Origin of the sequence: Streptacidiphilus sp. MAP12-16 (assembly GCF_041262165.1) — a bacterium.
Taxonomy (GTDB): Bacteria; Actinomycetota; Actinomycetes; order Streptomycetales; family Streptomycetaceae; genus Streptacidiphilus.
Window position 1 is genome coordinate 57,672 of sequence record NZ_JBGCBY010000020.1, and the last position, 54,785, is coordinate 112,456.

A 54,785-nucleotide genomic window follows, 5' to 3' on the forward strand; every position below is an offset into this window, starting at 1 on the left:
CCGACGATCAGCGCGCCCGACAGGCCTGCGAAGATCTGGTTCTCCACGTCGCCCGGGGTGAAGCCCGCGGCCGATGCGTCGGACATGCCCGGCATGGCGGCCATGTCCTGGCTGCCGGTGGTCGGGCAGGTGGTTCCCATGGCGTGGCTGTGGTACCAGAACGTACCCAGGGGGTGGTTGGCGGGGATTGCGAGCCGGTAGGTGGTCGAGCCTCCTGGGGCCACGCACAGGAAGGAATCGTCCGAGTGGCCAGAGGGTGACACGTGCAATCCGTGGAAGTGCAGGTTGGTGGCGACCGTCAGGTGGTTGACCAGACGGATCGTGACGTTGGAGCCGGGTGCGAGGTGGATCGTGGGGGCGACGAAGTCCCCGTTGTAGGACCGGCCCCACACCCTTCGCCCGGAGAGGTCGAACCGGGTCTGGGCCGCGTCCAGGGTGATGGTCAGGTGCGGGTCGGTGACGGTGTCTGCATCCTGCGGGTCGCGGAAGGGAGCCCCGGCGTTCATCCCGCGCTCCTGCGCGGCGCTCGACGCAGGCGGTGCTGTCGCCGCCCTCGGGGCCGCGAGGGCCACTGTGCCCAGGACCGCCGACAGGAACAGGGTTGTCGCGGTCACCACATGGATCTGGCGTCTGGTGCGCCGCATTCGCACGCGTTCGGCCTGGGCGGTCTCGGTGTCAGTGGCCATCGGTCCTCCGGTTCTGCTCGGTGATCCGGGAAGCTTCGCGGTGCGGCGCGCAGGAGTCGCCCAACTGTCCTGCCGTTGACTTGAATGCGTCAATACGGCATGGGTGTTGCATGGGCAGAGACCTCTTCCCCGTACTGCAACGCACGGAGCTGGGGAATGTCCGTCAGCAGAGAACGATAGTCAGGTAAGCCTTACCTAACAACTGCTCTTGCGTCAGATCCCGGATCCAGATCGCCGTGGCCGCGGTTTGGCGCGCACATGTGCTAGCCGATGGCCGCGGGAATCGTGGAACACCGGCCGGACGCAACAGGTGGCGGCTCCGCACAGCCCTGACCAAAATCCAGCGTGATCGCTTCACCCGGCACCTGCAGCTCGGCCTGAGTGGATTGGGTGCCGCACCGGAGCGTCTGACGCGTCAGGGCGGCGCCGGGACCTGATCACCCGAACGCCGCCCCAATCGGCTGCACGCCCTCGAACACTGGATGCGCACGGCGATGGCGACCGGCCGTGGCCCGGCGAGCGCTGCGTTCAGTGCGCTAGTTGATGCACTGCTTCGTGATCGAGGTGTTGGCGTTGTTCAGGTAGTCGCCGTAGACCCAACCGGCGTAGGGGTTCGAAACGTAGTAGCCGTCCCACGTGGAGACAGCGAACCAGATGTCACTGCGTCCATCGTAGTTCTGACCATGCATCCAACAGGTGACGATGAGCGAGCCGCCGATGTGCTGGTCGGGCCCTGTCTTGGCGTAGCCGGTCGACGGACCGCCGTACAGACCGATGTTGTGGCCGTTGTTGATCGACTGCTGGGGGTTCTCGTCAGGGCACCTGCCGACGTAGTTCTGGTACGGCGTCCCGGTGGTGACGAAGGGAGCGTAGGCCCACCCGATGTAGCTGGTTACCCCTCCGCCGGCGTGGCGTTCCCCGGAAATCAGGTACCACTGGCCACTGCCGGATCCGCTGAGGTCCGTTCCGTAGTCCCAGCACACGGCGTACACTTCGTCGCCCGGGTTCATCAGGGGGGCGTTAGGGGTCTTCGCTGCGTAGGTCGCAGGCTGGGTGTAGATGCCCACGTGGTAGCCGGTGTTGAGGTAGAGCACGGATTCGTAGGCGCTGGCGCTGGAGGACGGGACAAGGACGGCTATCGCCGACACTAAGGCCACGAGCAGGGCCTTGACGGCCTTGCTGACGGTCATCTGAATTCCCCTCAGTTGATCGTGCAGGAAGCACGGCGTGCGAACTCTAGAACACGGCTCATAGCCCGGGACAGAGGAGCCACACCCTCCGTATGGGACCAACCCGGCAGGCGGCGGCCCGAACTGGTCGAGGTCGCCGCCCAGGCGCTGTGCCACCTCCGGGTCCTGACCTCGGGGCATCGGCGCCTCCGCCCGGTCGCCGAGGCCAGACGGGGAGGGGTGGTTCAGCATCAGTCGGCAGTGGTGCACACCCGTGGGGGAGCGGCGCCCGGGTACCGGCGTGACCTGGCCGCGTACCGGGCGACCAAGCCGTCCAACGAGCCGCCGGCCGTGATGCGCGAGGCAGTCGAGCGGCAGGGTGCGGCCCTGACCGGGCGCCATGAGGCCGGACACAGCGTTCCGCGTACTGGGCGACCGCAGTGCCTTCGAGGCCAAGTGCCGCGACGTCGCCGAGCCGGTGGTGCCCCTGCTGCTCAGCTGCCCGCTGACACCCGAGCGGATCCGTGCCGCTCACTGGAACCCGAGACGACCCGGTCCACTTCACGGCCGCAAGGCGACCCGCGGCGAGCCACTCACCGCGGCCCGGAAACAGGCGAACAAGCCGGTCTGATCTGCCGGATTTCGTACAGATCTATTCCGATTTCTGGAGGCGAGGGAGCGATCGCGGCAGCCCGAACGATGGGAGCACGCTGTTTTCGAAGCGGGTCAGGGCGCAGATCCGGTCGCCGGTGAGAGTGAGCACGTAGAGGCCGGTCCCGTGGCTCATGCCGTTGGGGGCGCGCAGGTAGGCGCCGAACGCCGGCTGACCGTTGGCTCGTGTCGGGACGAGGTCGAACCTTCGTCCCGCGCGGAAGATGCCGGCGCAGAAGCGGGCCACGACGTCTTGGCCCTGGTATTCGAAGGGCATCGGTGGCATCGACATGAAGACGTCGTCGGTGAGAAGGGCCACCAGTGCGTCGAGGTCGGCGGACTCCCACGCGCGGACGAATTTCGCCACGATCGCATCCTCGGAGCGTGAGTCGGAGGTAGGCGGCGGTTCGCGGTCGTCGGCCGTGGGCCGTTGGTCTTGCAGACTGGCGCGGGCCCGTTTGAGGGCGCTTTTGACTGACTCGATGCTCGAGTCCAGCATGTCGGCCACCTCGTTGGCGTGAAATCCGAGGACGTCGCGCAGGATGAGCACGGCGAGCTGGCGAGGCGGCAGGATCTGGAGGGCGGTCACGAAAGCCAGGGAGATGGATTCGGTCTGCTCGTAGCGGGCTTCCGGGCCGAGCGGCGCGTCGGTGACACCCTCAAGGAGGGCGTCGGGAATTGGCTCGAGCCAGACGACCTCACCCAGCCGGGTGGGCTCGGGCGGTTCGACATTGGGCACGTCCCACTCCTTGGGCAGGCGTCGGCTGGCCGACCGGCGCGCGTTGAGACACCGGTTGGTCGCGATCCGGTAGAGCCAGGTGCGCAGCGAGGCGCGTCCCTCGAACCCGGCGAAGCCTTGCCAGGCGGCCAGCAGCGTGTCTTGCAGGACGTCCTCGGCGTCCTGGATCGATCCGAGCATCCGGTAGCAGTGCACCTGCAGCTCCCGGCGGTACGGCTCGGTCAGCTGCCGGAACGCGTCGCCGTCCCCGGCCCGCGCCCTGGAGATCAAGTCAGCTGCCACTTCGCCCATCCTCCGGTCACCTCTTCCCGCATCTTGTCGCAATTCCTGTTACTCCCTGTACTTCCTGTATGGACACCGGCCGAGGGGCGAAGGGGGCGGTTGGCGGGCGCCCCTTTCTCGACTTCGCGGTGTCTACATCAGTGGTAAGTGACAACACAGCGCATGGAGAGACGTCATGGGAAAGATCATCATTAGCACGAATGTCTCGCTCGACGGAGTCGTTCAGGACCCGGACGGTCAGGAGGGCTTCAGGCTGGGCGGCTGGTTCGGCCAGTTCGGGGGCAAGGACCTCGAAGCGTGGGCCAAGATCTCACTCGAGGAGGCGATGGGCACCGAGGCCCTGCTGCTGGGTCGGCGGTCCGACGAGTGGTTCGCCGAGCGGTGGCAATCCCGGAGCGGCGAGTGGGCGGACAGGTTGAACAGCCTGCCCAAGTACGTCGTGTCCTCGAACCTCGAACAACCCCGCTGGAGCAACTCGACACCCCTGACGGGCGACGTGGTGAACGAGGTCTCGAAACTCAAGCAGGAGCTGGACGGGGACATCGTCGTCTATGCCAGTTATCAGCTCGGGCGCACGCTGATCGAGCACGACCTCGTCGACGAGCTGCGGCTCGTGGTTTTCCCGGTCGTGCTCGGGGCCGGCGAGCGCCTCTTCGGTGAGACCAGCGACAAGAAACCCTTGCGCCTCGTCCACGCCCGGACCATCGGTGACGGCCTCGCCTTCCTCACCTACCAGCCCGTCCGAGACGCATAGCCGCCGGTGCGTCGACGTCGGCGGCGCGATGTCACGCTGCCAAAGCGGGCGCCCGCCGGCGATCCCAGATCGAGCATTCGCTCGATCAAGGGTTCTCCGACGGGCGCTGGTGGCGCGATCAGCAGCGCTCGGATGAGTGGCTGGAGTCGTTGTAGCCGGTGGCGAAGTTGTGCCAGTTGCCGTGCCAGTCGTGGTTGGTGAGGCAGGTCGGGATCAGGCCCGAGACGGTGTCCCAGGTCATCCAGTCCGCGTACAGGTGGGGCATCGCGTAGCGGTAGCCGAACTGGTCGATGGGCACCAGGTTCGAGGTGAAGTAGCCACCCCAGAAGTGCAGGTTGCCGCCGGAGAAGACGTCGCCGGAGTAGACCTTGCCCGCCTGGGCCGCGTGGGTGCCCGCGGGGCCGTTCTCGATCCAGATCGAGGCCGAGTTCGCGGTCTCGTTCACGTTGAAGGTGTGCAGCTCGGCGTACATCATCCGGCAGCTCGGGATGTAGCCGAGGTAGAGCTGCCCGATGCTGCGGTTGAGCGAGTCCTTGACGGTGGTCGGGGTGCTGGCCAGCACCCGGTCGCTGCCACACCCGGCGGCATGGGCCCCCGGTGCCGCCACCACGAACCCGGCGGCCAGGGTGGCGAGGCCGACAAGCACTGTCTTGAGCTTCCTGAACTTCACTGGTGCCGCTTCTCTCTGCTGGTTCGCATCGGCCGAAGCCCTATTCGAGGGCCGGCCTGCACGAGTTGCTCCTGAACGTCATGGGGTCCTGGGACAGGAAGAACTCGCCTCCCCCAGCCGCACGCGGTGCGGAGGGGGTTAGTCATGCGCGTTTGGTGGATCTGACGGCACCTCAGGAGGCCGGGTAGGCCGAGGCCACGCCGCCCCCCTGAACACGGCACGGCCTCTTCCCTGAGCGCCTCGGCGACACTATCCGTCGCGACAGTGCGGCCGCACCCCCTGACCGGCGGGGGTAGACACCCGCCGGTCAGGGGGTGCGTATGCCCCGACCGGGCGGCGCCGGCAACCGCGTCCGCCCCGCCACCGTCCCGATCTCGGCGCACCAGGACGTGCCTCGGTGATCGTGCCGCTGCCCCGCGGCGCGGCAGCACCAGTACTCACCGGTGCCGCCGCGCCCGCAGGGCAGTGGGGTCGGCTGGGCCAGATAGGACCGGGTCCGGGTGACCCAGTGGTCGAAGTTACTGGGCACGCTCTGGTGGCTGCCGACCATCTCCGGCACCCTGTAGGTCCCGGAACCAGCACCAAAAGCCCTACTAGCAGCTGAGGTTGTTGCCGGCCGGGACGCCCAGGATCTGGGTGAACTGCTGGTAGTCGTTGATCCGGTCCTGCATCTCGGCGGTGTTGTTGCCGTTGCACTCCAGGCTGCCGTTGATGGTGCGGATGGTCTGGCCGAAGCCCGCGCCGTTGACCATGGCGTTGTGCGAGGTCATGGTGCCGGCGCCGGTCGAGGTGTTCCAGTACCAAAGGCCGGTCTTCCAGGCCACGGAGGCGTCGTTCTGCACCAGGTACGGGTTGTCCAACAGGTCGATGCCGAGCGCGTCCCCGGCCGCCTTGTAGTTGAAGTTCCAGCTGATCTGCAGCGGGCCGCGCCCGTAGTACGCCGCCTGGCCGGCCGGGCAGCCGTAGGACTGGCTGTAGTCGCAGTAGGTCGGGTAGTTGGCGGTGTTGATCTCAACGATGTAGACCAGCCCGCCGGTCTCGTGGTCGACGTTCGCCAGGAACGCCGCAGCCTCCTGCTTCTTGACGGTGTCGCTGCCGGTGGTGGCGAAGCCCGGGTAGGCGCTGAGCGCCGCGGTCAGGCCGCTGTAGGTGTAGAAGGAATTCCGGTTCGGGAACATCTGGTTGAACTGGGCCTCGCTGACCACGAAGCTGCCGGGTGGGGTGGTCGAACCTCCGCCGGTGGAGAGGTTGAAGGACTGGGCCGCGGTGCCGTTGCAGGTGTACTGCTGCAGCTGGACGCTGTCCGTCGTGGAGGCGGACGGGACGTCCAGGCACTTGCCGCTGAAGCGGTTGACGAAGTGGTAGGTGCTGCCGGACTCCAGCACCGGCAGCCACTGCTGGTTGTTGCCGCCGCCGTAGGTCCACAGTTGGATCAGCGAACCGTCGGCGCTGGAGACGTTGGAGTCGTCCCAGACCTGGGCGGTGCCGGCGGCGCTGCCGACCTGGAAGTAGCCGCCGCTGGTGGCCGTGAACACCCAGTTCTGGGCGTTGGTGCCGTTGCAGGCGTACTGCTGGACGGCGGTGGCGTTGGCAGTGCCCGCGGCCCTGGCGTCCACGCACTTGCCGCTGTTGACGTTGGTGACGGTGTAGCTGGTGCCCGAGGTGACCGCCGCCGAGGCGGCGGGCGCGAAGGCGACGGTGAGGCCGCTCGCGGCCAGCACGGCCGCGCCGGTCAGCGCCACCGCGGAGGACAGCCTACGCAGCGGCCGGGGCCGGCGTTGGGGCAGGGGGAAGGCATGCATGGGGGCACTCCCTTGCTGTCGAGGGGAAGAAGGTGCGACAGGCATGCGTCCTCGCCGATGTGGGGGCAGGGCAGGACGGCTCGCCACCCGGGACGGGCGAGAGTCAGTGGTGTGCCGACAAGCCTGCGGACGCCCGGCATTGATGGGACGTCAGCACTTTCTTCAGGACCTGATTGAACTTCACATCACATGTCCCCGTCAAGGTCTAGACCTGTCAGGCCTTGTTGCACATGCCGAACCGAGCAGGGCGACCCGTGACCGGACTGCGGCGGGCATTGCGTGACGGGTGTGTTCACCGGCCGGCGTCGAAGGACGGCGCGATGAAGCTTGACCACTGAGAGTCAGCCCAGTTCCGAGCCGCTGAGCAGTGTTGGTTTGCAGAGGCATCGCGTTCGCCCGATCCTTGTTGTCGTCCTCACGTACAGTGCCGAAACGGGGTTCGGATCTGCGTTCGCAAAACGGATCCTGGATGCCCGCTGCACGTGCCAAGAGTCGAACCGCAGGGCTGTGCGTCGCGCGCACGTGCTCGTCGGAGACGCCCAGGTGTTTCAGAGAGGTTGTTGCTCACGTGGAGGCAGTCGTCGAGAGCGTTGACATGTCGCGCGATTCGCGGCTGGCGGCTCACAGTGCCGTCTCGCCAGCGTTGGCCCTGTGCAGTGATCTTGAACTGCGCGACCTTCTGGACGCGGCTGAGCCCATGGGATCCGGCATCGGCGGGACATCGGCGCTGCTGGACATCGGCGGAACCCCGGTCTTCGTCAAGCGGGTGCCGCTGAGCGATCTGGAAAGGCAGCCGGCGAACGTCCGGTCCACGGCAAACCTCTTCGGGCTACCTGCCTTCTCCCATTTCGGTGTCGGTATTATCGGGGGGCCGGGCTTTGGGGCCTGGAGGGAGCTGGCCGTGCACACCATGACGACGAACTGGGTGCTCGCACAGGACTATGAGGGCTTCCCCTTGATGTACCACTGGCGGGTCCTGCCGCACCCCGGGCAGTCGCTTCCCGAGGAACTGGCCGACGTGGAGAAGGCTGTCACCTACTGGGGAGGCGGATCGCAGGTGCGCCGCCGGATCGAGGCTGTGCGCGATTCCTCGACGAGCATCGCCCTGTTCCTGGAGTACATCCCGCAGAACCTGCACGACTGGCTGGGCACCCAGGTCAAAGCCGGGGACGAGGCGGCCGAGAGGGCCTGCGCCATGGTCGAAAAGCAACTGCAGGCTGGGATCTCGTTCATGAACGCCCACGGTCTCCTGCACTTCGATACCCACTTCCAGAACATCCTGACCGACGGTGAGCGTCTGTTCTTTGCGGACTACGGCCTCGCGATCTCCTCCCGGTTCGACCTGTCCAGGGAAGAGGCCGACTTCTTCGCCGACCACCAGACATATGACCGTTGCTACTCCGTCACACACCTGGTGATCTGGCTGGTCACCGCCCTGTACGGGTATAGGGGCGAGGAGCGCAGTGCGTTCGTGCGCGCATGCGCCCATGGGGAGCGCCCGAAGGGGATTCCGCCGCAGGTCGCGGCGATCCTCACCCAGCACGCCCCGCTCGCCGCGGTGATGACGGACTTCTACCGCAAGTTCCAGCTGGAGAGTAGGCAGGCCCCGTATCCGATGGAGGAGATCGGCCGGATCGACAGGTTGGGCAGATCGTCCATCGCCTGATGGACGGGCGACCATCAGAGGTCCGCGCCTGCGGCAGGCTGTGGCTGCCCTGATCTACGTCTGCCGATCGGCCTGCCTGCCTTGCCTGTTGCCACCGCGCGCCCGATAGTCCTGACCGCCGCCGAGCGGCACCGACTGAAGAAGGCCGCCTACGGTCACAGGACCGAGCACCGGGACCGGGTGCGGGCGCGGATCGTGCTCCTGGCGGCTCGGAGCAGGTCCAACGCGCGTATTGCCGTCGAGGCGGGGGTGCACGTCGACACGGTGCGCACATGGCGAGGCCGGTTCGCTGACCTGGGTCTGCGCGGCCTGCTCGACCGTCAGCGCACCGGCCGGCCCCCCGTCTTCACACCCCTGCAGGCCGCGCAGGTCAAAGCGTTGGCCTGCCAGCTTCCCGCCGGACCGGCGCGCCGCTGTCGCGCTGGTCGTGCCCGGAACTGGCCCGCGAGGCCATGTCGCGGGGCATCGCCACATGCAGCGCAAGGTCGTCTCGCCGAACGACTTCACCAACCTGACCCAGGGACCGGCTCCGAGACTTCGAAGATCACTACAACGCCACGGCACAGCCGTTCCAGTGGAGGTTCACCACCTCCGACCTGGACGATCTGCTGGCCAGACTCGACCGGCGCACCACCGATCACCAGGAGGACTCCGCCGCCGCCCAGCCAGCCGGGGTTGACTTCGGAGCCGGTCGCGGGTGTTTTCGCCGGTCGGCTGTTGGGGCTGGACCATTTCACGGCGCCGGAGCATCACATATTTTGGACTTGCAGGTCCAATCCGGCGTCCCTGCCGCGATCGACTACACCGAGCTACCAAGTTGACCTGACCAGCGATCAGACCGGGTCCTCGTCAGCCAGCGAAGGCATCGCGCGTGGACGCAGGACCATGAGCGAGCCTTCCAAGGTCGCCACCATGGCAAAGGGGAACCGGTCGACCTCAAGACAGAGCGCAACGTCATCAGGATGGACTCCTTGACGCACCCCCTCCGCCAGTTCGGCGGCGGCGCGCGACTCGGCAGCGCGGCGGAGGAACGCAGCAGCATCCGTCCCAGCCTCGGTGGCCCTCCGGGCGATGTATTGAGCACACGCCAGATCTTCATCGGCCCGCCCGTCGTCGCCAGTGACCACGAAGGTGACACTGGCACTCTTGCGCGTCCGCAAGAGCTGAGCCGTTGCCTCCGCCACCACGAAGCTCGCGCACAGCACCAGCGGCGCCTCCTTGACCGCAAGGGCGCCGACTGTCCCTGCCGTGGTCTTCTGCACAACGGTCCGTCCGCCAAGGTCAATAGACCGCAGCAGGCCCGGAGAGTTGACGGTGTCGAACCCGGGCGCGGGCGGGCCGTCTTTGAGCGCCACCCAATCCGGATGGCGAGCCTTGAGCGCCAGGGCGTCGTCCAGCGACTCAGCAAGAATGATCTTTTCCGCTCCCTGGGCAAAGGCCCAGGCAGCCACGGTGAAAGCGCGCATGACGTCGACCACGACCGCCACGGATGGGGCTTCGACCAGATCAGCGATGCCAAGGAAACGAGCGTCCATTCCGATCATGATCGCGCATGCCCGACCCGAAGCACCAGAGCCATCGCGTGGCCAGGTGCCGTATTCCGGGTCTCCGACCGCAGCCCGAGGCGGCGGGCGGATGCGGTGCCCGGTCGTGACGCGTACCAGGGCGGGCGATGCCAGGCAGGGGCACGCTCAGGCCTGCTTATGGTACAGACCATTGACTGGTACCCATCAATGCGGTGGAGTGTTATAGAAGGACACGCAGCCCTTCGCCCCTGGGCGCCGACCATCGCAGCCCGAGCCACGCGCGGTCCGGTACGGGCGTTGGCATGGCCTGCGGTCGGCACTGCCGTGTGAGTCCCTGCCCGCCCCGCCTCTTCGGAGCTGACATGCGGTCAACAGTATGCAGATTGGTCATGATCGGGGCCGGTGTGATGACGACGACCCTGGTTCTGTCGACTTCAGCGCCCGGGAGCGTTGCGGTGGCGGCGGCTCAGTCGACCACCTGCAACAAGTACTGCGACGGCCGGGACCCCGCCCTGGCCCCGCAGAGCCGGCAGTCGGTGACCGCCACGATCTACAACCGGAACCTCGCGCTGCACTTCGACGACAACGACGCGATGGGCTGGGCCTCGATCGACAACGGAAGCCCGGGCGACGAGGTATGGCTGGACCGGTCCTTCGACGGCGGCCGGACCTGGAGCTCGGGCAGCAAGCTGGGAGACACCACGGTACCGTCGGGGCAAGGGGGTTGGCGCACCCTGATGTACAACGTCGACGACTGGAACAACCTCGGCGTCGGCGCGCTCCGGGCCTGCGGCAAAGCCGGCGACCGAAGCGAGACCGCCTGCACGGCCTGGGCCCGTACGACCTGGAACGCGTACAGCCGCCCGACCGCGGCGGTGACCGCGCTGATGCAGTCGTACGACAACGGTACCGGCCTGTTCGAGACTACCGGCTGGTGGAACTCGGCCAACGCGCTGACCGCCGTCATTGACAATATCCGGGTCACCGGGATGGCCAGCTACAGGTACGCCGTCGCCAACACCTACAACATCAACCTGACCGCACAGGGCGGCAACTTCACCGACGCATTCACCGACGACACCGGCTGGTGGGGGCTGGCCTGGGTCGACGCGTACGACCTGACCGGCGACAGCAGGTACCTGAACACCGCCCGCGCCGACGCGGACCACATGGCGCAGTACTGGGACTCGGTGTGCGGCGGCGGAGTGTGGTGGAGCACCGCCAGGACCTACAAGAACGCGATCGCCAACTCCCTCTACCTCCAGTTGAACGCCGCGCTGCACAACCGCATCACGGGTGACACGGTCTACCTCGGCCGGGCGCGGGCGGAGTGGTCGTGGTTCGCCGGCACCGGCGTGATCAACAGCTCGAACCTGGTGAACGACAGTATCGACACGTCGACCTGTGCAGACAACGGGCAGACCGTCTGGTCGTACAACCAGGGCGTGCTGCTCGGCGGCCTGGCAGAGCTGTACCGGGCCACCGGCGACCCGGCTCTGCTGACCAGAGGCCGACAGCTCGCGGACGCCTTGACCACGACTGCGTCGCTGAACTCCGGCGGGATCCTGCGCGACCCGTGTGAGACGGGCGACTGTGGCGCCGACGGCCCCTCCTTCAAGGGCGCCTGTGTTCGCGGGATCAGCGCCTTCAACGCCCTGCTGTCCGACCGTCCCTACTCCGCTTACCTCCGGCGGCAGGCCGACTCCGCCTATGCCAACGATCGCAACGCACTCGACGCGTACGGGCTGCACTGGGCCGGGCCGCTCGACACGACGGACGCCGCCCGCCAGCAGAGCGCCGTCGACCTGATGAACGCGGCACCCTGACGGCCTGGAGCAGGGTGTCGGCTCCGGTGTCATCGCCGTCGGATGAGCGTACGGTGCGGCGGGTGGGCCCACGTCCCGAGGCAGGGGAGTCGGCGGGGCGTGGGCCGAGCTTGGTGCCGGCCCAGGCCGGGAACCACCAGTTGCGGCTGGATGCGCTCCCTGCGATTCGGCGTTCGAACACTGGCAGCGTGCGCAGCAGGCGGTCCTGGCAGACCGTGCCCCTGTGGAGGCCGAGCCAGCGAGTGCCAGGTCGACCAGGCCGGAGTGCTGCGGCTCGGCGGACAGCAGCAGCGTGCGGGCGCGGAGCAGGTGGGGTGCGGGCGCGGCCCCGGAGCTGCGCGGACATCTCACGGATCCCCCGGACGCCAGCGGCAGGCAGCTGGTGGCGATGGTGGTGAGGGCCTCCGGGGCTAGGCATCCGACTCATGAGCGGACGTCATGCTCAGTGCGATGTCCACGAGCATGTCCTCCTGGCCACCGACGAGGCTGCGTCTGCCGGCCTCGAGAAGTAGTGTGCGAACGTCGACGCCGTACCTTTCGGCGGTGGCCTCAGCGTGCCGCAGGAAGCTGGAGTAGACGCCCGCGTAGCCGAGCGTGAGTGTTTCGCGGTCGACCCGCACGGGCCGGTCCTGGAGCGGGCGGACCAGATCGTCGGCGGCGTCCTGGAGGGCAAGCAGGTCGCAGCCGTGCTCCCATCCCTCGAGGTCGGCGACGGCGATGAACGCTTCGATCGGGCAGTTGCCCGCTCCGGCGCCGTGGCCGGCGAGCGAGGCGTCGACGCGGGTGGCGCCCTGTTCGACTGCGGCCAGTGAGTTGGCGACCGACAGTGAGAGGTTCTCGTGCGCGTGGATGCCGATCTCGGTGGCGGAGTCGAGTACTTCACGGTAGGCGCGGACCCGCTCGCGTACCGCGTTCATGGTGAGATGGCCGCCCGAGTCGGTGACGTAAACGCAGTGCGCTCCGTAGGACTGCATCAGTGCGGCCTGGCGCGCCAGTTCGGCGGGCGGGGCCATGTGGCTCATCATCAGGAATCCCGACACGTCCATGCCCAGTTCGCGTGCGGTGGCGATGTGCTGGGCGGCGACGTCTGCCTCGGTGCAGTGGGTGGCGACTCGCACCGAGCGCACGCCCAGCCGGAAGGCGTGCCTGAGTTCCTTGATCGTGCCGATGCCGGGCAGCAGAAGTGTGGTCAGCCGGGCATGGGTGAGGCTCGCGGCGACGGCCTCGATCCACTCCCAGCCGGTGTTGCTTCCGGGGCCGTAGCTGAGGCTTGTGCCTGCGAGCCCGTCGCCGTGCGCCACTTCGATCGCGTCGACGCCGGCCGCGTCGAGTGCGGCCGCGATCCGGGCCGCGGTCCCGGGCGGGAGGCGGTGGCGGACGGCGTGCATGCCGTCCCGCAGGGTGACGTCCTGGATGAACAGCCGCTTGGTCATACCGTCACCTCCGAGAGACGCGCAGCGATCCGTTCGCCGACGCGAAGGGCGGCCGAGGTCATGATGTCGAGGTTGCCCGCGTAGGGAGGGAGGTAGTGGCCTGCGCCCTCCACTTCGAGCAGGACGCTGACCTGATGAGTTGCCGGGCTCTGGCCGATGAGCGTGTGCGGGTGGTCGGTGACGGGGGTGATCTGTACCGGCTGCTTGAGCCGGTAGCCGGGGACGTAGGCCGCGACCTGCGCGACCATGTGCTCGACCGACGTAGCGATCCGGTCGCGGACGTCCGGCTCGGGGGCGTCGACGAGACACAGGACCGTGTCACGCATGATCAGCGGTGGCTCGGCGGGGTTGAGCACGATGATGGCCTTGCCTCGCCGCGCGCCGCCGACCGATTCGATTGCGGCAGCCGTGGTCTCGGTGAACTCGTCGATGTTGGCGCGGGTGCCGGGCCCGGCGGATCGCGAGGCGATCGAGGCGAGGATCTCCGCGTACGGCACGGGTGCCACCTGTGCGATCGCGGCGACCACCGGGATCGTGGCCTGGCCGCCGCAGGTGACCATGTTGACGTTTGGCGCGTCCAGGTGGCTCTCCAGGTTCACGGCAGGGACGACGAACGGGCCGAGCGCGGCCGGGGTGAGGTCGATGAGCCGCTTGGCGTGCGGTGCGAGGGCGTCGGCATTGGCCTGGTGGGCCCTGGCCGAGGTGGCGTCGAAGACGATCTGGATCTCGTCGAAGCCGGGCATGGCGACGAGCCCCGCGATGCCGTCGGCGGTCGTCGGCACGCCGAGCCGAGCGGCCCGGGCCAGGCCGTCGGACCCGGGGTCGATGCCGACCATCGCCGCGACCTCCAAGTGCTCGCTCAGCCGCAGCATTTTGACCATCAGGTCGGTGCCGATGTTGCCCGAGCCGATCACGGCGGCCCTGGTCCTGGTCAGCGCGGCCCTTTTCATTCGGCTTCTCCCGTGAATATCGCGCTGACCTGGCCGAGGCCGCTGATGTCGGCCCGGAAGGCGTCGCCGGGGGCGACCGGAACCATCGGGCCCAGCGCGCCGGAGAGCACGATCTCCCCGGCCCGCAGCGGCCGGCCGTAGTGGCGTGCGGTCCTGGCCAGCCACGCGACGGCGGTCAGGGGGTTGCCCATGCAGGCCGCACCCGACCCCTCCGATACGACATCTCGCCCGCGCCACATCGCCATGGCGCAGTCGGCCAGGTCGAGGCTGCCGAGTCGCTGCTGCGCGCCTAGGACGAACAGCCCCGCGGAGGCGTTGTCCGCCACGGTGTCCACGATGCCGATGTCCCAGTCGGCGATCCGGCTGTCCACCACTTCCAGGGCCGCCACGACGAACGCGGTGGCGGCGGCGACCTCGGCCTCGCCGATGGTGTCGGCCGACAGGTCCCGCGCCAGGACGAGGGCGATCTCGGCCTCGATTCTTGGCTGCAGCGTCCTGGTGATGTCGACGGACGCGCCGTCCGGGATCTCCATGGTGTCCAGGAGCACGCCGAAGTCGGGCTGGTCGACACCCAGTTGGGCGCGCACAGCCGGGCTGGTCAGACCGATCTTGCGGCCGACGACCCGGGCTCCCGCCGCGGTGGTGTCCTCGACCCACGCGGCCTGGACGGCGTAGGCCGCGTCGACGTCCCCTTCGGGTAGCAGGCCTCGCACCGGGGGGCCGGGGCGGCGCCGTGCCCGGGCTTCGGTGAGCTGTCGCAGCGCCTCGGCGGCGCCCGTGTCGAGCGTTCTGGAAGCCGACGGCATGTCAGTTCACCTCGAAGGTCGTGCCGATGCCCATGCCGGTGATCCATTCCGGAACCGGTTCATAGCTGGTCCAGACCAGTGGCAGGGCTACGGCGGCCAGCCCGATCAGCCAGGTCCTGATCTCGTGTCCGCCGCTCCCGGCCTGTTCCTCGAGGCCGGGGTCGCCCAGTGCCACGACCGGCGCCGGGTCGGCGGTGCCGAACTGCTTGAGGAACCAGGTGTCCCAGGCGGGGTTGACGTGGGCGTTGGGGTCACCGCCCATCGCGCGGATCCTGGGTACCCGCACCGCATCGTAGGCGTGCGGGTCCTTGCGCCCGTGGATCATCGCGGTGCGCCGCTCGTCGGCCACCGAGGGGTCGCGCGGGTCGTTGGAGGGCAGCCAGTGCGACAGGCCGCCGCTGGCGATCACCAGGACCCGCCCGGCGAACTCCGCCGCGCGCAGGGCCTCGCCGAGGGCTCTACCCAGTCCGACGCAGCGCTCCATGCTGGGCAGCGGCGGTGCGGCGGTGTTGACGATCAGTGGCACCAGCGGGATCCCTGCCGTGCCGCAGACCATGTCGTAGCTCTGCACCAGGCCGTGGTCGGCGGTCAGCGCGTAGGAGAGCGAGAGGTCGAATCCGGACCGGGCGAGCGCGTCGCGGACCGACCAGGCCAGTTCGGTGGCGACCGGCAGCGGTCCTGACCTGCTGCCGAAGTCGCCGAACCCGGCCGCCTGCTCGACGCCGAGCACGAACGGTGGCATCGCGTCGTAGAAGTTCGCGTGGAAGTGGTCGGGGCCGATGACGACGACGGCGTCCGGGGCCAGCCGGGCCACGGCCCGGGCGACCTTGGCGGCGTCGGCCATGAACCGGCCGCCCGGCTGCTCGGGCCCGTGCGGCGGCGTCATGGTGGCGAACGGGGAATGGGACATGCCGACCAGGCCGATGATCTCGCTCATGCCGCTTGCGCCTCTGTGAGCAGGAAGTCCCGGTGGACGCGCAGGTACTCCTCGGGTTTCTCCCACTGCGGCCAATGACCGGCGTCCTCGATCACGTGCAGGCGGGCACGGGGCAGCCATTCCAGCAGCAGCGCCGCCTCGTCGAGCCCGCCGGTCGGATCGTGGTCGGTCCACAGCAGGAGCGTGGGTGCGGCGATCTTGCCGACCCAGGCCGGATCCCAGGCGAAGGCCTTGCGCACCTCGGGGTCCTGCAGGACCAGTGTGTTGGTGATGGCCCGGACGAAGCCGGGGCGGCTGTAGACCGCGCGGCGCAGGCCGACCAGTTCGTCGGTCACCATCTCCTTGTGGTGGAACAGGAATTCCACGCGGCGGCGCACCACCTCGTCGCTGGGGTCCAGGACGGCGGCCATGGTGCTGTCCCGCAGCCGCGTCATGACCTCGGGCTTGTTGGCGATGTTCCCCGGGGTGTTGAGCACCAGCCGGTCCACCCGGTCCGGGCTGTGCGCCGCCGTCCAGGCGGCCACCCAGCCGCCGAGCGATTCACCCGAGAGGTGCGCGGCATCGATGTCCAGGGCGTCCATCAGCCCGACCAGGTGGTCGGACAGCACGTCGGTGGTGTATGGCTGGTCCGGCAGGTCGGACCAGCCGTGGCCGACCATGTCGTAGACGGTGATGCGGAAGTCCTCGGCGAGTCCCGCGACATCGCGGGCGTAGGCCTCGAGATGTCCGCCGGTGCCGTGCAGCAGGACCAGTTCCGGGCCGGAGGATCCGGCCCGCAGGACGCGGGTGCGGATCCCGCCGACGTCGACGTGGCGCAGTTCGTGGTCGACGTCCGCGAGCTCGCCCCAGATGCTGATGTGGGCGGGCAGGTCGCTCATGTCGCGTGCTCCTCAGCTGTCGGCCCGTGGGCCTGGGGGCGGTCCGAACGTGCGTCCTCACGGAAGCGGTCTCGGGCCTCTTCGACGGTGGCCAGGCCGGCGCTCTGGCGCCGGCCGACCCCCAGCAGGCCGAGCAGGCGCGAGTTCTCGATGGTCAGGAACTCGACCGGGACCCGGTCGGAGTCGTTGTAGTGGCGGTGCCAGGTCCACGGCGGGGTGTAGACGAAGTCGCCGGCGGACCAGGACGCGGTCTCGTCCTCGACCTCGCTGTGGCCCTGTCCCGAGATGACGAAGTGGACGGTCTCGTGGTGGTGGCGCTGCATGTCGGAACTGAGGCCCGGCGGGATCGTCTGCCGGAAGATCTCGAACGTGGCGGTCGGCAGTTTGCCGGCGATGGACAGTGTCGTGGGGTTGTGCACCTGCCCCGCTGGAAGGGGCTCCAGCTCGGCGGCGGTCACCACAATCGGTCGCGCGCTGCTCGGCCGCACGGTCTCGGATATCGCGCCGAGGAACTCGGCCATGGAGAATTCGGGTCCGGACTGTGCCATCAGATGGTCTCCGTTCGTCCGCCGTCCACCGTGATCACGGTGCCGTTGACGTAGCCTGCGGCTTCCGAGGCCAGGAACGCCACCACGGCCGCGATCTCCTCGGGACGCCCGGCCCGGCCGGCCGGAACGGCCGCGGCATCCGCGGCGTCCAACTCGGCGTAGCCCTTCCCCTCCAGCCGGGCGCGGTTGTCCAGGACCTGCCTGCGGCGCTCGGTGGCGGTCGCGCCGGGTGCCACGCAGTTGACCGTCACGCCCTCGGCCGCGAACTCCCGTGCGAGCAGCTTGGCGGCGGCGGTGACCGCGGATCTGAGTACGACGGAGGTCGCGAGGTCGGGCTGTGGCTGGCGTACGGCTGAGGAAGTCACGAACAGGACGCGGCCGAAGCCCCGCGCGGCCATGCGCGGCAGGACCAGCCGTGCCAGCCGCAGCGGTCCGAGTAGCAGCAGGTCGTACGCCTGCTGCCACTGGTCGTCGCCCACGTCCAGGATCCGGCCGGGCGGCGGTCCGCCCGCGTTGAGCACCAGCACGTCGAGCGTGCCGTGGCGCTCCTCGACCCAGGTGACCGCCGCCGCAGCAGCGTCCGGATCCGACATATCGTTGACCAGCGCCTCGACTACGGATCCGGTGCTCTCCCGCAGTGCGGACGCGGCTGACTCGAGCGGGTGTGCCCGGCGGCCGGTGACGACCACCCGGTGCCCCGAGAGCGCCAGCTGCTCGGCCGCGGCGTAGCCGATGCCCGCACTGCCGCCGCCGACGAGAGCGGTTCGCTTGCTGATGTCTGCCTCCCTAGGGTTCCGGGCCTCGCGTCGTGGTTCGCGACGGGTCTAGCCTGGCCTCCATGGACCCCGGAGCCAACGATGAGTCCCACTGAGCGGGACAGCGACAAGGGCAGCCTCGGCGGGCTGGACCGCGCGGCGGCCATCCTGGGCGCTTTCGACGCCGAGCACCGGGAGTTGACCCTCGCGGCCCTGGTGGCCCGGTGCGGCCTGCCGCGCTCGACCACGCACCGTACGGCCGAGCGGATGATCCGCCTCGGTTGGCTGGACAAGCCCAAGGACCGGTACCGCATTGGCAACCGCCTGTTCGAGATCTCCGGCCTGGCACCGATCCGGCACGAACTGCGAGAGTCCGTACTGCCGTTCCTGCAGGACCTGCACAACGCGACAAAGACGACGGTGCAGCTCGGAGTCCTGGACGGAGCGCAGGTCCTGGTCGTCGAGAAGATCACCGGGCACCGGCCCATGCCGATGCTCTCCCAAGTCGGCGGCAGCGTCCCGGCCTACTGCTCGGCCCTGGGCCGTGCCATTCTCGCCTACAGCGACACCGGGACCATCGAGGCGGTCCTCGGTGCCGGCCTGCCCGCCAGGACGCCGCGCACCCTCACCAGCCCGGTCGCCATCCTGCGCGAGCTGACCGCGATCCCGTCCCGGGGCTGGGCGGTCGAACGCGAGGAGGGCAATATCGGCGTGAGCTGCGTGGGCGCCCCGGTCTTCGGACCGCTCGGCGAGGTGGTGGCGGCCCTGTCGGTGACTGGTCCCACCAGCCTGGTGCGCGCGGACCGGATCGGGCCCGCGGTCCGGCTCGCCGCGGCCGCCGCGTCCAGGGCCTACTCGCACCGTCGCTGATCCACGCCGAACAAGCAAAATCCCATTGAGTGGGACAACTGCTTGCGGCGCATGCCCGCGACTCCAATGCTGTGACCGCTGGCATACCGACGACATGGTCGGTGCGGTGACCTGAGGAGACGACGATGACTCTCGGTGGTGGTTACATGCTCCCCTCGCGTGAGGGACACGCGATCGCAGCGATCGGGCTCGGCATCACGCTGAAGACGGACGGCACGTCCACCCACGACGCCTACTCGCTGTTCGAGTACACGATTCCGGCCGGGGTCGACGGCCCGCCCCCACACCTGCACACCCGCGAGGACGAATCCTTCATATGCCTGGCCGGACGGCTCGACGTCCGCCTCGGCGACGAGGACTTCGTGCTGGAGCACGGCGACTACCTCTACCTGCCCCGCCACGTGGTGCACGCGTTCCGCAACCCGTACGGGGAGGAGTCGCGGGTCATCTCCGTGGTCTCGCCGGCCGGCCTGGAGAAGTACTACCAGGCGCTGGCGGACATGCCCCCGGGCCCGAAGGACATCTCGCTCATGAAGAAGATCATGGCCGAGTTCGGCATCGAACTCCAACTCCCGCCCGAGGTCGGCTGACCATGCGGATCGCCATCATCGGCGCCGGCGTCGCCGGTCTCGCCACCGCGAAGGTGCTCACCCAGGCCGGGCACGAGGTCCAGGTGTTCGACCGGACGCCCGACGTCGGGGGCGTATGGAGCCGGACCCGACGCTATCCGGGTCTGACGACCCAGAGCCCTGGGGCCCAGTACTCACTCTCGGACTTCCCGATGCCCAAGGAGTTCCCCGAGTGGCCCAGCGGCGAGCAGGTCCAGGCCTACCTGGCCGCCTACGCCACGGCGTTCGGCCTCGACCGCACGCTCCGGCTGAACACCGAGGTGTCCGCCGCGCGCCCGCGCGCCGACGCGGGCTCCGACAACGCCGGTACCGGCTGGACGATCGGGACAACGGACAGCACGGGCAGGCGCGCCACCGAGGACTTCGACCAACTCGTCGTGGCAAACGGCGTGTTCTGCGAACCGGCCATCCCCTCGTACCCGGGTACGGACGAATTCACCGCCGCGGGCGGGCGGCTGTGCGCGGCCACCGAGTTCCACGACGCCCAGGACGCCCGGGGCAGGCACGTCCTCGTCGTGGGCTACGGAAAGTCCGCGTGCGACGTCGCCGTGGCGATCAGCGAGGTGGCCGAGAGCACCGATGTGATCGCGCGGCAACTGCTGTGGAAAGTACCGCGCAGGATCGGCGGCCTCCTCAACTTCAAGATGCTGCTGCTGACCCGCATGGGCGAAGCACTCTTCCGCTATCTGCGGCTACGCGGGTTCGAGAAGTTCCTGCACGGCCCCGGCAACGGTGTACGCCGCAGGATGGTCGACTCCATCGGATCCGTCTCGGTGCGCCAGTTCGGCCTCAGGCGACTCGACCTGGTTCCCCGCGGCAGCATGGAGGACATCGTCCGAGGCGCCATCGGGCTCGCGACCGAAGGCTTCTTCGAAGCGGTCGCCGACGGCCGCATCGGAGTGCACCGGGACCAGACGATCACCCGGCTGCTCGCGCGGAACGGCAGGCCGTTCGCCCAACTCGCGGACGGCGCGACGCTGCCGGCCGACCTGGTTGTGTGCGCGACCGGCTTCACCCAGGCCGTGCCGTTCCTCCCCGCGGAGCTGCAGGAGCGGCTGCTGGACGAGCGCGGGAACTTCATGCTCTACCGCCAGGTCATGCCCGTGGACATCCCCGGGCTGTACTTCAACGGCTACAACTCCTCGTTCTTCAGCCCGCTCAACGCCGAGATGGCGGCCCTGTGGATCGCAGCGGCGATCGCCCGAGCACTACCGCTGCCGAGCGTGGAGGACATCCGTCAGGCGGTCGTCGATCAGTTGGCGTTCATGGACTCCGCGACCAACGGGCACCACTGCAAGGGCACGAAGATCATCCCCTACTCGATGCACAACGTCGACGAGGTGCTGGGCGACCTCGGCCTCAACATCAACGTCCTGGTGCGCGCCTCGCACTGGCTCAACCCGATCAACCCGGCGGCGTACCGCCGCCTCACCCCGGCCCTGCTGCGCAAGCTCCCAACCGATACGACCGATCCCGGCGCCAACCCCACCCCGGGGATCCCCGGCTCGACGGCGCCTCACCGGCCCCACACCGCCGACGACGCGGTCAGCGCCCCCGCGCAGCCGCAGCACATGGCCCGTGACTAGCGACGGCCTTACACCTCGCGTGTCCAGTACGACGCGCTCGGGCGGGCCTGGCAATTGGGCGGCGCAGTTGCTCGCGCCGGCGGTGCCCGCCACCGGTGCGGCCCGCGCCGGTGGCGCCGGCCGGCGGCGTTGACCGCATCGACCGGCTGGAGCTGGACTTGGGCATCGACTGGAGACGCGTCGAGGCAGCCATGGACCGCGCCACCGCCCGCTTCGGCATCGGACCTCTGGTGTCGGCAACCCTCCGCTCCTCCGCAACGCGGGTCCAATCCGGGCCCGCACCGGTTCCCTGGGCGGTTACCCGGTGGTGTCCATTGGCGAGGACGAGCTCATCATGGCTTGCGGGCCACCGCGACGTACAGGGGAATCGGCTCACCGGGGGCGGCGTAACTTGGTTGGTCGGGTTCGGGCCGCCAGTCGGTTGCCACCACGACACCGGGGTCGACGAGTTCGAGACCGTCGAAGAAGGGGATGACCTCCTTGAGGGAGCGTGCCTGTGCGGGGATGCCGCTGTTGCGGTAGAACGCCACGATCTTCCCCCAGGTGTCCGCGTCGAAGTCCGGGGTGACGTGGGACAGCACGAGGTAGCTGCCCGAGGGCAGTTCTGCGACCAGTTGCCGGACGAGGTCGTAGGGTCCGAACTCGTCGGGAACAAAGTGCAGCAGCGCGTTCATGCTCAGGGCGACGGGCCGGCTGAGCTCGAGGGTGTCGCGCAGCTGGGGAGCGGCGAAGATCTTCCCGGGTTCCCTGATGTCGGCCTGGATGTAGGCGGTGCGTCCTTCGGGTGTGCTGCGCAGCAGGGCTTGGGCGTGGGCCAGGACGATGGGGTCGTTGTCGGTGTAGACGATGCGGGCGTCCGGGGCGACGGCTTGGGCGACCTGGTGGAGGTTGGGCTGGGTGGGGATGCCGGTGCCGATGTCGAGGAACTGTCGGATGCCGGCCTGGTTGGCGAGCCAGCGGGTAGCCCGGTGCATGAAGGCGCGGTTGATCTGGGCGCCGGACTTCATGGTGGGGAAGATCGCGAGGACTTGTTCGGCGAGTTCCCAGTCGACCGGGTAGTTGTCTTTGCCGCCGAGGTAGAGGTCGTAGACGCGGGCCGGGTGGGGTTGGCTGGTGTCTATCTGGTTGGCCGGGACGCCGTGTTCGGTCATTCCGCTCTCCTGGGCTGGGTTGTACGTGTGCGGGGGTGGTTCGAGGGGGTGGTTCGCGGGGTGGTGCCCCGGTGGTGCGGTCAGGTGAGCAGGAAGTCGGCTTCGCCGGCTTTGGCGCCCTGGATGAACGCGGTGATCTCGGGGTTGGTGTAGATCAGGGCGGGGCCGTCGGGGTCGGTGGATTGGCGCAGCGCGACCCGGCCGTCGTTGAGCTTCTTGGCTTCGACGCAGGCGCCGCCGTTGGAGCCGCTCCAGGGCTTGTGCCAGCCGTCTTTGCCGAGTTGGGCTGCGGGCATGCCGTTGAATACGGTGGATTTGCGGTCCATGTCAGATCTCCTTGCGAATGCCGCCGAGGAAGGCTGCGGTGGCGTCTGCGGGTACTGCTTGTGCTCCCAACCGGTCCAGTGCCTCGCGGTGGGCTGCGACGTCGACGGGGTCGTCGAGGTAGACGGCACCGGTGAGGTTCTCGCCGTAGACGATGTCCGGCAGTTCCGGCTCCTGGAATCGGAAGAGGTGGAAGGGGCCGAATGCGGCGGAGTGCAGTCCGGCGGCGAACGGCATGACCTGGAGGGTGACGTTGGGGATCTGGGTCGCCTCGATGAGGCGGTCGACCTGGGCGCGCATTACGTCCGCGGTTCCGGCGGGCCGGCGCAGTGCGGTCTCGTCCATCACCACCCACACGTGCGGGGCGTCTTGGCGGGTGAGCAGGGACTGGCGTTCCAGGCGCAGGGCGACGTGGCGTTCGAGTTCGTCGGGGACGTGGGCGAAGCCGAGGCGGAGTACGGCGCGGGCGTAGTCCTCGGTCTGCAGCAGGCCGGGGACGTGATGCGGCTCGTAGGCGCGGATCACCGTGGCGGCGCCCTCGAGGCTCACGTAGAGGCTGAACCACTCGGGCAGGACGTCGCGGAACTGGTGCCACCAGCCGGGCTGGTTGGCGTCCTTGGCGAGTTCGATGAAGGCGTGGCTCTCGTCCGCGCCGACTCCGTAGGTCTGCAGGAGGGTACGGACGTAGAGGAGCTTGAAGCCGACCTCGGCCTTCTCCATCCGCCGGACGGTGGCCGCGTTGACATCGAGCGCCTCGGCTGCCTGATTGAGGGTCAGTCCGGCGGTTTCGCGCAGGTGCTGGAGCCGTCGGCCCAGCACAATCTGGCCCACGGTCGGGCCTGACCGAGGTTCCCTCACGCCCTGCCTCCTTGACGGACTGTCATGCCAGCAGTGTGCCATGGCGCCGGTGCGGTAGACACGCTGCCGCTTCAATTCTGCAATCTGCAGATTGGCTCTTGCTTTCTGGTGGTGACATTGAGCATAGTGAAACCGTGACCCAGACCCCGAAGCTGCGGCGCGGACGGTGATCGGGCATGTCCCAGTGCCGCACCGGCCACGCCGCGAGGCCCGTAGCGCCCTCCCCGCGCCACGGCGGACCCGGGCGATGCTCCCAGCGGTTGCGTGTGGATGCGGCGCGAGCGGAATCCACCGCCAGCAAGTCCCGCGCTCTCCGTGTCCTGCCGGCGTCCCGCATCGAGAGCGCCGACTTCTCAGTACCCGGCCCGGCGGCAGTTGCGCTGCGCTCCCCAGGTCCGTCCGCGTCAGCCCGACCCCGCACAGGCCGATGGAAGGCGAACGACGGTGGCACTTATGTATGGCATGACCACGCCTGATTCCGCGCAGTGGGACGACGAGATGGCAGCGCCGTCCCACGCGGTGGAGTTCCGGCTGCCCGCACACGCCTCCTCGGTCGCCGTCGCCCGCCGCCGCCTTCGGCTGTGGCTCGGGACGCGGGAGTGCGACGACGGGGTCCTGGACATGGCGGTGCTGGTGATGTCCGAGCTGTTCACCAACGCGATTACCCACACCGACAGCACGGAGATCACCTGCGTTCTGCGCGCCGACGAGGACTCGGTGCGGGTGGAGGTGCGCGACCAGGGCTGCAAGCCGGGGCAGCCTCGCGTGCGCCAGGCCGCCGCCGACGAAGAGAGCGGTCGAGGCCTGCTCATCGTCTCGAGCGTGACCAACCGGTGGGGCGTGGCCCGCGACGAGCACGGCACCGGCCGGACCATCTGGGCGGCCCTCCCCACCGCCGCCGTCTGACCAGCCGCTACGAGCCCCGCATCGAGCTGATTGCCCATCACGCTGGCCTGGGCGGAAGCGGACACTGGCAGCTGGACGGCACACACGCCAGACGTGGAGCGTGCCATGTGCGGCCTCGATGACGGTAAGCGGTCGGTGGAGGCGCCTGCGGATCGCTGGGTACTTTCCGTCCCGCCGCCGTGAGCGGCATCCGCAGGCGGGCCGCCCCGTCGGTCAGCTGGCGGCGAGGAGTTCGAGCGTATCGATCACGCGGTTCGAGAAGCCCCACTCGTTGTCGTACCAGGCGACCACTTTGATGTGGCGGCCGTCGACGCGGGTGAGAGCCGAGTCGAAGATCGCCGAGGCGGGATTGCCCGTGATGTCTGTCGACACGAGCGGGTCATCGGAGTACTCGAGTACGCCGGCGAGCGGCCCCTGCGCTGCGGCGCGGTAGGCAGCCAGCACGTCCTCGCGCGTCACGTCGCGAGCGACGGTTGTGTTGAGTTCGACGATCGATCCCACCGGAACCGGCACGCGGATCGAGTCGCCCGACAGCTTGCCGTCGAGCTTGGGCAACACGAGGCCGATCGCCTTGGCAGCGCCCGTCGTGGTCGGCACGATGTTGACTGCAGCGGCGCGGGCGCGGCGGGCGTCGCGGTGCGGACCGTCCTGCAGGTTCTGCTCCTGTGTGTAGGCGTGCACCGTCGTCATGAAGCCGTGCTCGATGCCGGCGAGATCGTCGAGCACCTTGGCCAGCGGCGCAAGCGCGTTGGTCGTGCACGAGGCGTTCGAGACGATCGTGTGCACGGCGGGGTCGTACGCGTCGGTGTTGACCCCGAACGCGAGAGTGACATCGGCGCCGTCCGCCGGCGCGCTGACCAGTACCCGTTTCGCGCCCGCGTCGATGTGGGCGCGGGCGGCCGTGGCCGACGTGAAGCGGCCGGTCGCCTCAAGCACGATGTCGACGCCTAGCTTGGCCCACGGCAGCTGTACCGGTTCGCGCTCGGCGAGCACGGTGATGCGACGGCCGTCCACAACCAGGGCGTCCCCGTCGACAATCACCGGGCGGCCGAGCCGGCCCGCCGTCGTGTCGTAGGCGAGCAGTCGCGCGAGGGTGGCGGGCTCCGTGAGGTCGTTGACGGCGACGACCTCCAGGTCGCTGTTGCGTTCGAGCAGTGCGCGCAGCACATTGCGTCCGATGCGGCCGAATCCGTTGATGGCGATGCGAGTCATGAGTGGTGTCCCTTGTTCGGTTCGTCTTCAGGTTCTCGCGCAGCATCCGCTGGTGACAGCGGCGTGATCGCCACGGTCCGAAAGGATCGCGCCACGTGGTGGTGGGCTACCCGCCCTGGGTGAAGGTGCGCCGGTACTCGCTCGGCGTGGTGTCGAGGATGCGCTGGAAGTGCAGCCGCAGATTCGTACCGGTGCCCAGACCGACGTCGGCGGCGATCTGCTCGATGCCCCGCTGCGAACGCTCGAGCAGCTCGCGGGCCATGTCGATGCGGGCGCGCATGACCCACTGCATCGGCGTGTACCCCGTGTCTTCGACGAAGCGGCGCGAGAACGTACGCGGCGACACCGCCGCATGCCGGGCGAGCACGTCAAGGGTGAGGGGCTCGCCGAGCCGGTGCAGCGCCCACTCTCGGGTGGCGGCGAACCGCTCGCCGAGCGGCTCGGGCACGCTGCGCGGCACGTACTGGGCCTGACCGCCGCTGCGGTAGGGGGCTGCGACCAGGCGCCGGGCCGCGTGGTTCGACGCGGACACCCCGAGATCGCCGCGCAGAATGTGCAGGCACAGGTCGATGCCCGAGGCAGCGCCGGCCGACGTCAGTACGCTGCCCTCGTCGACGAACAGAACGTTCTCGTCGACCTGAACGAGCGGGCGCTTCGCCGCGAGTGCTCGTGTGTAGTGCCAGTGCGTCGTGGCGCGTCTGCCGTCGAGCAGGCCGGTGGCGGCGAGCGCGAAGGCGCCCGTCGAGATGGCGGCGAGCCGCGCGCCCCGATCATGGGCGGCGATCAGCGCGTCAACGACGGCCTGCGGCGGGTCGTCGCGGTCCGGGAACCGGTAGCCGGGGACGAAGACGATGTCAGCCCACGCAAGTGCATCGAGGCCTTGGGCAACGTGGTACGACAGGCCGTCGCCGCCCGTCACGAGACCGGGCGCCGCGCCGCACACCCGCACCTCGTACGGCATGCTCGCGCGGGTCGTGAACACCTGTGCAGGAATACCGACATCGAGCGGCTTCGCACCTTCGAGTACGAGGACGGCGACATGACGCAGGGGTGAGGCTGGCACGGGAAGAGGCTACGCGGGGGTGCAGGGGGGTGCATCCGCCCAGTTCCCCAAGCCGCACAGGTCCGCCGGGACGCTCCGGGGCGCGAGCCCTTTTCTGGGCACCCGCCTCGCCGCCGGAGCGGCCTTCGGGAGGCGATCTGCCGCCGTCCGGGATCCGAAACCGAACGAGCTGCGCCGCTGGTTGCCTGCCGGCGAGGGCGGACTCCTGCAGCTCCGCGCTGATCTGCCTCCGCGTCCCGTCCTTCATAGCCGCCGGTATCGGGGAGTGGAAGGCGGTGCCGGCTACGGCGCGGCCAGGGGCGCATACCCGGCTCCCGGCGCGGGGCGACCTGCGGGACCTATGGCCTGGAAGCCGAGCGGACCGCCCACGAGAGGACCATCGGCCCTGGCGCGTGACGGTGGACACGATCAGACTCCAAGAGTGGTTCCACGGTTCGCGCCGAAGGGAGGTCGTCGAGATGAAGGAAGCGGCGAAGCCGACCCTACGGGACCTGTTCGGCGAGATCCGCGATGTCGTCCAGGACTTGCCGATCTTCCTGACTTCACCGCTGTACAGGAGTTGGCACCTCCGCTGGGGTGCCACGCCGGCCGAGATCATCGAATCCCTCCCCGGTGACGCCATCATGCAGCACGCCCAGTTCAGGGCGACGAGAGCGATCTCGATCGATGCTCCTCCGGCCGCGGTGTGGCCATGGCTCGTGCAGGTCGGCTGCCTCCGCGCCGGCTACTACAGCAATGACCTGCTCGACAACCTCGGCCATCCCAGTGCGACCGCGATCATGCCCGGGCTCCAGCACCTGGAGATTGGCCAGTGGGTGCCGATGTCGCCCACGCCCTCCGACACCACAGCCCTCAGAGTCCACTCCTTCGAAGTCGACCACTGGCTGCTCTGGAGCAAGCACGACAGCAGTTGGGTGTGGCAGCTGACGCCCGCCGACCCCGACGGGACCAGGCTGGTCACCCGCATCCACGCCGTCTACGACTGGCGACACCCGGTCACAGCACTCTTCGGCGTCCTCCTCATGGAGTTCGGCGACTTCGCGATGCTCCGAAGAATGCTTCGCGGGATCAAGGCACGAGCGGAGTCACTCAACGACTCAGGGAGCAGCAGCTCACCGCGCACCTGATCCTGCGCCGGGTCAAGCGCCTCAACCTCGAGACCACTGGTGTGGCGGTGCGCGGTCGACCTGGGCGGCAAGGTGGCCTGGTACGGTCTACGACGCCCGCCTGCTGCGCCCGCTGGTCTTCGAACGCTTCCGCGCGCTGAGCGTGCCGTGATCGACCACGCCGACACCGGTTCGAATACTGACGACTCCCTGACCGGGGGCGGTGCCGGCTGCCAGGAGGGGGCCGGTCCGCTGCCGACGGGTGGCGGGCCGTGATGCTGGGGATGCCTCCCTGAGCGACGTGATCGACCGCAACGACCCCGACCTGACCCACCTGCTGTTCCTGCTGGAGCTGCTCCCGTTGCGGACGACAGCGACTTCTGGTCGCAGTACATGGAGATGAACGACGGGATCAACCAGAGCGGCTACCTGCTGGACAAGGTCGGCGTGCACGTCATGCAGATCGAGGACGACGGCGACAAGGTCGCCCGGCACCAGGTGGAGGCGCTGGCCTCCTACACCCTGATGTTCTTCGCCGCCCGTGGAGCGGTAGAGTCCGGTAACTTTTGCGGCGTCAACTCCTCGACGTCACCACACATCACAGCTGGGGTACGGATGTTCTTGATTTCCCGAGGACGACGGCCGGGGCGGGGAACAGTCAGCGCGGGCGTGACCGCCGCGTTGTGCGGCCTGTTACTCGCGGTCGCCGTGGCTGCTCCGCAGGGGGCCAGCGCCTACATACTCTCCCCCGTCGACGGGAGCTACCACTTCAACGCGAACGGGTGGACCGGGACGCTGACCGTATCCAACGCGGAGAACCTGAGGCCCAGCGTCGTGATGACGTACGACGAGCGGGGATATCCGGAGGATCTCACGGGGACCTGGTCGCCCTCGACGGGCACCCTGACGGTCTACCGTCCGCTGCAGGGCGGCGTGAGCCAGACCTACACGCTCTACCTTGGCAACCACATCCCGAGCAGCCCGGTGTTCGGTGGATACTTCACCGAGTCCGACGTCCCGGGAATGCGCTACGGGGCATACGCGGACGACTTCGTGGCCCCCTACGCGCTTCATCTGTCGGCCCTCGGCGGTGCGGGAAACCTCCTCGGCAGCGGTGCCGCCACGGGTGCCGCCCCCGGCAGCCCCACCACTGTGACCGCGCAGACGGGGAGCGGCGTCATCCGTCCCGAGGCCGTTCCGCTGCCGGACTCCCTCATCGGCCTCTATGCGTTCAACGGCAACGGCTGGACGGGAGACCTGCTGATCGACTGGGCCAACTGCCCGGCTCCCGCGGACGCAAATCTGTTCTACGACGAGATCGGGTCCTGGCAGGAGATCCCCGACAACTCCTGGAACCCCTCTACCGGGACGCTCACGCTGGTGAGGCCGCTGAGCGGTGGGGTCACGCAGACCTACACCCTCTACGAAGGCACCCATCAGCCGGGCAACCTGATGTTCGGCGGCTACTTCACCGAGTCGGACGTCCCCGGCATGCAGTACGCCGCCTTCGCTCAGCACACCCCCGGTGGCGTCGGCTGCTGACGGACACCGTGCGCCCGTCGCGCTGCTGCCGCGGCAGTCGGCTCTGGCGAGCCTCCTTGACGCTCGAGCGGAGTCAGGGCTCAGCGCGATTCAACGTCTGCGGGTTCGGGTGTGTCGGGCACGGCCCCCTCTTCGACGGGTTCGGTCGGGGCGCTGATGAGCGCGGCCTCGGCGTGCTTGTGCGCGCGGACGGTTTCGCGGCGCGGGTGGTCGATGGCGCGGTTGCAGTCAGCGGTGGTGCTCCAGCCGGCCGGGCTGGGGCGGGGCGCCGTCGACCGCTGACCAGCGCGGTAGCGACGGCGTCGGCGACCGCGTCTTCGGCCAGGTCGAATGTCGCCGAGCCCGCGCACGAGTACGGCGACGGATCTGCCGTACTCGGCGCGGAAGACGGCCGCGATCTCCTGCGGCGTCATCGGGGTGGGGCTCAGAAGGGTTCGACGTCCTGGAACGGGCGGACCTCGATCGGCAGCGTTGTGGCGGCTGCCGCCTTGCGGCCCCAGGAAAGCGCCGCGTCCAGGTCGGGCGCGGTGATCACCCAGATACCGCCGATACACTCCTTGCCTTCGACGTACGGACCGTCGGTGATCAAGCCGTCGGCCCGTACCACCGTGGCGGTGCCGGGCGCGTGCAGGCCGCCGGTGAACACCCACGAACCGCTCTCGCGCAGCTCCTCGTTCAGCCGCTGCAGGTCGGCGGTTATCCGGGCCTGGGTCTCGGCGTCGGGCGATGCGCCGTCCGGCTGGTAGATCGAGAGCAGGTACTGCGGCACGGGTCCCTCCCTTATCGGCGGGTGTAGCGGGCGATGATCACGCCCTTGGGGGTGGTGACGGAGTCGGTGAGCTCGAACTCGGTCAGCGGCGCGGGGCCCTCGAACAGGCGCGTGCCGCTGCCGAGGGTCAGCGGGTGGATCAGCAGCTGGTAGTGGTCGATCAGGCCGGCGGCGTGCAGGGCGTGGATCAGCGAGGCGCTACCGATGATCGACAGGTCGTTGCCGGGGGTGGCCTTGAGGTCGGCCACCGTCTCGGCGGCCTCCCCGCGCAGCAGGATCGAGTTCTGCCAGGCGTCGGCGTCCTTGAGGGTCCTGGACACGACGTACTTCGTGGCCGCGTTCATGTGCGTGGTGAACGGGTTGCCGTCGGTCGCGCCCGCCCACGCGCCGATGAAGTCCTGCCAGGTCCGCTGGCCGAAGAGCATGTCGCTGGGCTTAGACATGCTCTTGCCCATCTCCTGGCCCATGACCTGGTCGTTGTACTGCCCGCCCCAGCCTCCGTGGGTGAATCCGCCGCGGGTGTCCTCGTCCGGGCGGCCAAGGCCCTGGACAACTCCATCGAGGGTGACCGACATCGTCGCCGTGATCGACCGCATGAACTGCTCCTTCCATATGCGGACCGCTCTTCCGCGGCCCGGCTCACCCTCTACACGAACAGCCCCCGGTGAAATCGACAATTGCCATCCCTGATCGTGCGTGGGTATCCCGGCTTCAGGCCGGGGAGGGAAACGCATCCTTGGCCCGGAGGTGCGGAGCGCCGTAGGTCTCTACGCCTGCGTGGTGGCGGTCAGAACGCTGCCTGACCGGCATCGAAGCGTGGTACGCGCAGGGAGATCAGGATTCTCTCGGCTCACCACAGCGCCAGGGACTACGGTCGCGAGCATGCTCGAACACGATGCCCTCAGTGCCACCCGCGAGGCCTACGACACTGCTGCCCCCATGTATGCGCAGCAGTTCCGCGACGCGCTGCATGACAGACCCTTGGACCGCGCGATCTTGAGTGCCTTCGCCGAGGTCGTAGGTGCGAGTGGGGACGGTCGGGTCGCGGATCTGGGGTGCGGGCCCGGCTATATCACTGCCTACCTGGACGAGTTGGGACTGGCGGCCTTTGGCGTTGACACCTCTTCTGCGATGATCGAGTTGGCTCGACAGGCCTATCCGGGCCTGCGGTTCGACGTGGGTTCGATGGCCGCGTTGAATATCGCTGACGGCGTACTGGGCGGCGTACTGTCACGTTGGTCCATCATCCACACTCCGCCGCAAGAACTCCCGGTCATCTTGGCGGAGTTCCACCGCGTGCTGGCACCTGGCGGCCACCTTCTGGTCGGCTTTTCGGCCAGCGATGATCCGTCTCACCCGACGCAGGTCTTCGATCACACAGTCGCCCTGGCCTACCGGTGGTCGCCGGATCACCTCGCCGCGATGCTGCGCGAGGCCGGGTTGGCCGAGGTGGCCCGGATGGTTCGCGAGCCTCAGCCCACCGACCGACGGCAGTTCCAGGAGATTCACCTGCTCGCCCGCAAAGCCGAGGCAGGGGCTGCCTGACCGAACGCATAGCCGCACCCCCCGGCGGGGAACCGTCAGGCTCCAGGCGTCGACTCACGATCAGGACGCACCGCCCATTCGGGCGCCGATCTGTTCGAACAACGGGACTCCGAGTGTCACGCGATCCTACAGATCAACACCCCTCCACGAACTTCTGCGGAGCAGCACCAGGGACACCAGCCGGCCGCGAGGCGGCAACATCACCCGCGACCACTAGAGGCTGTCTGGCGGGGGGAGCGATCCATGTGCGAGGAGGTTCGCATACACGCCTTCCAGTGCGGTGCTGAGTGGGTCCAGCAGTTCGCGGGGAATTCCACCGAAGAACAGCCGCTTGATCAGTTCGACATGACCGGGGGCGGCTTGTTCAAGGGTGACGCGGCCTTCGGCGCTCAGGCGGACTTCGGTGGCGCGCCGGTCGGAGTCGGCGGTCGCAAGTTCGACCAGTCCTCGGCTCGCCATCCGCTTTGCGTGGTGGGACAGCCGGCTTCTCTCCCAGCCGATCTGGGCGGCGAGGGCGGTGACGGTCATGCTCGCAGATTCGCTTGCGCCGAGCGCGGTGAGCACGTCCCAGTCGGCGAGGGACATGCGGCTGTCGGCCTGTAGTTGTCGGTTCATCTCATAGACCAGCCGTAGCTGGACCTTGATGTAGGCCAGCCACGCCCGTTGTTGCTCCTCGTCGAGCCATCCTGTGAGGGGCTCGGGTGCGGGCCGCTTGCGGGGCATCACGTGGCAGGCCTTCCTCGGTCCAGCCGTCCTCGGCTCGTCTGCTCATTCTCACACCCTCGGCGTGCCACCAGGAATATTGCGACCCATCCCAGGCTTATGCTTGACATGTCACGTAATCTACAGGGGAGGACAACGATGAACCAGCTTGAAGGCAAGACGGCCCTCGTGACCGGCGGCACGTCCGGGATCGGGCTCGCGACGGCCCAGCGCTTCGCCGAGGAGGGCGCCCACGTGTTCGTCACCGGCCGCCGCCAAGCCGAGCTCGATCAGGCGGTCACTTCGATCGGTCGCGGCGCGGTCGGCGTCCGCGGCGACGTGTCCGACCTGACCGATCTCGACGCCATCTACGCGGAGATCGCTCAACGCGGCCGCGGCTTGGATGTCCTGTTCGCCAATGCCGGTGGTGGGTCGTTGGCGACGCTGGAGGAATTGGACGCCGCGCACTTCGACCAGACCTTCGCCATCAATGTCCGGGGCACGGTGTTCACCGTGCAAAAGGCTCTGCCACTGCTGAACGAGGGCGCCTCGGTCATCCTGTCCGGCTCGACTGCCGCCACCAGCGGCACTGCCGCCTTCGGCGTCTACGCCGCGACTAAGGCCGCCATCCGATCGTTCGGACGGACGTGGGCGGTGGAGCTGGCCGGCCGAAGCGTACGGGTCAACGTGATCGTGCCCGGCCCAACCGAGACCGCCGGCTTGCGCGACCTGGCCGGCGACGAAGCCCAGGCCGACGGACTCATCGCTCAACTGGGCAGCGGAGTGCCGATGGGACGAGTCGCCCGCCCCGACGAGATCGCCAACGCCGTGTTGTTTCTGGCCTCCGACCAGAGCAGCTTCGTCACCGGCAGCGAGCTCTTCGCCGACGGCGGCGAAGAACAGCAGTAGTCGCAGGCGCGGGCACCCGCGCGCGCTCCGTACCACTCCTACGCAGTTCTGACACGACCTTCAGAAGGAGGACCTCATGTCAAAGGCTGTCCTGCTCACCGATTTCGGACCCCCCGGGGTACTCAAGCTCGGCGACGTCAATATCGGCGACCCGGGCCCGACCCAAATCCGCCTGGCGATTCGCTTCGCCGGTGTCGGGCCCACGGATCTGGCAATCAGATCCGGGCACCTGCGCAATGTCTTCCCCGCGTCTGCGGGCGCCGTGCTCGGCTTCGAGGCCGCAGGGGTGGTCGATGCCGTCGGAAGCGCGGTCACCGATGTCTCCACCGGTGACGAGATCGCGGTCTTCCTGCCCGGGCTCGGTGGCTATGCCGAACTCGTGCTGGCCGACTACTGGGTGCGCAAGCCGCCATCGGTCGACTGGGACGCCGCAGCGGCATTGCCGGCTTCTGGTGAGGCCGCGGTGCGTGTGCTCAATCAGCTGCGAGTTGCACCGGGCGAGACCCTGCTGATGCTTGGCGGCACAGGTTCAGTTGGCACCATCGCCACCCAGCTCGCCGTCGCGCGCGGCGTCCGAGTCGTCGCTGCGGTCCGACCCGATGATTTCGGCGTCGCCGAGAACCTCGGTGCGATCCCAGTAGAGTACGGCGAGCACCTGGCCGACGCAGTGCGCTCGGCCGTCGGACGAGTCGACGCGGTGATGGACGCAGCGCGCGCCAGCGATCTGGAAACGGCGGCTGAACTTGCCGGCGGTCCCCAACGCGTCATCACGCTCACCAATCCGAGTGCCGAGCAGCTCGGCGCCACCCTCTCCGGACCGATCCCGGCTGAGATCCCGGCGGCGCTGACCGAAGCGATGAAACAACTGGCTGACGGCAATCTGATACTGCGCGACCGAATCGTCAGACCGCTCGCGGACGCCGCAGACGTTCACGCGCAGCTGCAGGCCGGGACCCTCCGCAGCAAAGCCCTGCTCGTGGTCCCGTGACCGCTGGCCCCCTCGTCGCTGCCATCGCCACACGGTTGGCGATCAGCCCCCACTGCGCCCGCGCCAAGGTCGACGCGGGCACAGTCTCAAAGCCGATTCACTCCGACACGTCCGTGCCCTAGACGCCGGGAACGCGACAAGCTCAGCTGAGACAACGGGCGTTGCCCCTGATGTGAGGACGCCGGAGACACTGGATCTTGGTGTTCAGGAGAACGGAGTCCCTGTGGGGATGAGGGACTACCCGGCGCAGTGCAAGGCTGACGCGGTCGCGTTGTACCACTCGCGTCCAGGTGTCTCGGTGGCCTCGGTGGCCACTGATCTGGGGGTGAGCACCGAGACGCTGCGGAGTTGGATGCGCGCGCCGCGCCCGGTTGCCGCGCGCCCGGTCCCGGCTGGACCGGCATCGGTCGAGACGCCTGTGGAGGAGGAGAACCGGGAGCTTCGCCGGCAGGTCGCCGAGCTGAAGCAGGAACGCGAGATCCTGCGCCGGTCGCGGTGACGCTTGCTCAGGAGCCTGAACAGGGCCGCGATCACCGCACGGTCCCCGTGGCTGAAGACGGGTTTGGGGCTGCTGCGCTGCAGGCTGGCCAGCTGGTGCCGTTGCACCACTGTCTCGACAGCGGTAGGCGAGACGGAACGTCACGATCCCCAAGCGTGCGGAACCGGGCTTGCGTACGCCCTCGACGTGAGTACACCGTGACCCTGAAGCTGCAGCTCAGTGCAGGTGACGGGGTTATCGGCACCCAGGCCGGATTGAAGAGCCAGGACACCTGCGAGGAGGACGTCGGGACCATCCCGCGCCCCCACCGCCACCTCGCCGACGATCTCGAGGCAGCGCTGCCATAGCACCCAGGGGTCCGTCAGCCACCGGCGGACAGCCTCGGCGGAACGCCGCTGCCCGCCCTCCTCGCCGAGCACCGCATCATCGGGTCGAGCGGAACGGATGACCCCCAGCGCGACACGGCCGCGCCAGCACGTGCTGCAGCTATCGCAACCCCAGCATCGTCAAGTCTCGCCTATGAGTTGATCACGTCGGGCAGAATACTAGCGGTATCGCGAAGCCTGACTGGCAGCCAGCGCGCCGTCTTCCGCAAGGAACCGCGGCGGCGGACACGACAGCAGGTGCAACTTCAATGCTGAAATCGGAGGAATGCGGCGAGATGGTTGAGACGTCTGCGTTACACACAGATGAGATGCACGACGAGTCCGACGAGGTCGAGCCGGCCAACCCGGAACGGCTGATCTACTTCTCGGACGCCGTGATCGCCATCGCCATCACACTGCTTGCGTTAGAGCTGCCGGTCCCGAGCGGCGATGTCCACGGCAACCGCGGCGTCCTGGACTTCATGCGCGAGCACCTGACGGAGTATGTGGCGTTCCTGATCAGCTTCACGGCAGTTGCCATGCACTGGCTGTTCCATCAGCGTCTGTTCCGCTACGCGAAGGGGCTGACGGGTGGCGCGATCCGATGGAATCTGCTGTGGTTGCTCATGATCGTCATCATGCCTTTCGCGACCAAGCTGCTGACCAGCCAGGCCGATGCGTTCCAGGTCCAGTTCATCCTGTATGCGACCATCCAGGCGCTGGCGGGTCTGTTCCTCTGGCGGTCCTTCTCCGCACTGCAGCGGTCCGGGCTGCTGCGGGCGCACACCCCGCCTTTGGTGATCACCAACACCCTGTCCTGGATCGCCGCAGTGATCCTGACGTTCGCCGCGTCGATACCCGTCGCGCTGGTTACTCACTCGGCCTCGCTGTGCTGGATGCTGCTCCCGGCGGTCCGGTTCGCCCTACGCTTCGTCCGCCCGGGGCGCCGCTGACTCGTCCGCGCGGGCACCGCAACCAGGTGCGGGAGGCCGGTCACGTCCGCTTGTGTGGTGTGAGAGATCGTCGGCCAGGTGAAGCCCTCCCGCGGTCCCGGCCCCCGTCACGAGCACCGGCCGAATACTGCGCCAGGTTCAAGACACCGAATCTGTAGGCTGCCCTGATGACTGAGGACTATCGCTACCCGCCGATCGAACCCAGCACCTCCGGCATGCTCGACGTCGGTGACGGCAACGCGATCCACTGGCAGGAGTTCGGCAACCCCGCGGGCAAACCCGCCCTCGTCGTGCACGGCGGACCGGGTTCCGGCACCGGGAACTCCTGGCGGCGCAGTTTCGATCCAGATCGCTATCGGTGGTTCGGTGTCGACCAGCGCGGCTGCGGGCTCTCCACGCCTCACGCATCGGATCCGACCACCGACATGTCGGTCAACACCACGCAGCACCTGATCGATGACATGGAGCGGATTCGTGAGCACCTCGGTGTCGAGAAGTGGCTGCTCATGGGTGGATCGTGGGCGTCGACGCTGATCCTTGCGTACGCGGAGCAGCATCCCGAGCGGGTCTCCGAGATCATCCTCATGGGGGTGACAATGACGCGGCGCTCGGAGATCAACTGGCTGGACTGGGGCGTTCGGCAGTACCTCCCGGCCGCGTTCGAGCGCTTCCACGCCGTTGCTCCGGAGGCGACCAATGGCATCGAGATGGCCGCCGCCTTCAATCGGCTTATGGAGGATCCTGATTCCGAGGTGCGGGCCAAGGCTGCGGCCGACTGGTGTGAGTGGGAGGACGCCGGCATCGCCCACGAGATCAACGGTGCGCCCGGCTCGTACAGCGCCAGGGTCGATGACGCCCGCCTGGCCTTCGTCCGCATCTGTACGCACTACTTCAGCAACGCCGGATTCCTGGAGGAGGGCGTGCTGCTACAGGAGGCAGGGAAGTTGGCCGGCATCCCCGGCGTCCTCATCCACGGACGCCTCGACCTGGGCAGTCCGCTCCAGACCGCCTGGGACCTCGCCGAGGCGTGGCCGGATGCCGAGTTGGTCGTCGTCGATTCGGGCCACACCGGCAATGATCAGATGCGCATCGAGATCCGTCGCGCCCTGGACCGCTTCGCCGCGCGCTGAGTCGGCGTCGCTTCACCCCCAGGTCAGCGGCCACCGAGGCCACCGAGACACCTGGCGCACCAACGGCTCCAGGCCGCCGTACGCCACCAGCGTCGGGTCATCGAACGCGGACCCGACCGCCATGGCTTCGCAGACGTCAACCGGTGGATCCGGGTTCAGTGGCGTCCGCGCCTGGGTGTCACCCGGGCGCAGGCTTCGCTTCGGTAGTAGGCGGAGCCCTCCGCGATCCGTGCGGTCACCAGATCGCCTGCTTCGGCTTGGGAGATGGCCCAGGCAGCGTTGACTAGTCCGATGTGGCTGAAGGCCTGGGGGAAGTTGCCGAGGAGTTCGCCGCTGACCGGGTCGACTTCCTCGGCCAGCAGACCGACGTCGTTCATGGCTGCGGCGGCCCGCTCGAAGACGGAGCGGGCGGCGGCGGTGTCGCCCGTCATGGCCAGCGCCTGGGCCAGTGCGAATGTGCACAGCACGAATGTTCCTTCCGTGCCCGGTAGCCCGTCGTCGGCGACGTAGCGAAAGACGAGGCCGTCGGGGCCGGTGAGGCGTTCTCGGATCACCTCGATGGTGGCCCGCATGCGCGGCGCGAAGGCGGGGATGAAGCCCACCAGGGGCATGGCCAGGGCGGCGGCGTCGAGGGCGGTGGAGCCGAAGGCCTGGGTGTAGGCGCCTATGGTCTCGTTCCAGGCGTGTTGCTCAATCGCGGCGCGGATGTCCTTGCGTGCTTGGGTCCAGTGGGGGATGCGGTCGGTGGCGTTCAGGGGTTCGGCCAGTTTGAGGGCCCGGTCCAGTGCGACCCAGCACATGAGTTTGGAGTAGACGAAGTGCTGGGGTTCGCCGCGTACTTCCCAGATGCCCTGGTCGGGTTCCCTCCAGCGGATGGCCGCGGTGTCGGCCAGGCCGACGAGGAATCTCTTGGTGTCGGCGTCCAGGTCGTTGAGGTAGTCGCGTAGGCGGTTGGCGGCGGACAGCAGTTCGCCGTACACGTCGATCTGGCGTTGGTTCCAGGCGGCGTTGCCCACTCGGACGGGGCGGCTGCCGCGCCACCCGGACAGGTGGCCCAGTTCGCGTTCGGTCAGGTCTCGTTCTCCTCGGATGCCGAACATGATCTGCAGGTCGCGGTGGTGTTCGGGGTCGCCGGCTGCGGCCTGCGCCATCCAGGTGAAGAATGCCTGGGCCTCGTCTGGGCAGGCCGCTATCCACAGCGCGTCCAGGGTGAAGGACGCGTCGCGGACCCAGGCGTAGCGATAGTCCCAGTTGCGTACCCCTCCGATGGATTCCGGCAGGGAGGTGGTGGGGGCTGCCACGATCGCACCGGTGGGCCGGAAGGTCAGGGCTCGCAGGACGCGACCGCTGTGGTGGACCAGGTCCTCCCACAGCCCCTCGTAGGCTTGGTGCAGTTCGGACCAGGACTGCCAGCTGCGAAGGGTTTCCCTCAGATGCCCCAGGATCTGGGGTTGGGTCCACAGCCGCGGAGTCTGTCCGGCTGGAACGTGTTGGACTGCGAAGGCCGCTTGTTCTCCCGCCTGCAGCGTCAGGCAGGCGCGGGCGAGGTCGGTGATGTCGAAGCGCACGGGGGCGGACAAGCCCAGGGTGTCTGGTCCTCCGTGGCAGCGCAGGCCGCCTTCGATGGGGGTGAGCAGGGGTCTGATCAGGCCGTACTCGGGCCGTGGGGCGAACTCGACGCGTACGTCGACTGTGCCGCGGGTGCATTCCACGACGCGTACCAGTAGGTGCGGTGCGTGCTTGCCCAGGTCGTGGCCATGCTGGTTGGGGCCGCTGGCAAGGGCGTCGGTCACGCTGATCGCACCGGTGTCGGTACGGAATTCGGTCCGAAGGACCATGGAGCGATCCAGATATCTGCGGCTCGCGGTGTACGCGCCGGCGGGGTGGATCGACCAGTGGCCCGCCTCGCTGTCCAGCAGACGGGCAAACACCGCTCGCGCATCGAAATGCGGCATGCACAGCCAGTCGATCGATCCGTCACGGCTGACCAGGGCGGCGGTCTGGCAGTCGGACAGCAGCGCATAGTCGGAGATCGGCAGGTTGCTCATGTGCGCCGTGCCCGTTCAAGGACTCGCGGCCGTTCGAGGGTCCGCGCCCGGCGATTGCGGATTCCGCGGGTCGTCGGCCGCAGATGCGCCTGCCTCGGTTGTCGAAGTGGCAGTCCCGACCGCACCCGGGCCGCAGGCCCGCAGCTCCCTGGCGCCACGGGGTGTGAGTGGAATTTCGGCGCCGCGGGAGGCCCGGCGGTCGCTGCGAGGTCCGCTCGCCGGTTCGGCCGGTTCGCCATCCCGGAAAGATCCACCCAGAGCCTTCCACGGAAGCGTCGGGAGATGATCGACACGGTTCCACACCCTTCCGCCCGGAGCCGCCCTCAGCCCTGATTCTCCACTGAACCATCCCGTGCTACCTCTCAAGCGCCGTGGCGACGGCGTGGGCCGGCGCCTCGGCTGTGGCCGAGCGCTCAGGTCTGGCGGGTCTGTGCGGACCCGGCGTCGCGCAGGTAGAGCACCACGGCGCAGGCCAGGATCCAGACGGTCAGTCGAACCAGGGCTCCCCGGCCCAGGCCGGGTGCCGCCGGGCACGGCTATCCGACGTTGTCCATGGGGTGCAGGCCGCTGACGGCCTGCTGCATGTCGCGGAACAGTGCGGTCCGGTCCAGACCGAGGACCTGGAGTATCCGCCGGTGCAGCGGTGAGGGGGCGGCCACGCATACCGGCACGCCTGCCTGTCGGCCTCGGTGCCAGGTCTCGGTGATCAACCCGCCGGCTTCGGAGCCGATGAAGGAGGTTCGGGTGAGGTCGAACACGACAGCTCGGAGCTCGGCCAGGCGGTCCCAGAGCTGGTCGCGCGCGCAGAGTGTGACCTGACCGATGTTGGCCAGGTCGACCTCGGGCGGCAGCGTGACAACCACGCAGCCCGGCAGGGTTCGAATGTGCAGTGACACTGGCCCTCGCCTCCCGCGGCAGACCAAGGGGCCCGGCAGCAAATCCGGTCCAGTGAGACCCGTAGCTCCGGTTGCCCGGCGCCCCGGTCGGTTCCTCCGCGATGTCCCCACCTGGGACGGCGAAGCAGACGCGAAGGGCAACCACTCCCCGCGCCTGGCCAGGGGCGCGGGTCGGGACGCGGACGACCCCTTGCGTGTGGGGGGTGAGGCGATACCCGCGTCAGGCCGGGGAGCGCCTCGCTTCACACACCATGGCCACCGATTATTACCCCGATGCTTCCGATTCGTTTCGGGGGGCGTACATTCCCCCCTATACGGACATTGCGCCCGCCCAGCAGAGGACCCCGGCCTCGACCAGACGGGGGCTCCGCTGGCGCTGTCGGCCTACAGCGTGAACAGCTTCGAGTCGCCCTGGTACTTGTTGGCAAGCGCGGTCACGTCCTGCGTCAGCCAGACCTCGTTGCCGTTGTTTTCAGCGCGTTAGAACGTGATGACGACCTTGCCGGGGAAGTGCTTGTGGGCGTAGTCGGCAAGGGCCAGGGGTGAGTCGGCGAACGAGTACCGTGCGCTGATCTCCACTTCCACACGAGCGCCTCGTGCTCATTCAGCCAACGCGGCTCATCCATGGTGGGCATGCTACTAGGTTGATGTGTCATCAAACCCGGCACCCTCTCGCCGACGACACCATGCGGTGGACGCGCCTGGCGGAACTGTTTCGGGCCGAGAAGGCCATCCATCGGCATTGACAGGATCCCGTCAATGCCGATTCACTTCCTTGGAGACAGGTATGGACCAATGCTCGGTTCTTGGTCTGCCTGCGGGGCGTCAGCCGATCGGCGCACCCGCTGGCCGGCGTCCCCCCATCGCGGAATCGAGGCGAGTTTCGATGTCCTTACGCGGTGCCGCCATCGTTGTCGGGGTTCCACGGCTGCTCAGCTTCCTGCTGACGGCCGTCTTCGTGGCTATCGCACTGGTCCCGGCCGCGACGCCCGCCACCGCCGCCACCACGGTGTGCGTCCTGGCCTGTGACACCCGAGATCCCTCGCTGGCCCAGCAGGAAAGCTTTCCGGTGCCGAACAAGGACCTCAACGGCCGTCGCCTCGAACTTCACGTGTCCGATGCGGACGACATGGCGTGGGCCAGCATCGACGGCGGTGTGACCGGCGATTCGGTGTGGCTGGACCGCTCCTGGAACGGCGGTGCCACCTGGGAGGGACTGCTGGGCAAGGCGAGCATCCCGGGCACCTGGACCGGCACCAGGACGTTGATGTACAACATCACCGACCCCCGCAACCACAGACGCGCACTGGTCCGGGCCTGCGGCGACGCAGCCGCCGTCGGCTGTACGAACTGGGCCTACCCCACTGTCTGCGACACGCTCTGCGACGGCACAGATCCCGCCCAGGCGGCCGGCGACGACCAGCCGGTACCCTCGTCTACCCTGTACGGCCGCACCATCCGGTTGCATGTCGACCAGAGGAACTCCACGGCCTGGGCGAGCATCGACTCAGGCGGCGCCGGTGACGAGATCTGGCTCGACCGCTCCTGGGACGGCGGCGCGACCTGGCCGGACGGCTCCTCGCTCGGCCGCACCAGCACACCGTCCGGAGCCACCGCGACCCGCACCGCGATGTATGCCACCCGCGACCCGCGCGGTCTCCTCTACGGCGGCGCGGTACGCGCCTGCGGCCGTGAGGCCAGCCACCAGGAGGGCAGTTGCACCGCGTGGGTCCGCCCCGCCCCGACCCGGGCGCGCGCGGCGGCGGACGCGCTGATGTCCTCGTACGACCCGTACAACGGCTGGTGGCCGAGCAGTTGGTGGAACTCCGCGGCCACCCTCACCTCCCTCATCGACTTCGCCAAGACCACCGGCACGCACGACTACGACTGGGTCGTCGCGCGCACCTTCGACCAGAACAAGGGCACCTTCGCCGCCGGCGTGCGCAGCTCGGACGCGATCGAGGGCGACTTCATCAGCCGGGCCAACGACGACGCCGGCTGGTGGGCCATCGCCTGGCTGGACGCGTACGACTACACAGGCAACTCCCGCTATCTGCACGAGGCGGTCACCATCGCCAATTACGTCCAGCAATACTGGGACGCCGGGACCTGCGGCGGCGGCGTGTGGTGGGACCGCGAGCGCACGTACAAGAACGCGGTGACGAACGGACAGTACCTCTGGCTGACCACGGCGCTGCATCAGCGCATCCCGGGCGACACCCTATGGCTCCAGCGGGCGCAGACGGCTGCGGCCTGGTACAGGTCCAGCGGGATGATCAACTCGTCGGGGCTGGTGAACGACGGGTTGACCTCGGCGTGTGGCAACAACGGCAGCACCGTGTGGAGTTACAACCAAGGGCTCGCCATCGGCGGCTTCACCGAGCTGTGGAAGACGACCGGTGACAACTCGCTGCTGACCACCGCGCGCACACTGGCCGACGCCGCCATCAGCAGCCCGACGCTGACCAGCGGGGGAGTGCTTACCGAGTCCTGCGACATCGGCTCGGCCTCCTGCGACGACAACCAGAAGCAGTTCAAAGGCATCTTCATGCGACACTTCGCCGACCTCGCGAAGGCCACCGGCTCCAGCACCTACCTGAGCTACGTCCAGAAGCAGTCGGACACCCTGTGGGCGCAGGACCGCAGCCCGGTCAACGTCCTCGGCGAGCGCTGGGCCGGCACCAGCCCCGACCCGAGCGACTGGCGCACCCAGGCCAGCGCCCTCGGCGCGCTCACCGCCGCAGGCTAACGGCCGGGAATGCCTACACGCGCGGGTTTCGGGAGCCGGCCGCCCAATACCGATGACGAACACCCTGCAGCGGCAGTGAGCGTAGGACGTACGGCCTGGCCCTCCAATCCCGGAAGGAGGGTGACTTCGCGTCTGGCCGGCAGCCGGAACTCGGGTTGGTGTACCTCGGCGAACCTCAACGCCGGGTGAATCACCCCGAGGCCTCCTGACATCTGTTGTTGTTCTGCTGCGGCGCGCTTCGGATCGGCGTTGCGGTGGAAGCGCACCGCCGCGGACAGCCGCAACACCGCGGCTCGCAGGGCGAGAGCGGTGCGGTCGACGTCCTCGGCGGCGTTCCACCTCCAGCGCCAAATGATCCGCGGTGCCGACTGGCGACCGGTTACCTCGGTCCTCAACTCCGGCTTGTGGGTGGTGGTCAGCGTTGGTGGACTTCGAGGAAGGTGCGTACTGCTGATTCGAGGGCGCCTTCGATCCAGGCGGCTTTGAGGCTGGTGTGTTCGCCGGCGAAGTGGATGCGTCCTTCGACGGTACGGGACGCGGCGTGTAGTTCGTGGAGTTGGCCGGGGGTGAAGATGACGGCCTCGCCGAGGGCGTAGCGTGCGCGGGCCCACGACTGGGTGGCACCGACGCCGGTGTATTCACGGCGTACGACAGGGCCGAACATGCGTTCCATGTCGTTGAGGGCGAAGGCGTAGCGTTCGCCGTCGGTCAGGGAGTCCCAGCGGATGGCGTCGTCGGACCAGGTGTAGGCGGCCAGGACGACGCCGCCCTTGGATCCTGGGGGGGATTGGGAGGGGAAGTAGGTGAAGCGGCTGGGGCTGTCGGACACGCAGCCGCCGCCGGTGAAGCCGCCTGGTCCCTGTTCCCAGAAGCGGGTCTTGAATTCGAGGAGGACCTTGGTGGCGCTGTCGTAGTGCAGTTCGGTGACCGCGCGGCGCTTGGGGTAGGACATGGGGGGTTCGACGGTGCAGAACCGCAGGGCGCTGAAGGGGATGGTGACGATGGCGTAGTCGCCCTCGTAGACGTCCGTCGGCGTGGTGGGGGAGCCGTCGCAGGAGTCCTCGGTCCCGCTCTCGGCGGTGGTCTCGACGCGGACACCGGTCTGGCTGTGGACCAGGCGGGTCATCCGGCGGCCCATCGTGATGTCGTCGCGCAGGGGTGCGGCCAGGGCGTCGGTCAGCGAGGCGGTGCCGCCCTCCAACTCCCAGTAGCGGTTGGTCGGGGAGATGATGGCGCGGTCCATCAGGGTGGGGATCAGCGAGTAGTGCAGCCGCGAGGTGAGGTTCTCCAGGGTGCCGGCGGCTTGGACCTGCGCCGGGCTCCAGCCGGCCTCCTCGACCAGGTAGCGGTGGGTGGAGTGGCCGTCGTACTGGTGAAGGACCTTCGTCCAGCCGTCCAGCTGCGCGGTGATGGTGCCGGTGGTGGGGACGGTCACCTTCCGCAGCGCCTGGTCCAGGGCCTGGGACATGGTGGTGGCGGTGGTGGCGGTGAAGCTGGCGTTGATGTCGGCGGGCGCGGTCGCGTAGGCGGCGCGGCTGGTCTGCCGGCTGTTGACCAGGATCTGGGTGCGGTTGGCGGCGGGTGGGGCTTTGAAGGTGCCGTCGTCCTTGCCGTTGGTCCAGGTCTGGCCGGTGAACGCCCGGTAGGTGACCGGTGGAGTGGTGCCGGTGGGCTGCGCGCCGGGGGTGATGTCGGCGTTGTAGAACAGGTGCCGCTGCACACCGAGTTTGTCGGCCAGGGCCAGGACCAGGGGGTGGAAGTCGGGCAGGCGCATCGCGCCGGCCTCGGCATGCAGGGCCTTGTCGGCGAAGATCCCACGGAAAGTCTTGATGCGGCCGCCGACCCGGTTGCCGTTGGCCTCGATGACCACGACCTGGTGCCCGGCCGCCTTCAGCAAGGTGGCGGCGGTCAGCCCGGCTACGCCGGCGCCGATGACCAGGACCTTCTTGGCCGTGGTCGGCGGTGCGGGCGGGAGCTTGCCGTCGATCAGTACGTTCAGGTACAGCAGTTTCAGGTCGCTGCCGTCGTCGCCTACCAGGAGCAGTTTGCGGGCCAGGTCCCGGCTGGCGGCGGGGTCGGCGCCGCCGGGGAAGTTCTCGGGTGAGGTGGCCGGCGCCGGGACGGGAGTGGTGCCCGGCCGGACCTGCGGGGCACCGGTGAAGGCGGTGCTGCTGGTCAGGGCGGCCAGGGCGGCGGCCGAGCCGAGGAAGGCGCGGCGGCCGACACCGGCGCCACTTCCTGTTCCTGTCGGGGCGTCAGGGGAAGGGATCACGCGCTGGGACATGCGCTCTCCGGGAGGGACGTGGGTGGCGGAGCGGACACGACGTCAACACCGTCGCGCGCCGAACGGCACGCTGCGCCGCCACGATTCCCCCGCCCGAGTGATCCGACCCTGGGTCGGGCACATGTTCCATCGCGCCTGGCCACCATCCCAGCGGTACTGCTCGCCGGCACACCAGGGCGGCTGCCGCTGCCGCAGGTCAACCTGCCGTACGCAACCGGCCAGGGGCGCCGCTGGGGTTCGCGGAAGGGTCGCCTTCCCTCGATCAAGGGTCGTTCACTAAAACGAACGCTAGGTTCGCCATCTCGATACGGTTCGGTATAGTGAACGCATGGTTCATTCAATAGGGACTCTTCGGGTAGGCGCACAGGTCAGCGCCTACCTCGATGACACCTACCTGGAGCAGGTCGATACGCGGGTGATCGCGGTCGGCGCGAGGGAGGGGACGCCATGGGCGGCCGTCGAGCACTGCCTGTTCCATCCGCAGGGCGGGGGCCAGCCCGCCGACCGAGGGTGGCTGGAGGACACGGAGATCATCCCGGTCCGGGACCGCGAGTCGGGACTGGTCGTGGCGATGGCGCCCGAGGGCGGCAGCCTTCTGCCCCTCGCCGAGGGGCAGAAGGTGCGAGCCCGGATCGACCTTCAGACCCGGACAGCTCACGCCGCGCTGCACACGGCCGGACACCTCGTCGAAGCGGTCGGGCGGATGCAGGGGTGGAAGATGGTCGGCAGCAACCATTTTCCGGGTCAGGCACGCATCGAGTTCCAGGCGCCCCAGACGGACGCGTGGCTGGCCGACCCGGAAGGGCGGGAGGGGGTGACTGCCGCGCTGCGCGCCGCGGCGGCAGCGGCGGTCGCTGACGACCTGCCGGTCTTCGCACAGTGCCTCGCCGACGGGCGGCGCGTGGTGCGCCTGGACGCGCTGCACGCTGCGCCGTGCGGGGGCACGCACGTGCGCAGCCTCGGCCACCTGGCCGAAGTGGTGCTGCCGACGCTGAAGGTCAAGAAGGGCCGCATCCGCGTGTCCTACAGCGCAACGCACAGGAGCCGCTGATGACGCCCCCGCCGCCCGGCCGCCAGCCAGTGAGCAGTACCGCAGCCGCGGTCGGCGCGAAGATCCGCTTGCGCCGCCAGCAGCGCGGCATGAGCGCCGCCGAGATGGCCCGGCGCGCCGGGCTGAGCAAGGCCACGCTGTCGCAGCTGGAGGCTGGCAACGGCAATCCGACGATCGACACCCTGGATGCGATCGCAATCGCCTTGCGGATCCCGATCGCTGACCTGCTGGCGCGTGACGCCGACACCGGGCCGGTCTTCCGGCCCGGCACGGACAGCGAGCCCGGCGAGGTCTCCCGGGAACTGCTGCGCCGCATCAGCAGCGGCAACAGCCTGGAGATCTGGCGGCTGCGCATTCCGCCCGAGACGGAGCTGTCCGGCGTGCCGCACGCCACCGGCACCATCGAGCACCTGCTCATTGCCACCGGGCACGTCACCGCCGGCCCGGTCGACGCCCCGCAGGACCTGGGCCCAGGCGACATGCTCGCCTTCGCCGGGGACGCCCCGCATTTCTACCGCACCGGCGCCGAGGAAGTGGATATCACCGTGGTCTTCGCCTCTCCCATCAGTACCTGATACCAAGGAAGACCCCCTCATGGGCACCAGTATCGCCACCACCCCCTCCAGCCGTGCCTTCATCAGCGACAACATGGCCGGGGCATCCCCGCAGATAGCCCAGGCCGTCGCCGACGCGGCCGCCGGGCAGGTCCTGCCGTACGGCAACGACCCCTTCACCGACAGCGCCCGCCGCAGGCTCAGCGGGATCTTCGAGCGGGAGGTCGATGTCTTCCCGGTCTCCACCGGGTCCGCCGCCAACGGCCTGAGCCTGGCCGCCCTCACTCCGCCATGGGGCAGCGTGCTCTCTCACCCCGACAGCCACATCAACCACGACGAATGCGGTGCCCCGGAGTTCTTCACCAACGGCGCCAAGCTCGTCGGTGTCCCAGGCCCCCACAGCAAGATCGACCCCGAAGCGCTGCGGGCGGCGGTCCGCCGCCGGGCCGGTGACGTGCACAGCGTGCAGCCGTCCGCGGTGAGCATCAGCCAGGCCACCGAGAGTGGCAGCGTCTACACCCTGGAGGAGATCCGCCGCCTGTCCGCCATCGCCAAGGACGCAGGACTGCGCGTTCACATGGACGGCGCGCGCTTTGCCAACGCCCTTGACCATCTCTGCGCCACCCCGGCCGAGATGACCTGGAAGCCGGCATCGACGTCCTGTCCTTCGGCGCCACCAAGAACGGCGCGATGACCGCCGACGCCATCGTTTCCTTCGACCCCGCGCTCGCCACCGAGCTCGCCTTCCGCGCCAAGCGCGCCGGCCAGCTCGCCTCCAAGATGCGCTTCCACGCGGCCCAGATCGACGCGTACCTCACCGACGGCCTGTGGCTGCACAACGCCCGCCAGGCCAACGAGATGGCCGCCCGCCTCGGCAACGGCCTCAAGGCCGTACCCGGCACCGGCCTTCTGGCCACGCCGCAGGCCAACATCCTCTTCTGCCGCTTGCCCCAGCAGGTCACCGAAGGACTCCGCGCCGAGGGCTACGCCTTTTACCATGACCGCTGGGAACCGGGGATCGTCCGGTTCGTCACCGCCTTCTCCCACAGCGCGGATGACATCGACCAGCTCCTCGACGCGGTCCGCCGCCACAGCCGCTGACCGACGGCCGGGGGAAACGTCTCGGTCACACAGGCACCCTAGGCACGGGGAACCGCTCGCCACAGGGCTGGCCTTCAGAGGAGTCAAGCCGGTCCCGCTCTGGCCACGACTCGTAGCCCACGTGGCCACGAAATGCGGACGAGCCTTCAAGAAACAGCCTGGTCCCCGCCGTCACCGAGGTCGCTGCCGGACTTCCGGCTCCAGGCGGAGGAGATCGCCGGGACCGAGTGGCGGCCAGTGGCCGCGATCGGCGACGCAGGCCTGCGGTCCGGCTCCTGGCTGCGCTGCAGGGGGCCGTGGCGGCAGGGCAGCAGCAACGGGTGGGCGGCTCGGGTCGCCCGTCGATCGGTTAGAACTGCCAGTTCCTCAGGCCTATAACAATCATCCATACGAAGAACCAGGCGCTGATCCCCACCACCGCGATCACACCGGCGACGACCATCCCGAGCACGGCCCAGAACCCCGACGCGGTGAGCAACAAGTAGATCAGGCCGCCGATCGCGAGCGGTGCCGCTGGCAGGAAGAAGGTGAAGAACCTTCGCACGGCTGGATCCATCGCTCCCCCTCATGAATGGGGATCAGAGGCAGTGTCCCGCAGGCCGGACGGGCGGTCATGAGTCCGCATACTCAACTCGCGAACATGAGCGAGCCGCGTGCACCCCCGCCGAGAGCCTGTCAGGGACCCCAGCCGGGGAGGACCCGGTGATCACAACCTATCGGCACAGACAGCGGCATCCCTGCCGCCACCACCCGCTTGCGCCGGACCAGGCCAGTTCAGGTGCGGTGCGAGCACGTGGGCGGCTGTGTCAGTGCGGCTCGGTAGGGTCGGCGGTCATGACGTCGCCTGAGGATCTGGACACCGTTGACTGGTCTGCGTTGGAGCACGCCTATGGAAGTACCGAGGACCTGCCGGACTTGATCCGTGCCCTGTACTCGCCGGATCTTGAGGTGCTCGACGAGGCCGGCTACGAGGTGGCGAACAGGGTGAACCATCAGGGCTCGCTCTACTCCGCAACGGTGGAGGTGATCCCGTTCCTCGCCCACGCGGCGCTGCACATGGCGGCTCAGCGCGAGGATGTGGTGACGTTCCTGATCAGGTTGGCCGAGCGGGATTCCTCTGACGATCCGGTCGGCGATCCGTTGGCAGGACTGGTGCGGGCGGCGGTCCAGGCCGAACTGCCTGACCTGCTGCGCTGATGGACAGCGGGCTCTTCAGGCCGCCCTCGCCGGACAGTCGGTCCAGGTGCCGACGTGTGAGTCGACGGCGAAGCCCGACTTGGGTGCGGCGCGGACGTTGCGGCCGCCGTGGGGCACCGTGCAGGCCGTTGTGAGAAGGCGTCAGGGGTTGGCCGGCGGAGCGCCCCTCAGTCCTCGCACAACCCTCACCGCGGCCGCGGGCAGCGGCACTCCGGGCCGAGCTCGTACAGGCGGAACTCCGCATGAATCAGCGGCCGGCCACACGCCCGACGCCGCGCCGCGCCGCGCAGCGCGGAGCCAGCCGCTGCGAACCGGCAAAAACGGCTGCACGATCAAACGGAACTCCGGCTTTTCGGGCCAGCACCGAAAAGCTGGCGCTCAGCACACAGGCTCCGCTGGACTTACCTCCGACGCCCCCACCCAGGGACGCCACCGTCACGGAATCCGATAGGGGACCTCACATGCGCTCACGCTCCCGTTTGCACGCCGCCATACTCGCGCTTGGCGTTGCCGCCTCCAGCCTCACCCTGGCTGCGGTGCCGGCCATGTCCGCGCATGCCGCCTCCGCTTCCTGCGGTTCAAAAATGCTCGGCCCCGCCGTGAACATCACCGACCCCTGGGGGAACCACGTCGGTTCCTTCTACATGGGCTGGAACCAGTGCGGGGCGGCCTACGCCGAGGCGTACCTCCCGGGCTCGGTGTACGGAAGCGGCCAGATGCTCATCAAGACCGGCTCGGGCAGCGCCTACAAGGACACTGGTGGCCCGTCGGGGCAGCACTACTGGGACATCGGCTGGCTCAGCATCTACAGTCCCCCGAGCTCGGACCGAAACTACGTGGGCACGATGAATTTCGACACCGGCAGCTACTCCTGTGCCGGCCAGACGTACACGTGGAACTTCAGCGGTAGCGGCGCGCAATACACGAACCCCGACGACGGGTCGCCGGCAGGCGTGACCTGCTGGGTGGACTGAGATCAGCCGATGTGGCCCTGGTCCGTCAACTGGCCTGGGCCACATCGGTCTCGGGGAATCGACCATCGTGAGGTCGGCGACCAGCGGCGGCGTGGACCGGTAGCCGAGCCACTCCACGCACGTCGCAAGGAGCCGTCGTCGAGGCCGTCAGGGTCGTGATGGCCACCGGCCCACCCCGCTGGTGGGGTTGGCGGTGACTAGCGTGTCACCGAGGTCGGTGAGGGTGTGGCGAACCCGCTGACCGTGCCGGGTGCTGGTGATCAGCGAGGCAGCGCGCAGCGCGGTGGCGTGCTCGGAGGCGGTGGGGGCGCTGACGCCCAGTCGTGAGGCCAGCTCACCGGTGGTGCAGCCACCTCTGATGGCCCGCAGTGCCCGTGCCCGCCCGTGACCGATCAGCGTGGCGAGGCCGTCGCCGGTGCCGCGCTCGAGCACGGCGGCGGGTCGTGCGGGGTACACCAGAGTCGGCTGCCGATCGTCGGCCAGGACCGGCAGGACCTGATCCAGCCCGAACACGCTCGGCGTCAGCACCAGGCCGCGGCCGCCCAGCCCCACTCGGGCGTCGCTGTTGAGACCTGTGACCGGGATCGCGAACGCCCCTTCGACGCTGTTCCAGTGGATGCCGGTGTGCAGGGCTCCGGTTGCGGCCGCGAGCCCGAGTGATGCGGCCTGCTCGGTTCGTGCGGCGATGTCGCGTCGCAGGGTTGCGCGCATGGTGTCCCAGTTGTCAGCCATGCAGGCGGCGAACAAGGCTCTCATCGCAGCGGTAAGGTCCCTGATCTCGCGCCGACCGCCGTCGCGCAGTCTGAGCAGGGCGTGCGGCGGCCGGGTGAGCCCCGCTCGGGCCAGGTACAGGGCGATTTCGGTACCCAGGCGGTCCCCATCAGATGCCTCCAGGGCGCCCAGTTCGGCGTCCACATCGTCACTGGCACTGGGCACGTAGGGGACCAGCGGGAGCGGGATGAAGCGCGGGTGGGCGTTGATCAGCTGGACGATCGGTATTGCCCGATGCGGGATGTGACGCCGTGCCGACGCCCACCAGCGCTCCCGTGCCCCGTCACCACCTGGCCTGGCGCCGTCGTGCAGCGCATCAACCATGTTGCGCAGCGGTGAGATCGCCAGCCTCATCCTCGCCAGATCCTCGGCCTCACAGCCGAGCAACAGGACTGATGCCCCCACAGCAAACCTTCTCCCCGTAGCCGCGGTACACGAACGTTTCGAGCATAAGCCCGCCTTGGGCATGACAAGCTCTGTCGGCCCGACTCGGCCCTCGCAAGGCGAAGCCCGCTCCAAGCCGGAGGTTTGGCGGACCACGACATGCAGGCGGCCGTCGCTGAAGGGGCGGGGCGGCCGGGGCGCTCGACACCGTGAGCGGTGCTCACTGACCACGCGGTCCCGGTCGTCGCGCTGTAGTCGCAACGGCCGGGTGTGACGGTGACCTGACGACGATCGCCGTCCTTCGAGAGAGCTCCGGTGCCACCGGCATCCGGTCACTCTTCAACGCGGATGCGCGGTGAAGACCTGGTGCAGGATGTCGGTGTAGGCGCCGTGGCCGCTGGAGCTGGGCCAATCCGTGGACGATTCGACCGCCGTCCCCTCGCCCCACTCGTTGTAGGTCACGACCAGTTGGAACGGCGCACCCGAGGTGGCGACGGTGGTCGCGTCCTGGCGGAAGCGGGTGAGGTCGCGTGGGACGGTGGGCTGTGCCGCGTCGTTCTTCCAGAACCCGGGGGACAGGATCGCCGAGTACCCCTTCTGCACGTCCAGGCCGGAGGCGTACTGGTGCCAGCCCTGCGGTTGGTCGGCGCAGCCCTGGTAGCCGCCGAACACCTTCAGCACGACGTAGTACCCCTCGGTCTTGTTGGCCTGGGCCCACCGCGTGGCCATGTCGCAGCCGTCGCCGCCTGCGGCGTATACGAAGATCACCGGTTTGCCGGCGATGTGCAGCCATGCCTTCTGGTCGGAGTACTTGCGCAGGTACTCCAGGTCCTGCCTGATCGCCGCCGCCGAGGGGTTGGCGTACGCCTCCTGCTCGTAGTACACCGTCCAGGAGAAGCCGAGTTTCGCGCCCTCGGACATCAGCAGCGGCAGCCGCGTGTCCTCGCGCTTGCCCGCGCCCCACCAGGAGGAAATGCCCGCCTGGAGACCGCCGTACTGCATGTCCTTGATCTGGCGGTCGACGGTGGTCGCGACGCCGACGTCGTACCGGCCGGCCGAGGGCGTGTAGTGGCTGCCCGCACCGGTGAAGTTCTCGGGGTACCAGGGGTAGTAGAAGGCAGCCCGCACCGGCAGCCTGGTGTTGGTGACGGCCGCCGCCTTTGGTGCCGCGGCCTCGGGCGACGAGGTGCCGCTCGGCTTCGCGGTCACGGAGGGCGCGACCGTCGGTGCGGACCGGGTGACGGACGGCTGAGCGCCGGCGACCGCAGGGGCCGACGCGGCGACGCGGGTCTGCTCGTGCTGCCCGGGCCGGCCGAGGGTGTAGGCGGCGGTGGCGGTGCCCAGGACCAGGGCGACGGAGAACAGGACCGCGGCCTTGCCCACGGAGACACCCCCCGCCCTCCGCGCGGCCCGGCTCGCCGCTCTCCCGGCCCTGACCGGACCACGGGAGGCCACGGTGGCCAGATCGCTTCCGGTCCCACCGGTCCCACCGGTCCCGCCCGCAGCGCCGCCTCCCGCACCCGACGCAACCAGCGCCAGCAGGACCGGCGGAACGGACACCAAGGCCAGGTCGGCCAGCAGCCGATCCGCCGGCACCAGGTCGACGGGCACACCGCCGCAGGTCGCACAGGTGCGCACGTGCCTGGCGGTTCGCTTGCGCCACAGGCCGTCAGGCCGCCCGTCCCAACCACGCAGCACACTGTCCAGGTCCGGGCACCGCGGCACCGCCTGGAGCGCTCGTACGACCGCCCGCGCGACTTCCAACCGGGCCTTCATCCGCTGCACCCGGACCGCAGCCTGAGGCATCGGCACCTCCACCGCAGCGGCCAGTTCGGTCCGGGTCAGCCGGCCCGCGACCTCCATCCACCACAGCGACAGCAACTGCCGGTCGTCGGCGTCCAGCCAACGCGTGGCCTCGGCCGCCTCCCGCCGCTGACCGGACAGGCTCAACACGGTGATCGTCAGGTCGACGAAGTCGGCTCCGGGATCAGCGAGCACCGCAGCCTCGTCGAGGCCCTCGATCCCGGCGGTCACCGGTGCGCTGCGCCGCACCCGCCAGTGCCGACGCACCTCCCGCATCGCGATGGCGACCAGCCAGGACCGGAACGCCTCGGGGTCACGCAGCTTCCGCACATCGCGGATCATCTGCAGCATGATCTCCTGCACGACGTCGTCGGTGTCGGCGGGGGCGTCCAGTGCGCGACCCACGATGTTGTAGATCAGAGGCAGGTAGTCGGCCACGAGGGTGTCCAGGGCCCATTGGTCACCTTGCTGCGCGGCACGCACCAGGGCAGCCTGCGACCGGGGCGCCTGCGACCCCTCGTACTCACTGCGTGAAATCTCGGTCATGGTTGGAGGAGGGCTCCCGAACGGCGTCGGCATAACAGAAATCGGCGAATCACCTTCGCCCGGCCTGTTCGGCATCATGACACGTCCCGGGTCCGGCCAAGGCCGTCGCAGGGCAACCGGCGCCGCACTGCGGTGGCTGGTCGGCCCCGACAACCGTGAAGTCCTGGTCGACGAAGGCAGGCGGCCCTCACATGCGCGTACGGCACCGCACACAGGGGCGGATCCGGCGCCGCTCATAACCGAAATCAGGCCGATCGAGCCGTATCCCACATTCGCCCGGAGCGGCTTGACCCACCGTCACCCGCAGACATTGAATCCCTTCCACAGCCAGCGAGCGCCCGTTCGCAAGAGTCGGCGCAGCGTGCGCAGGCGAGAACTCGATGCGCCTGCCCGTCGGTCATCGCCCCACCTGCTCCCGCATCCCCGATCGAATCCGTCCCTGGATGCAACGTACGGCAGTCGCCGAGGCCGAGCGTCCGACTTCCCTCCACGGAGAACCACACCATGTCAGTGAATCACCGCAGGCAGATCTGGTCGCGCCGCAAGGTCCTCACCACGGCGCTCGGCGGTACCGCAGCCGCCGCGGCCGGTGCGTTCGGCATCGCCAAGGCCGCCACCGCGAGTACCTCGGCCAGTGCAACGGCAAGCGCCGCCGGAGACGTCGTCGGCAAGATCACGGTGGGCTACCAGGGCTGGTTCGCCGCACCCGGTGACGGCTCCCCCATCAACGCCTGGTGGCACTGGAGCGCCAACGACAGCAAGGCGCCGTCCCCGTCGAACACCAACCTCAAGTGCTGGCCGGACAACCGGGAGTACATCAGGACGTACCAGACCGGGTACGCCGCGCTGGGAAACGGCCAGCCGGCGACACTGTTCTCTTCCTACGACCAGCAGACGGTGGACACCCACTTCCTGTGGATGCAGCAGAACAACATCGACACTGCGGCCCTGCAGCGGTTCAACCCCACCGGCGGCGAGGGCCCGACCCGCGACGCGATGGCCGGCAAGGTCCGCAGTTCGGCGGAGTCCCACGGCCGCAAGTTCTACATCATGTACGACGTCACCGGCTGGACGAGCATGCAGTCCGAGATCAAGGCCGACTGGACGAACAAGATGAAGGCCCACACCGCCTCCGGCGCTTACGCGGTGCAGAACGGCAAGCCGGTGGTGTGCGTCTGGGGCTTCGGATTCAACGACGGCAACCATCCCTGGGACGCCGCGACCTGCCTGGACGTCGTCAAC

At 68.7% G+C, this 54,785-nt stretch carries 53 protein-coding genes and 1 pseudogene (2 of these 54 cut by a window edge); 26 read left to right on the forward strand and 28 right to left on the reverse strand.

Features of this window, described 5'->3' with window-relative positions:
* Together ABIA33_RS24910 and ABIA33_RS24915 are read right to left on the reverse strand one after the other, a co-directional pair.
* A protein-coding gene (locus ABIA33_RS24910; protein ID WP_370084655.1) for a multicopper oxidase family protein crosses the window boundary here: on the reverse strand, positions 1-686 show its 5' end (the start). Its footprint begins 934 nt before the window's first position; the window shows 686 of its 1,620 coding nt (coding positions 1-686); it begins with the start codon at positions 684-686; the stop codon falls past the left edge of the window.
* 536 nt (positions 687-1,222) lie between these two features.
* The gene (locus ABIA33_RS24915) at positions 1,223-1,876 is read right to left on the reverse strand and encodes a hypothetical protein (RefSeq protein WP_370084656.1); all 654 of its coding nucleotides are present in this window, start codon (positions 1,874-1,876) and stop codon (positions 1,223-1,225) included.
* A gap of 379 nt (positions 1,877-2,255) precedes the next feature.
* On the opposite strand from ABIA33_RS24915, the gene ABIA33_RS24920 reads away from it, so the two are divergent.
* On the forward strand, positions 2,256-2,486 hold the full coding sequence (locus ABIA33_RS24920) for a hypothetical protein (protein ID WP_370084657.1): 231 nt from the start codon (positions 2,256-2,258) through the stop codon (positions 2,484-2,486).
* Positions 2,487-2,507: 21 nt separating this feature from the next.
* Here the strand turns inward: ABIA33_RS24920 and ABIA33_RS24925 are convergent, their stop codons facing one another.
* Entirely contained in the window at positions 2,508-3,536 is a 1,029-nt protein-coding gene (locus ABIA33_RS24925; RefSeq protein ID WP_370084659.1) for a sigma-70 family RNA polymerase sigma factor, read from the reverse strand.
* Between the two features lie 166 nt (positions 3,537-3,702).
* On the opposite strand from ABIA33_RS24925, the gene ABIA33_RS24930 reads away from it, so the two are divergent.
* Entirely contained in the window at positions 3,703-4,281 is a 579-nt protein-coding gene (locus ABIA33_RS24930; RefSeq protein ID WP_370084661.1) for a dihydrofolate reductase family protein, read from the forward strand.
* Between the two features lie 118 nt (positions 4,282-4,399).
* Here the strand turns inward: ABIA33_RS24930 and ABIA33_RS24935 are convergent, their stop codons facing one another.
* Together ABIA33_RS24935 and ABIA33_RS24940 are read right to left on the reverse strand one after the other, a co-directional pair.
* A complete protein-coding gene (locus ABIA33_RS24935) occupies positions 4,400-4,951 on the reverse strand; it encodes a hypothetical protein (RefSeq protein WP_370084662.1) in 552 nt (183 codons plus the stop codon).
* 593 nt (positions 4,952-5,544) lie between these two features.
* The gene (locus ABIA33_RS24940; protein ID WP_370084664.1) at positions 5,545-6,753 is read right to left on the reverse strand and encodes a glycoside hydrolase family 19 protein; all 1,209 of its coding nucleotides are present in this window, start codon (positions 6,751-6,753) and stop codon (positions 5,545-5,547) included.
* Positions 6,754-7,348: 595 nt separating this feature from the next.
* On the opposite strand from ABIA33_RS24940, the gene ABIA33_RS24945 reads away from it, so the two are divergent.
* Positions 7,349-8,419: a protein kinase family protein gene (locus tag ABIA33_RS24945; RefSeq protein ID WP_370084771.1), complete on the forward strand. Its 1,071-nt coding sequence runs from the start codon at positions 7,349-7,351 to the stop codon at positions 8,417-8,419.
* A 195-nt stretch (positions 8,420-8,614) separates the two neighbouring features.
* Positions 8,615-8,797: pseudogene (locus tag ABIA33_RS24950) on the forward strand (helix-turn-helix domain-containing protein); the annotation flags it as partial.
* Between the two features lie 455 nt (positions 8,798-9,252).
* Here ABIA33_RS24950 and ABIA33_RS24955 read toward each other — a convergent pair.
* Positions 9,253-9,954, reverse strand: coding sequence for a 2-phosphosulfolactate phosphatase (locus tag ABIA33_RS24955; RefSeq protein ID WP_370084666.1), 702 nt, complete (start codon positions 9,952-9,954; stop codon positions 9,253-9,255).
* A 398-nt stretch (positions 9,955-10,352) separates the two neighbouring features.
* Between ABIA33_RS24955 and ABIA33_RS24960 the strand changes: the two genes are divergently transcribed.
* The gene (locus tag ABIA33_RS24960) at positions 10,353-11,771 is read left to right on the forward strand and encodes a glycoside hydrolase family 76 protein (RefSeq protein ID WP_370084668.1); all 1,419 of its coding nucleotides are present in this window, start codon (positions 10,353-10,355) and stop codon (positions 11,769-11,771) included.
* Positions 11,772-12,181: 410 nt separating this feature from the next.
* On the opposite strand, the gene dmpG is transcribed toward ABIA33_RS24960, so the two are convergent.
* The 7 genes from dmpG to ABIA33_RS24995 are packed head-to-tail and all read right to left on the reverse strand — an operon-like array spanning position 12,182 to position 18,099.
* The gene (gene dmpG, locus ABIA33_RS24965; RefSeq protein WP_370084669.1) at positions 12,182-13,204 is read right to left on the reverse strand and encodes a 4-hydroxy-2-oxovalerate aldolase; all 1,023 of its coding nucleotides are present in this window, start codon (positions 13,202-13,204) and stop codon (positions 12,182-12,184) included.
* Positions 13,201-14,154, reverse strand: coding sequence for an acetaldehyde dehydrogenase (acetylating) (locus tag ABIA33_RS24970; protein WP_370084670.1), 954 nt, complete (start codon positions 14,152-14,154; stop codon positions 13,201-13,203). Before ABIA33_RS24970 ends, dmpG begins: the two co-directional genes overlap by 4 nt.
* Positions 14,151-14,960 (reverse strand): 2-keto-4-pentenoate hydratase, encoded by an 810-nt coding sequence (locus tag ABIA33_RS24975; RefSeq protein ID WP_370084671.1) that lies wholly within the window; start codon positions 14,958-14,960, stop codon positions 14,151-14,153. The genes ABIA33_RS24970 and ABIA33_RS24975 overlap by 4 nt, the downstream gene beginning before the upstream one ends.
* Before the next feature lies 1 nt (position 14,961).
* Complete coding sequence (locus ABIA33_RS24980; RefSeq protein WP_370084672.1) at positions 14,962-15,897, reverse strand: 2,3-dihydroxyphenylpropionate 1,2-dioxygenase; 936 nt, start codon at positions 15,895-15,897, stop codon at positions 14,962-14,964.
* Positions 15,894-16,775, reverse strand: a complete 882-nt coding sequence (locus ABIA33_RS24985; RefSeq protein WP_370084673.1) for an alpha/beta fold hydrolase — start codon at positions 16,773-16,775, stop codon at positions 15,894-15,896. The genes ABIA33_RS24980 and ABIA33_RS24985 overlap by 4 nt, the downstream gene beginning before the upstream one ends.
* Complete coding sequence (locus ABIA33_RS24990) at positions 16,772-17,323, reverse strand: cupin domain-containing protein (RefSeq protein WP_370084674.1); 552 nt, start codon at positions 17,321-17,323, stop codon at positions 16,772-16,774. Before ABIA33_RS24990 ends, ABIA33_RS24985 begins: the two co-directional genes overlap by 4 nt.
* Positions 17,323-18,099: an SDR family oxidoreductase gene (locus ABIA33_RS24995; RefSeq protein WP_370084772.1), complete on the reverse strand. Its 777-nt coding sequence runs from the start codon at positions 18,097-18,099 to the stop codon at positions 17,323-17,325. The genes ABIA33_RS24990 and ABIA33_RS24995 overlap by 1 nt, the downstream gene beginning before the upstream one ends.
* Positions 18,100-18,180: 81 nt before the next feature.
* Here ABIA33_RS24995 and ABIA33_RS25000 point away from each other — a divergent pair, with 81 nt between their 5' ends.
* The 3 genes from ABIA33_RS25000 (at position 18,181) to ABIA33_RS25010 (ending at position 21,163) form a co-directional block, all read left to right on the forward strand.
* Positions 18,181-18,948, forward strand: coding sequence for an IclR family transcriptional regulator (locus tag ABIA33_RS25000; protein ID WP_370084675.1), 768 nt, complete (start codon positions 18,181-18,183; stop codon positions 18,946-18,948).
* 125 nt (positions 18,949-19,073) lie between these two features.
* Positions 19,074-19,538: a cupin domain-containing protein gene (locus ABIA33_RS25005; RefSeq protein ID WP_370084676.1), complete on the forward strand. Its 465-nt coding sequence runs from the start codon at positions 19,074-19,076 to the stop codon at positions 19,536-19,538.
* 2 nt (positions 19,539-19,540) lie between these two features.
* Positions 19,541-21,163 (forward strand): flavin-containing monooxygenase, encoded by a 1,623-nt coding sequence (locus tag ABIA33_RS25010; RefSeq protein WP_370084677.1) that lies wholly within the window; start codon positions 19,541-19,543, stop codon positions 21,161-21,163.
* A 332-nt stretch (positions 21,164-21,495) separates the two neighbouring features.
* Here the strand turns inward: ABIA33_RS25010 and ABIA33_RS25015 are convergent, their stop codons facing one another.
* From ABIA33_RS25015 to ABIA33_RS25025, 3 genes are all read right to left on the reverse strand, one after another.
* Complete coding sequence (locus tag ABIA33_RS25015) at positions 21,496-22,314, reverse strand: SAM-dependent methyltransferase (protein WP_370084678.1); 819 nt, start codon at positions 22,312-22,314, stop codon at positions 21,496-21,498.
* An 80-nt stretch (positions 22,315-22,394) separates the two neighbouring features.
* A complete protein-coding gene (locus ABIA33_RS25020; protein ID WP_370084679.1) occupies positions 22,395-22,640 on the reverse strand; it encodes a DUF397 domain-containing protein in 246 nt (81 codons plus the stop codon).
* 1 nt (position 22,641) lies between these two features.
* Positions 22,642-23,496, reverse strand: coding sequence for a helix-turn-helix domain-containing protein (locus ABIA33_RS25025; RefSeq protein WP_370084680.1), 855 nt, complete (start codon positions 23,494-23,496; stop codon positions 22,642-22,644).
* A gap of 462 nt (positions 23,497-23,958) precedes the next feature.
* Between ABIA33_RS25025 and ABIA33_RS25030 the strand changes: the two genes are divergently transcribed.
* Entirely contained in the window at positions 23,959-24,402 is a 444-nt protein-coding gene (locus ABIA33_RS25030; RefSeq protein ID WP_370084681.1) for an ATP-binding protein, read from the forward strand.
* Positions 24,403-24,615: 213 nt separating this feature from the next.
* Here the strand turns inward: ABIA33_RS25030 and gap are convergent, their stop codons facing one another.
* A complete protein-coding gene (gap, locus tag ABIA33_RS25035; RefSeq protein ID WP_370084682.1) occupies positions 24,616-25,614 on the reverse strand; it encodes a type I glyceraldehyde-3-phosphate dehydrogenase in 999 nt (332 codons plus the stop codon).
* 106 nt (positions 25,615-25,720) lie between these two features.
* Complete coding sequence (locus ABIA33_RS25040) at positions 25,721-26,677, reverse strand: GlxA family transcriptional regulator (RefSeq protein WP_370084683.1); 957 nt, start codon at positions 26,675-26,677, stop codon at positions 25,721-25,723.
* Positions 26,678-27,135: 458 nt separating this feature from the next.
* On the opposite strand from ABIA33_RS25040, the gene ABIA33_RS25045 reads away from it, so the two are divergent.
* Both ABIA33_RS25045 and ABIA33_RS25050 read left to right on the forward strand, forming a co-directional pair.
* Positions 27,136-27,804 carry a hypothetical protein gene (locus tag ABIA33_RS25045; RefSeq protein WP_370084684.1) on the forward strand — a complete coding sequence of 223 codons (669 nt, stop codon included), beginning with the start codon at positions 27,136-27,138 and terminating at the stop codon, positions 27,802-27,804.
* A gap of 372 nt (positions 27,805-28,176) precedes the next feature.
* Positions 28,177-29,325, forward strand: coding sequence for a hypothetical protein (locus tag ABIA33_RS25050; protein ID WP_370084685.1), 1,149 nt, complete (start codon positions 28,177-28,179; stop codon positions 29,323-29,325).
* Between the two features lie 80 nt (positions 29,326-29,405).
* Here ABIA33_RS25050 and ABIA33_RS25055 read toward each other — a convergent pair whose 3' ends face one another.
* From ABIA33_RS25055 to ABIA33_RS25065, 3 genes are read right to left on the reverse strand one after another with little or no spacing between them, the layout of a single operon-like run.
* On the reverse strand, positions 29,406-29,738 hold the full coding sequence (locus ABIA33_RS25055) for a hypothetical protein (protein WP_370084686.1): 333 nt from the start codon (positions 29,736-29,738) through the stop codon (positions 29,406-29,408).
* An 11-nt stretch (positions 29,739-29,749) separates the two neighbouring features.
* Positions 29,750-30,094: a YciI family protein gene (locus tag ABIA33_RS25060; protein ID WP_370084687.1), complete on the reverse strand. Its 345-nt coding sequence runs from the start codon at positions 30,092-30,094 to the stop codon at positions 29,750-29,752.
* Between the two features lie 11 nt (positions 30,095-30,105).
* On the reverse strand, positions 30,106-30,690 hold the full coding sequence (locus ABIA33_RS25065; RefSeq protein WP_370084688.1) for a dihydrofolate reductase family protein: 585 nt from the start codon (positions 30,688-30,690) through the stop codon (positions 30,106-30,108).
* A gap of 286 nt (positions 30,691-30,976) precedes the next feature.
* Between ABIA33_RS25065 and ABIA33_RS25070 the strand changes: the two genes are divergently transcribed.
* On the forward strand, positions 30,977-31,639 hold the full coding sequence (locus ABIA33_RS25070) for a class I SAM-dependent methyltransferase (protein ID WP_370084690.1): 663 nt from the start codon (positions 30,977-30,979) through the stop codon (positions 31,637-31,639).
* Positions 31,640-31,852: 213 nt separating this feature from the next.
* Here the strand turns inward: ABIA33_RS25070 and ABIA33_RS25075 are convergent, their stop codons facing one another.
* Positions 31,853-32,362 (reverse strand): MarR family winged helix-turn-helix transcriptional regulator, encoded by a 510-nt coding sequence (locus ABIA33_RS25075; protein ID WP_370084773.1) that lies wholly within the window; start codon positions 32,360-32,362, stop codon positions 31,853-31,855.
* Positions 32,363-32,500: 138 nt separating this feature from the next.
* On the opposite strand from ABIA33_RS25075, the gene ABIA33_RS25080 reads away from it, so the two are divergent.
* The 6 genes from ABIA33_RS25080 to pip all read left to right on the forward strand — a co-directional run bounded on the left by ABIA33_RS25080 (position 32,501) and on the right by pip (position 37,185).
* Positions 32,501-33,250, forward strand: coding sequence for an SDR family oxidoreductase (locus ABIA33_RS25080; RefSeq protein WP_370084774.1), 750 nt, complete (start codon positions 32,501-32,503; stop codon positions 33,248-33,250).
* Between the two features lie 76 nt (positions 33,251-33,326).
* A complete protein-coding gene (locus ABIA33_RS25085; RefSeq protein ID WP_370084691.1) occupies positions 33,327-34,238 on the forward strand; it encodes an NADP-dependent oxidoreductase in 912 nt (303 codons plus the stop codon).
* A gap of 229 nt (positions 34,239-34,467) precedes the next feature.
* On the forward strand, positions 34,468-34,737 hold the full coding sequence (locus ABIA33_RS25090) for a transposase (RefSeq protein WP_370084692.1): 270 nt from the start codon (positions 34,468-34,470) through the stop codon (positions 34,735-34,737).
* 197 nt (positions 34,738-34,934) lie between these two features.
* The gene (locus ABIA33_RS25095; protein ID WP_370084694.1) at positions 34,935-35,084 is read left to right on the forward strand and encodes a hypothetical protein; all 150 of its coding nucleotides are present in this window, start codon (positions 34,935-34,937) and stop codon (positions 35,082-35,084) included.
* Positions 35,085-35,431: 347 nt separating this feature from the next.
* Positions 35,432-36,055, forward strand: coding sequence for a TMEM175 family protein (locus tag ABIA33_RS25100; protein ID WP_370084696.1), 624 nt, complete (start codon positions 35,432-35,434; stop codon positions 36,053-36,055).
* Positions 36,056-36,222: 167 nt separating this feature from the next.
* Entirely contained in the window at positions 36,223-37,185 is a 963-nt protein-coding gene (pip, locus tag ABIA33_RS25105; protein WP_370084698.1) for a prolyl aminopeptidase, read from the forward strand.
* 155 nt (positions 37,186-37,340) lie between these two features.
* On the opposite strand, the gene ABIA33_RS25110 is transcribed toward pip, so the two are convergent.
* A complete protein-coding gene (locus tag ABIA33_RS25110) occupies positions 37,341-39,233 on the reverse strand; it encodes a glycoside hydrolase family 15 protein (protein WP_370084699.1) in 1,893 nt (630 codons plus the stop codon).
* A 536-nt stretch (positions 39,234-39,769) separates the two neighbouring features.
* Positions 39,770-40,129, reverse strand: a complete 360-nt coding sequence (locus ABIA33_RS25115) for an STAS domain-containing protein (protein WP_370084700.1) — start codon at positions 40,127-40,129, stop codon at positions 39,770-39,772.
* Positions 40,130-41,015: 886 nt separating this feature from the next.
* Here ABIA33_RS25115 and ABIA33_RS25120 point away from each other — a divergent pair.
* Complete coding sequence (locus tag ABIA33_RS25120) at positions 41,016-42,878, forward strand: glycoside hydrolase family 76 protein (protein WP_370084701.1); 1,863 nt, start codon at positions 41,016-41,018, stop codon at positions 42,876-42,878.
* A gap of 415 nt (positions 42,879-43,293) precedes the next feature.
* On the opposite strand, the gene ABIA33_RS25125 is transcribed toward ABIA33_RS25120, so the two are convergent.
* Positions 43,294-45,162: a flavin monoamine oxidase family protein gene (locus ABIA33_RS25125; protein WP_370084702.1), complete on the reverse strand. Its 1,869-nt coding sequence runs from the start codon at positions 45,160-45,162 to the stop codon at positions 43,294-43,296.
* A 328-nt stretch (positions 45,163-45,490) separates the two neighbouring features.
* Here ABIA33_RS25125 and ABIA33_RS25130 point away from each other — a divergent pair, with 328 nt between their 5' ends.
* Genes ABIA33_RS25130 through ABIA33_RS25145 form a run of 4 tightly spaced genes read left to right on the forward strand, consistent with a single transcriptional unit; the run spans position 45,491 to position 47,868 of the window.
* Complete coding sequence (locus ABIA33_RS25130) at positions 45,491-46,213, forward strand: metal-dependent hydrolase (protein WP_370084703.1); 723 nt, start codon at positions 45,491-45,493, stop codon at positions 46,211-46,213.
* Positions 46,213-46,788 (forward strand): helix-turn-helix domain-containing protein, encoded by a 576-nt coding sequence (locus ABIA33_RS25135; protein WP_370084704.1) that lies wholly within the window; start codon positions 46,213-46,215, stop codon positions 46,786-46,788. Before ABIA33_RS25130 ends, ABIA33_RS25135 begins: the two co-directional genes overlap by 1 nt.
* Before the next feature lie 19 nt (positions 46,789-46,807).
* Positions 46,808-47,461 carry a low specificity L-threonine aldolase gene (locus ABIA33_RS25140; protein WP_370084705.1) on the forward strand — a complete coding sequence of 218 codons (654 nt, stop codon included), beginning with the start codon at positions 46,808-46,810 and terminating at the stop codon, positions 47,459-47,461.
* Positions 47,458-47,868, forward strand: coding sequence for a hypothetical protein (locus ABIA33_RS25145; protein ID WP_370084706.1), 411 nt, complete (start codon positions 47,458-47,460; stop codon positions 47,866-47,868). The genes ABIA33_RS25140 and ABIA33_RS25145 overlap by 4 nt, the downstream gene beginning before the upstream one ends.
* 349 nt (positions 47,869-48,217) lie before the next feature.
* Here the strand turns inward: ABIA33_RS25145 and ABIA33_RS25150 are convergent, their stop codons facing one another.
* A complete protein-coding gene (locus tag ABIA33_RS25150; protein WP_370084707.1) occupies positions 48,218-48,412 on the reverse strand; it encodes a hypothetical protein in 195 nt (64 codons plus the stop codon).
* 290 nt (positions 48,413-48,702) lie between these two features.
* Here ABIA33_RS25150 and ABIA33_RS25155 point away from each other — a divergent pair, with 290 nt between their 5' ends.
* A complete protein-coding gene (locus tag ABIA33_RS25155; protein ID WP_370084708.1) occupies positions 48,703-49,065 on the forward strand; it encodes a hypothetical protein in 363 nt (120 codons plus the stop codon).
* Between the two features lie 461 nt (positions 49,066-49,526).
* Complete coding sequence (locus ABIA33_RS25160; protein ID WP_370084709.1) at positions 49,527-50,039, forward strand: hypothetical protein; 513 nt, start codon at positions 49,527-49,529, stop codon at positions 50,037-50,039.
* A 147-nt stretch (positions 50,040-50,186) separates the two neighbouring features.
* Here ABIA33_RS25160 and ABIA33_RS25165 read toward each other — a convergent pair whose 3' ends face one another.
* Positions 50,187-51,164 (reverse strand): hypothetical protein, encoded by a 978-nt coding sequence (locus tag ABIA33_RS25165; protein ID WP_370084710.1) that lies wholly within the window; start codon positions 51,162-51,164, stop codon positions 50,187-50,189.
* Between the two features lie 369 nt (positions 51,165-51,533).
* The gene (locus tag ABIA33_RS25170) at positions 51,534-53,543 is read right to left on the reverse strand and encodes a sigma-70 family RNA polymerase sigma factor (RefSeq protein ID WP_370084712.1); all 2,010 of its coding nucleotides are present in this window, start codon (positions 53,541-53,543) and stop codon (positions 51,534-51,536) included.
* A 504-nt stretch (positions 53,544-54,047) separates the two neighbouring features.
* Between ABIA33_RS25170 and ABIA33_RS25175 the strand changes: the two genes are divergently transcribed.
* On the forward strand, positions 54,048-54,785 hold the beginning of the coding sequence (locus ABIA33_RS25175; protein ID WP_370084713.1) for a xylosidase. Its footprint extends 954 nt past the window's final position; only the first 738 of its 1,692 coding nucleotides appear in the window; its start codon is at positions 54,048-54,050; its stop codon lies off the right edge, out of view.

What these genes read in the sequence shown, in the direction of transcription:
- ABIA33_RS24915 (WP_370084656.1), bottom strand. Translation starts at nt 1,876, where the DNA reads ATGACCGTCAGCAAGGCCGTCAAGGCCCTGCTCGTGGCCTTAGTGTCG.
- ABIA33_RS24920 (WP_370084657.1), top strand. Translation starts at nt 2,256, where the DNA reads ATGAGGCCGGACACAGCGTTCCGCGTACTGGGCGACCGCAGTGCCTTC.
- ABIA33_RS24925 (WP_370084659.1), bottom strand. Translation starts at nt 3,536, where the DNA reads ATGGGCGAAGTGGCAGCTGACTTGATCTCCAGGGCGCGGGCCGGGGAC.
- ABIA33_RS24930 (WP_370084661.1), top strand. Translation starts at nt 3,703, where the DNA reads ATGGGAAAGATCATCATTAGCACGAATGTCTCGCTCGACGGAGTCGTT.
- ABIA33_RS24940 (WP_370084664.1), bottom strand. Translation starts at nt 6,753, where the DNA reads ATGCATGCCTTCCCCCTGCCCCAACGCCGGCCCCGGCCGCTGCGTAGG.
- ABIA33_RS24945 (WP_370084771.1), top strand. Translation starts at nt 7,349, where the DNA reads ATGTCGCGCGATTCGCGGCTGGCGGCTCACAGTGCCGTCTCGCCAGCG.
- ABIA33_RS24955 (WP_370084666.1), bottom strand. Translation starts at nt 9,954, where the DNA reads ATGGACGCTCGTTTCCTTGGCATCGCTGATCTGGTCGAAGCCCCATCC.
- ABIA33_RS24960 (WP_370084668.1), top strand. Translation starts at nt 10,353, where the DNA reads ATGACGACGACCCTGGTTCTGTCGACTTCAGCGCCCGGGAGCGTTGCG.
- dmpG (WP_370084669.1), bottom strand. Translation starts at nt 13,204, where the DNA reads ATGACCAAGCGGCTGTTCATCCAGGACGTCACCCTGCGGGACGGCATG.
- ABIA33_RS24970 (WP_370084670.1), bottom strand. Translation starts at nt 14,154, where the DNA reads ATGAAAAGGGCCGCGCTGACCAGGACCAGGGCCGCCGTGATCGGCTCG.
- ABIA33_RS24975 (WP_370084671.1), bottom strand. Translation starts at nt 14,960, where the DNA reads ATGCCGTCGGCTTCCAGAACGCTCGACACGGGCGCCGCCGAGGCGCTG.
- ABIA33_RS24980 (WP_370084672.1), bottom strand. Translation starts at nt 15,897, where the DNA reads ATGAGCGAGATCATCGGCCTGGTCGGCATGTCCCATTCCCCGTTCGCC.
- ABIA33_RS24985 (WP_370084673.1), bottom strand. Translation starts at nt 16,775, where the DNA reads ATGAGCGACCTGCCCGCCCACATCAGCATCTGGGGCGAGCTCGCGGAC.
- ABIA33_RS24990 (WP_370084674.1), bottom strand. Translation starts at nt 17,323, where the DNA reads ATGGCACAGTCCGGACCCGAATTCTCCATGGCCGAGTTCCTCGGCGCG.
- ABIA33_RS25000 (WP_370084675.1), top strand. Translation starts at nt 18,181, where the DNA reads ATGAGTCCCACTGAGCGGGACAGCGACAAGGGCAGCCTCGGCGGGCTG.
- ABIA33_RS25005 (WP_370084676.1), top strand. Translation starts at nt 19,074, where the DNA reads ATGACTCTCGGTGGTGGTTACATGCTCCCCTCGCGTGAGGGACACGCG.
- ABIA33_RS25010 (WP_370084677.1), top strand. Translation starts at nt 19,541, where the DNA reads ATGCGGATCGCCATCATCGGCGCCGGCGTCGCCGGTCTCGCCACCGCG.
- ABIA33_RS25015 (WP_370084678.1), bottom strand. Translation starts at nt 22,314, where the DNA reads ATGACCGAACACGGCGTCCCGGCCAACCAGATAGACACCAGCCAACCC.
- ABIA33_RS25020 (WP_370084679.1), bottom strand. Translation starts at nt 22,640, where the DNA reads ATGGACCGCAAATCCACCGTATTCAACGGCATGCCCGCAGCCCAACTC.
- ABIA33_RS25030 (WP_370084681.1), top strand. Translation starts at nt 23,959, where the DNA reads ATGACCACGCCTGATTCCGCGCAGTGGGACGACGAGATGGCAGCGCCG.
- gap (WP_370084682.1), bottom strand. Translation starts at nt 25,614, where the DNA reads ATGACTCGCATCGCCATCAACGGATTCGGCCGCATCGGACGCAATGTG.
- ABIA33_RS25045 (WP_370084684.1), top strand. Translation starts at nt 27,136, where the DNA reads ATGAAGGAAGCGGCGAAGCCGACCCTACGGGACCTGTTCGGCGAGATC.
- ABIA33_RS25050 (WP_370084685.1), top strand. Translation starts at nt 28,177, where the DNA reads ATGGAGATGAACGACGGGATCAACCAGAGCGGCTACCTGCTGGACAAG.
- ABIA33_RS25055 (WP_370084686.1), bottom strand. Translation starts at nt 29,738, where the DNA reads ATGACGCCGCAGGAGATCGCGGCCGTCTTCCGCGCCGAGTACGGCAGA.
- ABIA33_RS25065 (WP_370084688.1), bottom strand. Translation starts at nt 30,690, where the DNA reads ATGCGGTCGATCACGGCGACGATGTCGGTCACCCTCGATGGAGTTGTC.
- ABIA33_RS25070 (WP_370084690.1), top strand. Translation starts at nt 30,977, where the DNA reads ATGCTCGAACACGATGCCCTCAGTGCCACCCGCGAGGCCTACGACACT.
- ABIA33_RS25075 (WP_370084773.1), bottom strand. Translation starts at nt 32,362, where the DNA reads ATGCCCCGCAAGCGGCCCGCACCCGAGCCCCTCACAGGATGGCTCGAC.
- ABIA33_RS25080 (WP_370084774.1), top strand. Translation starts at nt 32,501, where the DNA reads ATGAACCAGCTTGAAGGCAAGACGGCCCTCGTGACCGGCGGCACGTCC.
- ABIA33_RS25085 (WP_370084691.1), top strand. Translation starts at nt 33,327, where the DNA reads ATGTCAAAGGCTGTCCTGCTCACCGATTTCGGACCCCCCGGGGTACTC.
- ABIA33_RS25090 (WP_370084692.1), top strand. Translation starts at nt 34,468, where the DNA reads ATGAGGGACTACCCGGCGCAGTGCAAGGCTGACGCGGTCGCGTTGTAC.
- ABIA33_RS25100 (WP_370084696.1), top strand. Translation starts at nt 35,432, where the DNA reads ATGCACGACGAGTCCGACGAGGTCGAGCCGGCCAACCCGGAACGGCTG.
- pip (WP_370084698.1), top strand. Translation starts at nt 36,223, where the DNA reads ATGACTGAGGACTATCGCTACCCGCCGATCGAACCCAGCACCTCCGGC.
- ABIA33_RS25110 (WP_370084699.1), bottom strand. Translation starts at nt 39,233, where the DNA reads ATGAGCAACCTGCCGATCTCCGACTATGCGCTGCTGTCCGACTGCCAG.
- ABIA33_RS25120 (WP_370084701.1), top strand. Translation starts at nt 41,016, where the DNA reads ATGTCCTTACGCGGTGCCGCCATCGTTGTCGGGGTTCCACGGCTGCTC.
- ABIA33_RS25125 (WP_370084702.1), bottom strand. Translation starts at nt 45,162, where the DNA reads ATGTCCCAGCGCGTGATCCCTTCCCCTGACGCCCCGACAGGAACAGGA.
- ABIA33_RS25130 (WP_370084703.1), top strand. Translation starts at nt 45,491, where the DNA reads ATGGTTCATTCAATAGGGACTCTTCGGGTAGGCGCACAGGTCAGCGCC.
- ABIA33_RS25135 (WP_370084704.1), top strand. Translation starts at nt 46,213, where the DNA reads ATGACGCCCCCGCCGCCCGGCCGCCAGCCAGTGAGCAGTACCGCAGCC.
- ABIA33_RS25140 (WP_370084705.1), top strand. Translation starts at nt 46,808, where the DNA reads ATGGGCACCAGTATCGCCACCACCCCCTCCAGCCGTGCCTTCATCAGC.
- ABIA33_RS25145 (WP_370084706.1), top strand. Translation starts at nt 47,458, where the DNA reads ATGACCGCCGACGCCATCGTTTCCTTCGACCCCGCGCTCGCCACCGAG.
- ABIA33_RS25155 (WP_370084708.1), top strand. Translation starts at nt 48,703, where the DNA reads ATGACGTCGCCTGAGGATCTGGACACCGTTGACTGGTCTGCGTTGGAG.
- ABIA33_RS25160 (WP_370084709.1), top strand. Translation starts at nt 49,527, where the DNA reads ATGCGCTCACGCTCCCGTTTGCACGCCGCCATACTCGCGCTTGGCGTT.
- ABIA33_RS25165 (WP_370084710.1), bottom strand. Translation starts at nt 51,164, where the DNA reads ATGAGGCTGGCGATCTCACCGCTGCGCAACATGGTTGATGCGCTGCAC.
- ABIA33_RS25170 (WP_370084712.1), bottom strand. Translation starts at nt 53,543, where the DNA reads ATGACCGAGATTTCACGCAGTGAGTACGAGGGGTCGCAGGCGCCCCGG.